Below are 55,999 nucleotides of genomic sequence, written 5' to 3'. Positions count from 1 at the left end.
TGTTGATTGGTTTGTGCGCTATAATGATGGTCATATCGGTCGCTCTGTATATTATCCAGAATACCAGGACTCTTAAGGAAGAGACTGTATAAGCAATTTTATATTGCAATGACTAGAAAAATATTTAGGAGAAGATAGATATAAACAGTAAGTCAAACACACAAACTATGGAGTCTTTAGTCGGTTTAATAAAATTTTAGATAGAAAATAAATCATTATAAAAAGGGGCTGTCGGGAAATAGATAGTTCCAGAGCAGAGAGGGTATGACTCACAACGAGTCATACCTTCTCTGAATTTATCTGAAAAAAGAAAAAAGATGGCTAACGACAACCATCTTTCTCTCCGTTACATGTTATAATGTAACTATGCTAACAACTAATTATTATAACGATTTTTTTGAGTTTGGGCAACAGAAAATTAACTTTAGTTTCTTCGAATTGAGTTTACCTGACGGCGCTCCAGTCTATACCCTGAAAAAAGTGATGGAGGAATTAGATTTTTCTGGCTTGTTAGCCAATTGTTCAGATAAGGGAAGAACCGGGTACAACCCAATTATGATGTATGCTGTAGTTACCTATGCAAATATGCGGGGAATACGTTCTGTTGACCGTATTGTTGATCTGTGTGAAAGAGACCTTGCTTTTATCTGGCTGACGCGCGGACAAAAACCGAAACGTGATGCTTTTTATGACTTTAAAAACAGGAAGTTGACATCTGATGTCCTGGATGACCTGAATTACCAGTTTATGCGGCGGCTGCAGAAAGAAGGGCTGGTCACATTAAAAGAACTTTTTATTGACGGTACAAAAATAGAGGCAAATGCGAACCGTTATACTTTTGTATGGCGCGGAAGCATCAATTACCATCTGGCAGGACTTCTGGACTCTATCGACCAGCTTTTTGAAAAATATAATTCTTTTTTGCAGGAGAATGATTATGGGACAAAGTACGAGCTGGGAAATGCACAGATGTTTGTGATCGAAGGGATGGATAAAGTCCGGGAAGTGATCGAAAAGAACAGAAAACGAAAGCTTGTAAAACATAAAAAGCTTTCAAATAACCGTATTATAGAGATCGATAACTGTTCACCGCTTGAAATACGGAAACTCCAGAACAATCTCACGATGATCGCAGACAACGAGGGAATCGAATTCGTTTACGGAAAAGGAAAAAGAAAACCTGCACTTCAACAGCTGCATGAGGAACTGGAACAATGCGGAAGACGACTGATGGAATATAAAGAATGCTTTGAGATCATGGGAAAAGACAGAAACAGTTATTCCAAAACAGATCTGGAAGCGACTTTTATGCGTATGAAAGAAGATCACATGCTGAACGGACAGTTAAAGCCAGCATATAATGTTCAGATCGCGGTAGAGAATTATTTTATCGTACATGGATATGTAAGCAGCGACCGCACCGATTATAATACCCTAATCCCGGTCCTTGAAAAACATAAGAATGCTTTCGGGAGTATTCTGGAAGAAGTAACTGCGGACAGCGGGTACTGTAGTGAAAAAAATCTGCTTTATTTAAAACGGAATGAAATATCCAGTTATATAAAACTGCAGGATCATGAAAAGCGAAAAACACGCGGTTATTCAGAAGATATCAGTAAATATTACAACATGAGGACAGGGATCTTTGAAGATGAACAGTTCTATATCTGCCATGACGGACGTGAACTGCGGCATCTCAGGACAGAGAGCAAAGAGCAGGATGGATATACGCAGACCTTTGAGGTATATGGTTGTGCAGACTGCAGCGGATGTGAACATAAAGCGCGCTGTCTGTATAAGTATGATGCGGAGAAAGATGCCGAAAAGAACAAAGTTATGAAGATCAATGAACAATGGGAGGAACTGAAAGAAAGATCGCATGCCAATATCCAGAGTGAACGCGGGATCCTGAAACGCCAGACACGTTCCATTCAGACGGAAGGACATTTTGGAGATATCAAGGAAAATGAGAACTTCCGGCGTTTTAATTACCGTTCGGCAGATAAGGTATATAAAGAATTCATGCTGTATGCTATTGGAAGAAATATAAATAAATATTATCGTTTTTTATACGAAAAACACAATAAAAATCTGATTATCCGCTAAAACACAGTATCTATCAGCATTTTCAAGAAAACAAATACATCAATTTACTACTTATTTACTACTAACGAATGAGCCTTGATACGCAAGTTTTCCTAGATATGCAAAGATATGGTACAGCACATCAGTATTAAAATAAGAAAAAATTGAATAACTCATAGACTATGGAACGCCTAACATGACGTTCCTTTTCTATTTCCAGCCGTTCTTATTGGACGGCTATTTTATTACCCAAAATGAAAGGAGCATTAGATTTATGAAAAAGATGTTAAAACGATTGTGTACGGGCTTCTTAGCTCTTGCAACTGTCGTTACTGCTTTACCGACTACACCCGTCCATGCAGAAAGTAAGCAATACTGGACGGAAAGTGCAGAGCGTGTCGGTATCATTGAAAAAGTAATGAATGACGGTTCTATCGGTTCGACATTCAATGAGGGCTATATGAAAGTCGAGGGCGAAACTGCCTATTGTATCGACATTAACACAAACTTTAAGAACGGTTACAAGACCAGAGCTGACGCAAGCTCACGCATGAGTGCTGACCAGATTTCAGATGTGGCGTTATCCTTAGAGTATGTCAAACAGTATGGCGAAGCTCACAAGGAACTGAACTACAAACAAGTCTATCTGTTGGAACAATGTGTAGTCTGGCAGAGATTGAGCGTACATTTTGGCTGGCAATGTGATAACGTGCGAGCTTCTTATGATGAAATTCCAAAGGCAACACAGGACGAAGTTTTCTCTGGTGCAAAAGCCTTTATCAAAGAAAATAAAGGACGCTATGAATGTGGCGGTTATATCTACTCTGGCGAGGGGCAGGAATTAGGACAATTCTGGGCGAAGCTGAATGTCGGAAATGCGAAACTGCAAAAGACTTCCAGTAATACCAGCATTACCGACGGTAACGGGAATTACTCTATTGCAGGTGCAACCTATGGTGTCTTTTCTGATAAGGACTGTACGAAACAGCTTGCCACCCTTACGACTGATGAAAACGGAAATACAGATGTTGTAGAGGTAAAGGCTGGCACAGTTTATATCAAGGAGTTATCCGCACCAGCAGGATATAAAGTAGATAAAACCATATATTCCTTAAAGGTTGAAGTTGGAAAGACAGCAATTTTGAAAGTATCAGATACGCCAAAAGTAACGGACACTTTGATTGAGCTTTTCAAGATTGATATGGAAACACAGAAAGACAATCCGCAAGGGAACGCTTCTTTAGCAGGTGCGGAATTTACATGGAAGTATTATGCAGGCTTCTATAATAAAGACAATCTCCCTGCCGAAGCTACTCGTACATGGGTTACAAAGACAATCGCTGAAACAGACAGCGACGGGACAACTCACTACATCGCAAAATTAGCGGACGCATACAAGGTATCTGGCGATAGCTTCTATATGCAGGACGGCAAGGCGGTTCTTCCACTTGGAACGCTAACCGTTACGCTCTGATAGTAACAAAGGTTTTGAACTTATCCCACCTTTTGAAATCGTGGTATCAAGAAATAACCTTGTGATTGATTTAGGAACGCTGACTGATGAATACGAAAAAGAAATCTCTATCCATACCACAGCGACCAGCAAAGACGGCGAAAAGACTATCCTTGCAGGAAAAGAGATTACGATTGTTGATACTGTCAAATTAGACGGACTTACAAAAGGCACAAAGTATCAGTTAAAAGGCTGGCAGATGTTAAAAGAAGAAAATGTAGAACTTCTTATCAATGGAAAACGTGTGGAAAATGATTATACCTTTGTCGCTGATGATGAAGAAATGAAAGTGGAAATTTCCTATACATTTAATGCGTCTGCTTTAGGTGGCAAAAACCTTGTTACCTTTGAAGAATTGTATGATTTAAGCAATCCAGACGAACCCGTAAAAGTTGCGGAACATAAAGACATTGAGGACGACGGACAGACGGTACTTATCACAGAGCGTATCGTCAAAATTCATACGACTGCTACGGATAAGGACGGCAACAAAGAGCTTGAAGCTGGAAAAGACGTTACAATCATTGATACCGTAATCTTAGAGGGCTTAGAAGTCGGTACACAGTACAAACTTGTGGGCTGGCAGATGTTGAAAGAAGAAAATGCAGAGCTTCTTATCAATGGAAAACGTGTGAAAAGTGATTACACTTTTACTGCTGACAGCGAAACTATGAAAGTGGAAGTTGCCTTTACCTTTGACGCTACTTCTCTTGACGGCAAACAGCTTGTAACTTTTGAAGAATTGTACGATTTAAGCAATCCAGACGAGCCGAAGAAAGTTACCGAGCATAAGGATATTGAGGATAAGGGACAGACGATTACCTTTAAGGAAAAAACCAAAGTCCCAGAAGAACCAAAGAAACCCGAAACACCACAGACACCAGATACACCGCATAAAACAGACAGTCCAAAAACTGGCGATAGCACAAACCTTTACGGACTGCTTGCACTTCTTTTGACTTCTGGTGCTGGACTGGCAGGTATCTTCTTCTGCAAACGCCGTAAAATGAAGAAATCATAAGGCGGTAACGGTATGAGAAAAGAAAAATCACGTTCTCCGCCGATACCGTGTCGGCAGACTTCCGCTTATTCTGGATTGTCTGCTACTTACCTGCAAGAACACGGATAGTCAAGGGTGCGTAAGCATTGATTTTACCCTTTACTATCTGGGGGATTGCTGGTACTTCCCAAACCGCCAGAATAAGAAATCACAATCAAAAAACTTATCAAAAATAGAAAGAAATGAGGTAAAACACTATGGAAATGAAATATGTCGTGCCAGATATGGCACAGTCTTTTGGAACTCTTGAATTTGCAGGCGAAAGTGAGCCAGTCTTTGAAAGAGATAAAAATAACCGCAGGGTCTTAGCCAGACGAAGCTATAACCTTTATTCTGACGTACAAAAAGGCGAAAATGTTGTGGTAGAAATTCCCGTGCAGGCTGGCGAAAAGCATTTCAAGTATGAACAGAAAGTAAAACTTGTCAATCCGAAGTTATATGGCAGAGGTTACGCAATCGGGGATATGGGACATACCGATTATGTGTTGCTTGCTGATGATATTGTAGCAGTTGAAGAAAAGTAAAGGAGTGAAGAATTTATGAGATTATCAAACGGGTTTGTTATTGACAAAGAGAAAACATTTGGAGAATTAAAATTTACAGCGGTGCGAGATGTGTTCTTGCAGAATGAGGACGGGACACCGAGTACCCAGCTTAAAAAGCGTATCTATGATTTGAAGTGCAGTCTGCATGGTGGAATTATCCCCGTGTCCGTACCGCCAGAAGTACCGTTAAGGGAATTTCCGTACAATGCGGTTGTGGAGCTTGTCAATCCAGTAGCCGATACGGTATCAAGAAAAACCTATACGGGTGCAGATGTGGACTGGTATGTAAAGGCAGAGGATATTGTATTGAAGAATAAAAGCAACCAGAACGCAGGCAATACACAGAACCATACACCGCAGGGACAACCGAAAAAATAGACTTGCTGAATAGATTTTCGTTGTAGAGGATATACGGAACTGTTATAATATGGGTATGAAGAAAGCGACAAATTAAAATTTTTAGGGAGTGAGAATAGTATATGGACAGTTGGTTTACCGTCGAACAAATAGACCAAGATACATTCGTCATCAGCGAATACAAACACTGGGAAGAAACACATTGTTATCTATTGTGTGGGACAAAAAGAGCCATTCTGATTGATACAGGTTTAGGTGTTTCCAACATCAGAGAGGTTATTGATGGATTGACGAAACTGCCCGTTACAGTAATCACTACTCATGTTCATTGGGATCATATCGGTGGACATAAATATTTTCGGTCTATTGCAGTTCATGAAGCAGAAAAAGAATGGCTATCGGTCAAATTCCCTATACCTTTGCAAGTGGTAAAAAACAATATTATGTGCAATCCATGTGATTTCCCCTCGGATTTTAAGGTAGAGAAATATCAGATTTTTCAAGGGGTTCCGCAAATGATTTTACATGATGAAGATTGTATTGACTTAGGGAACAGAAAGTTGGTAGTTATTCACACGCCCGGTCATTCTCCCGGACATTGTTGTTTCTATGAAGCGGATAGAAAATATCTGTATTCCGGCGATTTGATATATAGCGGTTGCCTTGATGCTTTTTATCCATCAACAAACCCACAAGAATTTTGGAAGTCTGTTAGAAAAATTCAATCTTTAAAGATAAGTCGAATTTTGCCAGGACATCATCATTTATCTATTCCAGTTACTATAATTGACAAGATAGAGACAGCTTTTCACAACTTGTCAAATGAAGGGAAATTAAAACAAGGGAATGGTATATTCAGCTATGAGGGGTTTCAAATCCATATCTGAAATGCAATCTTAGTTTTACAATTTTATATCCCTACACACAAAGCAGTTAGTCTTAGGATTGACTGCTTTTTTCATACCCAGAAAGGAGTGATTGATTTATGCGTATGATTTGGAACAAAGGACACCGTATCAGAGCCAGCGACAAGCACCTTGTTTATCATTTTTCCATAGAGACGCTTCTGTTTGTGTTCGTGGCAGTTCTCCTGCTACTGAATAGCAAACAGCTCATGCGTACCGACTGGGAACATTTCAGCTTATTAGACAATGGCTTTACGCTTTCCCTTTACAACTTCATAACCATACTGATAGCGACTGGTGTTTGTGCATTGGTCGCTTTTCTGTATTACCGCTTCTGTTACGACAGTTTCAAGAAGCTACTGCACCGTCAAAAGCTGGCAAGAATGATACTGGAAAATAAGTGGTATGAAGCCGATACCGTACAAGACAGCGGTTTTTTTACTGACCTGCAAAGCAGATCAAGGGAAAAAATCGTCTGGTTTCCAAAGATTTATTATCAAATGGAAAAAGGACTTCTTCATATCCGCTGTGAAATTACGCTGGGAAAATATCAAGACCAGCTTTTACGGTTGGAGGATAAGTTGGAAAGTGGCTTGTATTGTGAGCTGACCGACAAGACCCTGCATGACGGCTATATCGAATATACCCTGCTTTATGATATGATAGCGAACCGCATTACCATTGATGAAGTACGGGCAGAAAACGGTTGTCTTAGATTGATGAAAAATCTTGTCTGGGAATATGACGCACTCCCTCACGCTCTGATTGCTGGTGGGACTGGTGGCGGTAAAACATATTTTCTGCTGACACTCATTGAAGCCTTACTGCATACAAACGCTGTCCTTTATATCTTAGACCCGAAGAACGCTGACCTTGCAGACTTAGGGACAGTTATGGAAAATGTGTATCACACCAAAGAAGAAATGATTGATTGCGTCAATGCCTTTTATGAGGGCATGGTACAGCGAAGTGAGGAAATGAAGCGACACCCGAACTATAAGACGGGCGAAAACTATGCCTATCTGGGACTGCCACCCTGCTTTCTTATCTTTGATGAATATGTAGCATTTTTTGAAATGCTGGGGACGAAAGAAAGTGTGAGCTTACTTAGCCAGTTAAAGAAAATCGTTATGTTAGGACGACAAGCAGGTTATTTCCTTATCGTTGCCTGCCAGCGTCCAGACGCAAAGTATTTCTCGGACGGTATCAGAGATAACTTCAATTTCCGTGTAGGACTTGGGCGTATCAGCGAATTAGGTTACGGTATGCTGTTCGGTTCTGATGTGAAGAAACAGTTTTTTCTTCTACGGGCTTCTATGTTGGTTTCCTGCTTCTCATTATCTTAGTGGTGGGAATGTACGTTGCTTATACGGGACTGATAAAACGGGAAACCAGCAAAGCACTTCACGCTGTTATCAACTTTGTGGTGGTGTTCGTGCTGTCCGCTTCATTTATTGCTTATGCTCCCGACTATATCAAGAAGATAAATGAATTTTCATCAGACATCAGTACCGCTTCTTTGGATTTGGGAACAAAAATCATGCTCCCTAACTCCGACAGCGAGGGTAAGGACAGCGTGGACTTGATACGGGACAGCCTATTTTCTATTCAAGTGGAACAGCCGTGGCTCTTGCTTCAATTCGGGAACAGCAACGCAGAAGAAATCGGGACAGACCGTGTAGAAGCTCTCGTATCGGCAAGTCCAGAGGACGAGGACGGGAAAACCAGAGAGGAAGTCGTGAAAACAGAAATCGAGGACAACGACAATAACAATCTGACAATACCGCAGGTCGTGAACCGTTTGGGTATGGTGTTCTTCCTCTTGTTCTTTAACTTGGGTATCACGATATTTGTATTCTTGCTTACGGGCATGATGTTGTTCAGCCAGATACTTTTTATTATCTTTGCAATGTTTTTACCTATCAGTTTTTTACTTTCCATGATACCGAGCTATGAAAGCATGGCAAAGCAGGCAATCGTGAGAGTATTTAATACCATAATGACACGGGCAGGAATAACGCTCATTGTAACGGTGGCATTTAGTATTTCCAGTATGTTTTACAACATTTCCACAGACTACCCATTCTTTATGGTGGCGTTCTTGCAGATAGTATGTTTCGCTGGTATCTACATGAAGCTGGGCGACTTAATGAGTATGTTCTCACTTAATGCTGGCGACAGTCAAAGCATGGGACGACGCATATTCCGCAGACCGTATCTGTTTATGCGACATCGGGCTAGGCGTATGGAACACCGTATTGCAAGGGCGGTAAGTGCTGGCGGTATTTCGGGCGGTGTAGCTGGTGCGGTGGCTGGAAGTGCCGTTGCTGGCAAGAGAGCCGAAAGAAAAAATACGGCTTCTAAAGAAAATCGGGGCAATACCACTTCCAGCATGGGACAGCGTGCAGGTTCAAAAGTCGGTGCTGTTTTAGATACGAAAAATAAAGTGAAAGACAAGGCAAAAGCAGGCGATTTGGTGTTTTTCCATTCCACCTATAACGCTGGTTCGTATGTAACACACGTCGGTATTCTTGTTTCGCCGACACAGATGTACCACGCAGGCGACCCGATAGGATATGCAGACCTAAGTAGTAGTTACTGGCAACAGCACTTAATCGGTGCAGGACGAGTAAAACAATAGAAAGGACTTGAAAAATATGTTTAAGAAGAATAAGAAACAGACAGAAACTATCAAAGAACCAAAAGAAAAAAAGGTGCGTACTGTCAAGGTAGGCACACATAAGAAAACCGTGATTGCGTTGTGGGTGGTGCTTGTCGCAAGCGTGAGCTTTGGGGTGTATAAGAATTTTACGGCTATCGACCAGCACACCACCCATGAAAAAGAAATCATTGAACTTTGCTTGCAGGACACCAACGGGATAGAAAATTTCGTGAAAAACTTTGCGAAGTCCTATTACACATGGGATAACAGCAAAGAAGCTATCGAAGCAAGGACGCAGGCAATCAGCGGTTATCTGACAAAGGAATTGCAGGACTTAAATGTAGACACCATTAGAACCGATATACCGACCAGCTCCACGGTTACAGATGTGATTGTATGGCATATCGAGCAATCGGGAGCGGACACTTTTTCTGCTACCTACGAAGTAGATCAGCAGATAAAAGAGGGAGAACAGACAAGCAATGTGAAAGCAACCTATACTGTAAAAGTCTATGTGGACGCAGACGGGGATATGGTAATCGTTCAAAACCCTACCCTTGCACCAGCAGTTGAAAAATCAGACTATGAGCCTAAGACACCAGAAGCAGACGCAAGCGTGGACGCTGATACGGTAAATGACGCTACCGCTTTTCTGGAAACATTCTTTAAGCTGTACCCAACAGCGACGGAAAAAGAGCTTGCTTACTATGTATTGGGAAATGTGATTGAACCTATCGGCAGGGACTACCTTTATTCTGAACTGGTAAACCCTATCTTTATAAAGGACGGCGACAATGTGAAAGTCAAGGTTGCGGTAAAATTCATTGATAATCAGACAAAAGCGACGCAGGTATCGCAGTATGAGCTTGTGCTACATAAGGATAGTAACTGGAAGATTGTAGGATAAATGATATAGCGTGCATTTCCTATCAGATTTGCACGCTTTTACAAAACGACAAGAAAACTGTGCAAAAATATTGACTTGTAATGACCGAATGCTATAATATAAATGACAAGTGTACTTGGTATTATTTGAAGGGAGCGTTATATAATGGATAAAGAAAAAATACTATCACAAAACAAAAAAGAGAATCTATATCTTGATGAATACGAAAAACATATTAAACTTCAAGGGAAATCTTTTGGCTTAATGTTTGTTTTATTTATCTGCATTTTAATTCTTTTCATTAAAGCAGTTTGTAAAGAACCTTACTATGACATAATGACAATTATTGGGTCTGTGGCATTTGGCTCTATGGGTTATGAAGCACATATTTCAAAAAATAAATCCAAATTTGTTATTGCTTTATTCTTTTTTCTATTTATGGGGTATTACTTTTATAAATTTTTAATGGTAGGTTTATAGAATGGACGAACATTTAATTTTGCGAAACAGATTAAAAACTGTACGAAAAGAAAAAAAATTATCACAAACAGAATTAGCTGAACTAGTCGGGGTTTCTCGGAATACAGTTAGTTCTATTGAAACTGGACAATTTAATCCAACAGCAAAATTGGCATTAGTGCTTTGTATAGCTTTAGATAAAAAATTTGAAGAATTATTTTATTTTGATTAAAGGAGAGAACGATTATGGAATTAGAGGAATTGATTGTTGAAATAGTTATAGGATTGTTTTTACTTTTTACATCTTATCAAATAGGTATAAAAGAGAATATTACTTTATTACATGGTTATCATTATACACAACTTGACCCTAAAGATAAAAAGGTGTTTACAAAAAAAATAGGAATAGGCACTTTACTGGTTAGTATTGGTATTCTTGTTATGCCGATTATCAATTTAATCTCTCATTCTGAATTAGGCTATTACATAGGTCTTATTTTGATTGTTGTAGGAGTGTTTTATATCATATTCATCATTGTAAAATACAATGGAAAACTTATTAGCTTTAAAAAGTAGAATTGAGGTATGAATATGATAGGACTGAACAAAAGAGATATAAAAAAGGCATTGAAAGCTGGTGCAAAAGCTGGCGGTGTATCATTGGCTGATGTTCGGGCGGATATTGAAGCTACGATTGATGAAGCTATGAATAGCACCGACCCAGAGGTGCAGGCAAATTTCAAAAAGTATTTTGGGAATAAACGCCCTACACCAGAAGAATATATTTATATCATTACGAAAAAGACAAAGGCAAAATTATAATAAAAGGGTCGTGGAAATGCTTCACAAAATTGTGATCTGCATTATCACGGCTCTTTTACTCTCTGTTTACTTTCAAAACTGTAAGTGTAATTGAATACTGCCCTTGCTATAATTTAATTGTATTCCAAAACAAATAAATGTGGCAGGAAGAAAGGAGCGATTTTTAATGGAACACATTTTAAATTTAGAGCAAGTAAAAAAATACTACGGGGGTAACTCTGGAAATATCACAAAGGCAGTAGACGGTATTTCTATGTATGTAGATAAGGGCGAATTTGTCGCAATCATGGGAGCTAGTGGTTCTGGAAAGACTACCCTATTAAACTGTATGCGTCATTTGTGCCGCATAAAGCAGGAAATTGGCTGGAAGCAGAAAGGAACAATCATCTGCTTAGATTACCAGGCGAATGTGCTCAGAGCATATTTTGGAGAGGGGGTGAGGGTTCGTGAGCTGAATACAGATAAAATCATGGAATATCTGACTAAGGGCAGGGACGAATAAGCCCACAGTCTAAGTCAGGAGGTGTCTATGAGTAATCTATTTGACACTGGAAGTGAAACAGTAAACAGGATGTGCCGCCTGCAGTTTACGGGAAATGTCATTCCGTCCACCTGGTATCACACAATTAAAAAAGAAACCGGAAAACCAAACTTAAATGCGATTATTATTCTGGCGGACATTGTGTACTGGTATCGGCCTGTGGAAATCCGGGATGAGGCAACCGGGCAGTTGTGCGGATTCAAAAAGAAATTCCAGGCTGACATTCTACAGAGAAACTATCAGCAGTTGGCGGATCAGTTTGGTATCACGAAACGAGATGCGGTGAACGCTATCGTTGAACTGGAAAAGCTAGGAGTGGTAACAAGGGTATTTCGGACAGTCAACATCAAAGGGCAACTTTACTCCAATGTCATGTTCCTAAATCTGGATGTAGATGTATTAATTCAATTAACCTATCCGGAAACGTTGGAAAATGCATTCATAGGGATACCAGATACCCCCTATCACTCATTTGGGGGACAGCCCCCACCGAAAAAAGTGACAGGGGTCACTAATATAAGTGAGAGGGTATCCCCGAAAAAAGTGACAGCTGTCCCCGATTTGGGGGAGACATATACAAAGAATACATACAAAGACTTTAACAAAGATTTCTCCCTCTCTTCATATCGGGAAGTGGAAGATCAGATAAAACGGCAGATTGAGTATGAAAACCTGATATTGGATCATCCACATGATGACAGGGTAGGGGAAATATTGGGATTGATTGTGGATGTGATGACTTCATCCGCAGAGATAATCCGGGTGAACCGGGAAGAGAAGCCAGCAAATGTGGTAAAAGCCCAATTTGCCAAATTAACAAAAGAGCATGTGGATTTTGTTTTATTCAGAATGGATTCCAATACCACAAAGGCCAGGAATATCCGGGCGGTCCTTCTTACAGCACTATATAATGCTGTCAACACAATGAGCAGCTATTACGATAACCTATATCAATATCACATAGTAGAAGAAATGAGAGGTGATGAAAGGAAAAAGGATGTTTAAAAAATTTGATAAATGGAAGTTGATTCTTGTAATCATTGGGGCAGTATTGTTAGCAGGATACATGGGAGGATTTTTATACATTCTTCTTGGAGATGCAAATGTTGACCTTAACCCTATTCACTGTATGGCGGCAGGATGGACCAGCACCGGGGGCAGGATGTGGATCCTGTTCTCGGTTCTGGTACTTTTCTTTCTTACGGCACTCGTGATTTATCGTGGCAGTGAAAACCCATTACAGGATGAGCGTGGTTTTGAGTTGTCCGATCAGGGTACTTACGGAACTGCTGGCTTTATGAAAGAAGGGGAACAGGCAGAGATATTAAGGGCTGATAAAACAATAGACGGAGTAAATGGAATCATATTTGGCAGGGAGCTTGGAACAGGAAAGGTTCTAAGCCTTCCTGTAGATTCCAGGCTAAACCGGAACATTGCTGTCTGCGGCTCCCAGGGTTCTATGAAATCCAGGGCATTTGCAAGAGTCATGGCATTACAGTGCGTGCGCCGTGGGGAGAGCATGTACATTACGGATCCCAAATCCGAACTTTATGAGGACTTATGTACGTATCTGAAAGATTCAGGATATGTGGTAAAACAATTGAACTTGATTCAGCTGACGCATTCGGATGCCTGGAACTGTTTGGCAGAAATTGATGAGGGAGAGCTGATCGATGTATTTTGTGATGTGGTAATTCGTAACACCACAGACAAATTTGATCATTTTTACGATAATGTGGAGATGGATTTATTAAAAGCTCTTTGCCTGTATGTGTATGAGGAATATCCGCCAGAGCAGCGTACCTTTGCGGAGGCCTATAAACTCTTGCTCAATAAAAGTGTCGATATGCTGGATTCGATTTTTGAAAGACTGCCAACGAACCATCCAGCAAAAGGGCCATATCAGCTCTTTGCAAAAGCGGAAAAGGTAAAAGGAAATGCGGTGCTTGGTCTTGGAACCAGGTTACAGATTTTGCAAAATAAACTGGTACAACAAATCACCAGTCATACGGATATCGATCTTTCACTTCCAGGAAAAGAAAAGTGTGCATATTTTTGTATCACATCCGATCAGGATTCTACGTTTGATATGTTGGCAACTCTTTTCACCTCATTTCTAATCATCAAATTGGTTCGTCTGGCTGATCGGACTGAAGAGCGCGTGCTGCCGGTTCCAGTAAGTTTCATCCTTGATGAGTTCCCCAACATCGGCGTGGTTCCTGACTTCAAAAAGAAGCTTGCAACAGCCAGATCCAGGCGAATTGGCATGAGTATCTTGTTCCAGAACATTCCACAGCTTCAGAACCGTTACCCGGACAATCAGTGGGAGGAAATTCTTGGAGGCTGTGATTTCTCCATTTTTCTTGGCTGTAATGACATGACAACCGCAACCTATTATAGTGACCGGACTGGAGAGATTACGGTGTCAGTAGCTTCTATCAGGAAAAACTATTATACCATACGTGCCACTGACTATGTACCGGAATATTCAGAGTCAAGATCCCTTGGAAAAAGGCAGCTCCTTCTTCCAGATGAGGTGCTTCGCTATCCACTAAACCAGGGAATCTTGATTATTCGTGGCCACAATGTGTTGAAGTTCCAGAAATTAGACTATACCGAACATGAAGATGCAAAGAAGCTCCGTCTGGAAAAAGTTGTGGAACACGTCCCAGAGTGGTACAAAGAATGGGAAAAGGAAAAAACACAGGAACAGCCTTTTTCATATATGGGGCAGGAAGATGATGTATCTACTCAACCTCAGTCAGAAGGTAGTATAAGTGAGACCTGGGAAGAACCTGTTGCACTTGATACAAAGCCCAAAAGAAAACCAGGCAAAAAAACGAATCCTGTTCAAAGCGTAACACGAGTGGAAGATTTATTTACTGGGAGGGAGGTGAAGCCGGATGACAATTGATCTGGCACAGATCAAAGACAATTCCATGGTACGGTATGGTTTTAAGATCCTTCTCATGCGGGAATTTGATATCCACATAAACGAGACGGATGTTAGCAGACTCATAAAAGCGGCAGGATGTATTGAAATATATGATTCTTTAGAAGAATTTCTGGAAAAGAGCAGTTGGAAAAAAGATAATCCAGAGCTGTGCGAAAAGAAGTATTTATTGGATAATCATATTTGCAGGTATATCCAGGGGAAAGTCTGGTATTTTTCCAGGCTTCGGTACGAGAATCAAATGTAGGAAATACAAAGTTGGAATATCTTATAAAGCTATTGATTTTTATAATAAATCATGCTAATATAAAGAAACATAATTTAGTTTTCACTTTTTAATACTTAGGTCTACGGACCGAAAATTCAGGGCTATTTTGCAGAAGAGATTATTCGGATTTTGCAAATAGCTCTGAATTTTTTTATAAAAAAGGCAGCAAAAAAGGAGACTCCATAGAGGATAGAAGAGTCTCCTTTTTTGAGGTTCCTATTTTGGGACCAAAGGCCATACTTAAAGCAACAAATTGCAGCTGCAATTAGGGGCGCTGCTAAAAAACATTGTTCTTAAGTAGGAGAAAATGATGAAACAAATAATGAAAAAAAACTTTAAAAGAATATCATCTTTATAATAATTGAAAAATGAAAACAAGTCAATAGATTTTATGAAAATTATAAAAAAATCGAAAACCGGAACCAAAAATCAGAAAATTAAAACAAAATGCTTTAGGAAATATCGTGAGATCCTTTGAGCCAAAAATCTTGACACGGTTTCTCACACTCTCTATAATGAGGATATATTTCGGTTTAGAGTTATAGAAGTAAAGCGGGGGAAGTTTTTTGACAAAAGAGGCAATTTATCAGTATGTAAAAGAGCAATATGGAACAACACCGGAGCATCTTTGGAAGCGGGATCCTAAGTCAGCGGTGCTTCGGCATAAAAACGGAAAATGGTATGCAGTTTTTATGAATGTAGATAAGAATAAATTAGGAATTCCGGAAGAGGGAAGCGTAGACATTATGAATGTGAAATGCAATCCGGAGTTAAATGGGTTTATTGCACGAACCTATGGGATTAGGCCAGGGTACCACATGAATAAGGAGCATTGGATATCTGTAGTATTGGATGGCTCTGTTGGAGATGGTAAAACACTGGATTTTTTGGATATGAGTTATGATTTAATTGATACGGGAAGAAAATAATTTTTTTAAATACCCTTTAGGAATAGAAATAAACCTAAAGGGTATTTTCCTCTTAAGCGATGTACAAGGGAGGATGTATTATTCTTTATCTTAAGAGGGAAGCTTCCTGGTTGCAGTAAATACATCTATATTTTCCACTGGAGGACAGTTTGAAGATGTGCTCACAGTTTGCTTCCGTACTGGTAATGCAGCGGGGATTTTTGCATTTGATTACATTCTTTAACGTTTTTGGCGGAACAGGGTGGTATTTTTTTACCACTTTTCCATCACGGATCACGATCAGCGTGACACCCTCATTTAAGTAACCAAGGACTTCCAGACGCTCAGGCTCTGTAAGCCCCTCTATTTTAATCAGGTCTTTACAGCCGTATTTTTCACTTCTTACAGACTGCAAAAGGGCAACGGACTGTTTCTGGGAGTCCAGTTCCAGAAGCTTGTAAATATCCATTCCTTTTCCAGCCGGGATATGATCGATCACAATTCCGTTTTGGATAGATTCAATCTTTAACATTACAGCACCGTCCTTCCTGTCAGCTGATCCGGGATTTCAAGCAGAGCCATGATCAATGCCATACGGATATATTTTCCGTTCTGCACCTGGTCAAAATAAGCGGCTCTTGGATCCTGGTCCACGTCTGTGGCAATTTCGTCCACCCTTGGGAGAGGATGGAGAACCGGCATATCCGGCTGTGCCAGATTTAATTTTTCCCGGTTTAAAATATAGGTATCCTTTAACCGGACATAATCTTCCTCGTTAAAGAAACGTTCTTTCTGAACTCTTGTCATATAGAGCACGTCCAGCTTGGGAAGGGTTTCCTCCAGGCTGGTGACTTCTTTGTAAAAAGAATGGTTTGGCTTTAAGGTCTCTTCCATCACGTAATCCGGGATCTTAAGTTCCTCCGGGGAGATGAAGTAAAACTCGTTTCCAGGATGACGTACCAGGCTGTTTACCAGGGAATGTACGGTGCGTCCAAATTTCAGATCCCCGCAAAAGCCAACTGTCAGATGATCCAGATGACCTTTCCTCTGACGGATAGTCATAAGGTCAATCAGTGTCTGGGTTGGATGGTTATGACCGCCATCCCCGGCATTAATTACTGGCACTGTGGCATACATGGAGGCACGAAGGGGAGCGCCTTCCTTGGGATGCCGCATTGCAATGATATCTGCATAGCAGCTTACCACCCGGGCGGTATCAGCTACCGTTTCTCCTTTTGTGGCACTGGACTGCTCAGCACCAGCAAAGCCAAGGGCCTTTCCTCCAAGGCTTAGCATGGCAGATTCAAAGGAAAGACGTGTTCTGGTACTTGGCTCGTAAAAAAGAGTAGCAATCTTTTTCCCATTCGCCACATGGCTGTACACTTCCGGATTTTCTGCAATGCGGTCTGCCAGATCCAGAACTTTTGTAGTTTCTTCAAGGGTAAAATCAAGTGGATCGATCAAATGTCTCATAACCAGGCTCCTTTTGTTAAAAACTGATCCCGTCTGGCTCCGACGGAAATAAACTGGATCTCATGGTTCAAAAGCTGCTCCAGGATACGGATGTAGGCTTTGGCATTCTCCGGAAGCTCTTCATACGTCCGGCAGCCGGAAATATCGCATTCCCAGCCCGGGAGCATTTCTACTACAGGGACAAAGCTGTCCAGTTCATCCATAGGGTCAAAATCCATGGTCACAACACCGTCACGTTTGTAGCCTGTGATCACGGGAATCTCTTTCATGGAACTTAAGACATCCATTTTGGTAAGTGCGATCTGATCTGCATTCTGGCATTTTAATCCATAACGGCTGGCTACGGCATCAAACGGTCCCACCCTGCGGGGACGGCCTGTGGCAGCACCATATTCACCGCCCGCTTTTCGAAGCTCTTCTTCCCAGGCATCGGACATTGCCTTTTCTGCTACAAAAGGACCGGCACCAACACAGGTAGAATATGCTTTTAAAACGCCCACCACATGATCCAGGGATTTTCCCGGAATTCCGGCACCGATCGGGCCATAGGCAGAAATGGTAGAGGAACTTGAGGTATAGGGGAAAATACCATAATCAATATCCCTCATGGCGCCAAGCTGGGCTTCCAGCACTACCTTTTTGCCCTCTGACAGTGCCTGTTCCAGAAACTCACCCGTGTCTGCAATATAGGAGCCAAAGAGTTCTGCCTGTTCCTCACACCAGGTGAGAAGAGCAGGGTAAGACATTGGCTCCTGATGATAGCAGCCTGCAAGCTCCAGGTTTTTTGCCTCCAGCATGGTTTTTAATCTGGCTTTTACGGAATCCTCTTTTAAATGAAGCAGATCCCCAAGACGAAGGGTTTTCTTACGGTACTTGTCACTGTAGGCGTAGGCGATTCCACGGCGGGTAGAGCCAAAGGCGCTTCCGGTTTTTGCCAGCCGGTTTTCTTCTAACTCATCCTGTACCTTGTGCCATGGCATGGAGATCGTGGCACGCTTTGAAAGCTTCAGATGATCCGGTGTAACCCGGATTCCTTTTTTCTCTATTTCATGGATTTCCCGGGAAAGATGTTCCAGATCGACTACCATTCCGTCCCCGAGGACACATACCACACCTGGATGTAAGATACCAGATGGGAGAAGATTTAAGACAAATTTACCCTGGTCGGTGACCACTGTGTGACCTGCGTTGTTGCCGCCCTGGTAGCGGACTACCACATCTGCCTGCTCCGCTAAAAGATCGATCACACGGCCTTTTCCTTCATCGCCCCAGTTTATACCGGTTACTGCTGTAAGCATTTGTTCCTCCTTTGAAAACACGTTCCTGTTTCCCTTTTTTATTCGGGTACATAATACGCTTGACGTAGGAATAAGTAAAAACTATAATTGATATAATTGGAATAAATATATGATATGCCAAAAGAAAAGGAAAAATATTATGGACGTAAATTTCGAGTATTACAAGATCTTTTATTATGTGGCAAAATACCACAACTTTACCAAGGCCGCCCAGGCGTTAAACAACAGCCAGCCTAACATCACCCGGGCCATGAACTGTCTGGAACAGCAGCTGAATACCACTTTATTTATCCGTACTAACCGCGGTGTACAGCTTACCCCGGAAGGAGAGCGGCTTTATACCCATGTGCTTGGTGCAATGGAGCAGTTTCAGGCTGCAGAAGAGGAGCTGGCGGACAGCTCCGGGCTTTCCCACGGAAGTATAGCAATTGGCGCCAGCGAAACTGCCTTGAATATTTTCCTGCTTGATAAATTAAAAAATTTCCATATGACTTATCCGGGAATCCGGCTGAAGCTTTATAACCATTCCACCCCGGAAGCCATTGAATCCGTAAAAAGCGGAAAGATCGATTTTGCAGTAGTTTCCACTCCGGCAGAGGTGGATTCCCCATTGAAACAGATCATGCTCATGCCCTTCCAGGAGATTCTGGTTGGTGGTACCACTTTTACAGCGCTTGGAAGCCAGGAGCTTTCCCTTCGGGAGGTAAAGAACTATCCGCTGATTTCTCTTGGACGGGAAACTATGACCTATAAATTTTACAACAGTGTATTTTTATCCCATGGCCTGGATCTTTCCCCGGATACGGAAGCTGCCACTGCGGACCAGATCCTGCCGCTTGTAAAATGCGAGCTTGGCCTTGCCTTTTTGCCCCAGCCAATGGCAGCGCCCTCCCTTCTGAAAAAAGAAATCGTACAGATCCCACTAAAAGACGAAATCCCGGAGCGTCAGATCTGTCTGGTGTATGACAGCCAGCATCCTATGGGCGCTGCGGCAAGGGAATTAAAAAACACAATTGTAGCTGGGCGGGTTTAAAACCAGCGTATGGAGAAAATTTTAGTGAGTTGTAAAAAACTTGGAGGAGGTTTTCTATGGATTACATCAAAGAAGCAAAAAAACTTGGGTTTTCAAATGCGGCAATCATGGATACACAAAAACTTGTGTTCAAACCGGAATACCGAAAGTTTTGTGAAGAAAATCAGTGTGGATGTTACAACGTGAATCCCGCCTGTCCACCTGAATGCGGAACAGTAGAATCTATGAAACAAAGGGTATTCGCCTATGAAAAAGCGCTTATTCTCCAGACGATACAAAACAAGGATATGGACTACAAAATGGCGAAGCTTGCGCACAATAAACTCACCGAACAGCTGGCCTCTAAAATAATGGAATCTGGAAATACCGACCTGCTGATCATGTCCGCTGGTCCTTACAGGCACCATTCCTGCATGTCCGCCTACTGTGTTGATGCCCAGGAAATGGCAGATGCGGTGGGAATGATCTGCTGGGGGACCGATGATAAGATACGGTATTTTTCACAAATTTTATTTCATGGAAACTTGTAATGGAAAACACATACAACGGTCAATGATATGGCAGACATAAAAATATGATATGAAAGAGAAACCTTTCATCCTATTGCGGTATGACTATAACAATGCTATAATCCCTCCCGAAAAGAGACAAGTACAGCTCTCATCATGATCCAAACAGAAAAAGAGGCGTTTTAGTATGAAAACAGTTTTACCAAGAGAACAGGCTGTAGAAGATATTTTTTCCAAAATCCTGGCTTCCCCGGAGGCATCAAGAAGACTTCGTGAAGTGTTTTACCAGTATCTGGATGATGAACATATGCTGGTGGATGAGGATCCGGACCACTTTTTGCAGGTACTCTTTCACGCTTACCAGAACGGGGATGTAAGTGCCCTTCTTCTGGAATTGTGCGGAAAAAGTATGTTTGATCTGCTCCGCGAAGCCTATCTGATCCCAAGAAAATTCCATGGAAAGGCAGGAGAGAATCCGGTCCTTCTTACCAATGTGGAAGGGAAGCTTCTTAAAGATGTTGGAAAGATGGTTTCCGCCCATGACTATGGAAAATTTAAGGAAACCTTTGACCGGCATGAATGCGTACCAAGATCCAGACTTTATCTGGCAGATGGATATGACATTGTACGCTCTTACATGGATGGATTGGAAATTAAAGAGGAAAAAGAAGAGTGCCAGCGTGGGATTTTAATCCTCTATGCACTTCCGGATACCTGTAAGCTGGGGCTTACAGAAGCGCAGGCTTATGCGGTTGTATGGAAGACTTTCCAGGAGATCCAGCAGGCAGCACCCCGTGCAGTGGTCTTTTACGGACAGGAGACCGGTGTAAAAAAGGAAAATCCTGAGAAACCCTTTGATGAACTTGGCGTTCTGCTTCCCATCCATGAGTTTGAAAAGAAAATGCTCCAGCATATGGAGGAAATTGACGGGATCGTCCTTGCCTGCAGGGAGCGGATGATGGAACTAGCTGGAAATGACAGCCTGAAATTATAAAGGGACTTTTCGGAAGGAAGTGGGCTTATGCAGCCAGAAATGATCAGAAAAAATCACATGGACGTGGAGTGGCATGAATACACCGATGAAAATGGCCAAAATACTCCCGTTATAAATGCAAGCATCACCGAAAAGGCTTCCATTATCGGACGTGTGGGGATCATGTTTTTATCCTGTGGGACTGGAGCCTGGAGGGTCCGAAGCTCCATGAATGCCCTGGCCGAAGCAATGGGAATTACCTGTACCGCAGATATCGGACTGATGTCCATTGAGTACACCTGTTTTGATGGGGAAAATGGCTTTACCCAGTCTTTATGCCTTACCAATACAGGGGTGAATACGTCAAAGCTGAACCGGCTGGAGCATTTTATCCGCAATTTTGAAACAGAGGGAAAAAACATGTCCGGGGAAGAGCTTCACAGCTATCTGGATGAAATTGAAAGGATCCATGGCCTTTATTCCCCGGCTGCCCTGGGACTGGCTGCCGCCATTGCATGCTGTGGATTTACCTTTCTTTTAGGCGGAGGACCAGTAGAGATGTTTTGTGCTTTTATTGGAGCAGGACTTGGAAATTTCCTTCGCTGCAAGCTGACCAAGCATCATTTTACCCTGTTCCTTGGCATTGTTTCCTCTGTCTCCCTGGCATGCTTTGTATATGCAGGATTATTAAAATTAGGGGAAATCCTGTTTGGGATTTCCATTCAGCATGAAGCAGGATATATCTGTGCCATGCTTTTTATCATCCCTGGTTTTCCCTTTATTACCAGCGGAATCGACCTGGCAAAACTGGATATGCGTTCTGGTATGGAACGGCTTACTTATGCACTGATTATTGTTCTGGTAGCCACTATGTCTGCCTGGATCATGGCTATGCTTCTTCACTTACAGCCGGTGGATTTCATAAAGATCCATATGCCTGTTGCAATGTGGATCCTCACACGGCTTATTGCAAGCTTTTTCGGCGTGTTCGGTTTCTCCATCATGTTTAACAGTCCGGTAAGGCTTGCCTGTTCTGCAGCAGTGCTTGGGGCGGTTGCAAATACCCTGCGGCTGGAGCTTGTGGATCTTGCCGCCTTACCTCCGGCAGTGACCGCATTTATCGGAGCTCTGACAGCCGGGCTTCTGGCCTCCCTTCTGAAAAATAAGGTGGGCTACCCAAGGATTTCCGTTACCGTTCCTTCTATTGTGATCATGGTACCGGGGCTTTATTTATACCGTGGATTTTATAATCTTGGAATCATGTCCTTATCTGTGTCTGCCTCCTGGTTTGCAGCTGCACTTCTGATCATTGCAGCGCTTCCGCTTGGACTAATCTTTGCAAGGATTTTAACAGATAAGGCGTTTCGGTATTGTACCTGACAGGTGCAAAAAGCGAGTCACGGAGGGCCAACACCCCTGTTTATGCACCAATCTTAAAAAAAATTACTTTTCCAATCTACAGGGAGGATGCTATAATGGAGGAGACAAAAATAATTCTTTTCTTTTAATAGAGAAGAGTGGAATTTAGAGAAAACAAGAAGTTCTTTATATTGTAAAATGCAGGAGGGTGAAATATGGATTGGGATCTTAAAATAACAGATCTGGAAGGATCTACACCAGAGCACTCTGCTGTAATTGTAAATTTTGTTGCAGCGGTCAGGCACCAGTTAAAAAATAGTACTTGCTATGTATATTCGGATAATGTGCAATACCGTTTCAAAGATAACCAGGGCAATAACAAGATTGTGATTCCGGATGCTTCCATAAACTGCCGTACGAAATCAAGGCGTGGAAACACTTTTACAGATGCGCCACGTTTTGTTATGGAGGTTTTGTCACCATCAACAGAAAATTATGACCGGACAGAGAAAATGCAGCTGTATTGTGAGCAGGAGATTGAAGAGTATTGGATCGTTGACTGGCGTAAAAAAACAGTTGAAATCTATGAACTGGATTATGAGGGGGAGATTCCCAAATACTATCTTTTAAAAACAGTCACAGAAGAAAATAAGGATGAGTTACAACTGCTTCATTTTCCAAAGATAAAGATTACCTTTGACGAATTATTTGAAGAAATTGATTAGTGCTTGTAACCAAGACCGCAATAAATGTGATAGGTGAAATTGCGAAAAAAGGATATTTGATTATAAATAAGAATTGTAAAAGTGATTTGCAAAATAGTGAATCACTTTTTTATTTGAAAATATTTTTTTCAAAAATCCTATTGACACAGAAAAAATCAAATTGCTACATTGGAACTGCAACAGGAAATGGTTTCGAAAATGGAGGGTTTGCGATGAGAAAAGCAAAAAAATGTAACACAGGAAAGAAGAAATTCGTAGTTGTTTGGCTGGCATTGGTAGTTTTGTTCCTTGGAAGCTTTATAAGGCCAGTGGATGTCCAGGCTGCAAAAGTGAAACTGAACAAATCGGCGGTTACCATCTATCGGGGAGCTTCCACGTCGCTGAAAGTATCGGGAAGCAAAAAGAAAGTAAAATGGAGTTCTTCTAAAAAATCCGTTGCATCTGTTTCGGCTTCTGGAAAAGTAACTGGAAAAAAGGGTGGATCAGCATACATCTGTGCAAAAGTGGGAAAACGTACCCTGAAATGTAAAGTGACCGTAAAAGAGCCGAATAAATCCAAACGCCTTAATCTGGCCAAGAAAGAAGCAAAGAAAATCGTAAAAAAATATGTGGCTGCGGATCTGAATGCAAAGGAGCGGGCTTTTGTATTGTTCCGGTATCTGACCGAGCATTGTTCCTGGCAGTTAAACCAGTCTTCAGAAGCCTACCAGAAGAATTATGGAAATGAAGCTTATGCAGCTTTGGTAATGAAAAAAGCAGCCTGCTCAGGATATGCAAAAGCGTACACACTGCTTTGTGAGGCTGCGAATGTTCCGGTACGGCATGTGAATGCCGGCAGCTGGACACACCAGTGGAATGAAGTAAAGGTAAACGGTAAATGGATCAAGGTAGATGCTTATGGTGGAACTTTTGCAGATACCACCGGAATTCGAAAATCCTTAAGAACTTCATCGGAGGATCAGGAACAGTTAGTATTTCATTTTACGATTGAGAGATAATTTCAGAATGAAAATAGAGAAGCTGGGGCAGAAATGGAATATGCCTGTAATAGAAATGGAATATGCCTGTAATAGATGTTGACAAATATAGCATAATAAAATTATAATATGTATATAATATTACTATGAAAGCGAGAGGTGATCTTATGAACATTCGTCCATCAGCTGCTATTAGACAAAATTATAATGAGATTGCAGATCTTTGCCGTAAATCTTCAGAGCCTGTTTTTCTGACAAAAAATGGAGAAGGTGATCTTGTGGTGATGGATATTGAATCCTTTAACCGACGGGAGAAAATGTTGAAATTAAGAGAAGAACTGCTTGCTGTTGAAGAGGATCGTCTGGCAGGAAGAACAGGATGCAGTCTTGATGAATTGGAAAGTTATCTTGATAATATAATAGAAGAGGGCTGAAAATGTCAGAAAGAAGAAAATACAAAGTTATCGTATCGGACCGGGCGAAGCAAATGCTTGGAGTACATATTCGCTTTCTGGCACAGGTAGATAAGGATGCCGCAAGAAATAAGAAAAAAGAATTAATGGAAGCAATGCGTTCATTAGCGTATAGTCCAAATCGTTTTCCTTTTTTGAATGAACCTTATATTCCATGTAATAAATATCACAAAATGTTTGTGAAAAACTGGTATTTGATTTTATATCAAATTGAGGATGATACAGTTTATGTGGATTACATTTTAGACTGTAGAAAAGAGTATAATTGGCTCATCCGTTGAACCAGCAGTTGTACTTATTTGCAACTAAAATGTGACATGATTGCAACATATCTAAAAATGCAGAGATGTATCGCTGGAGGTGAGCATCCCTGCATTTTTTATGGGTACATTGTGATTCAATTGAAATAGTATGAAAGAACTATAAGGGGTATCGGTGGTTCACGGTAATTGCTTGTGTATTAACAAAAGCTTTATACAGATGAATGTAATCACTTAAAAAGGTGCAGGTTAATCAAAAAGATTGTGTTTATTCGCTCTTTTCTGAGCAATTTCATATACTTCTTCGTCTGCTCGGACGCCGATTACAATAATCATCATAGACGATTCGGTACGGCGAAGCTGATATACAACACGCAAACCAGCAGAGCGGAGTTTAATCTTCAGAAGTCCGGCAAGATTAGTACTGCTGTGATTACCAAGCGGTTTTCCATAACCTTGTTCTTCAACAGGCAGTGGATTTTGCTGAACTTTTTTGATGGCCTTCAGAACAAGAATACGCTGACTTCCATCTAGGTCTTTTAAGTCTTTTTCTGCTTCAGGAAGGTATTCTAGTTTCCAATTCATTCAATGTCTACCTCGTCAAAACCGGTAAGATCGTCTTCTGTAATACCAAGACGGCGGTTCATTTCTTCCTCAGAAATTAAAGTGGCAGGATTAAAGTGTGCCATACGTTCAGAAGCAACGGCAAGAAGACGAGCATCATTTACCTCATCCATTAGACGGACGTATTCTTCAGGGGAAATGAGAACACATTCTGCAACGTTGTTTTTCATTACGACTTTAGCACCACTCTGCTTCACATCTTCAAAAATTTTTCCAGCAAGGCCACGGTTAAATTGGCTGATCGGAACCGTATTTTTAATTGCACTCATAACAGATGCCATAATCGTCAACTCCTTTCTTTACTTGTATTATAGCAGATACCTGCAAAATATCAACTAATTAATCAATATATTTACTGACAAATATACGCGAAATGGAATCCTTTAGGTATTGCCTTTCGGGTGATGGTGAGTTTATCTCCTAATGATTGAAATATCTTCTAAAAAATAGTGAAATTTAGGAGATAAATAATTACCTGGGAGATTGGTTATAAGAATTTACTGGAATAAAAAATTTATTAGGCTTGAACTTTTGAAGATTTTTGCAGCCAATATTAGCAAGTGTATTTATTTGCAACTAAAATGCGACACGATTGCAACATCCATAATATTGACTTCAGATTCTCTTTATAATAGAATGGTACTCGTAAAAAGAAGGCACGAAAAAGCAGTTTGTTTATGCAGGCTGCTTTTTTTGTGCCTTCTTGTCGTATAAATAATAGGAGGGCAACACATGGCGAACACAAAAAAAGCAATTGAAGAAGTAACGGAAAAAGAAATTCCACGCGCAGCCTATGAAGGTGTCTTAACAATCGACGTTGACGCACAGGTGGAGAGCGCACAGGAGCAGGAGGATACCAGATGGCACCAGCTACTTAATGCACACCGTACCAGAAAGGTACTCACAGGCCAGCTTGGTGGTATTGAGAAGCTGGAAAGCGGCTGGATGGTTGCAGTAACTTATTACAACGGTTTTCGTATTATCATCCCGATGAATGAAATGATGATTAACTTAAGCGGAGACGGCCGGGAGAACGCAGACACCTTAAACCGCCAGGTTCGTATTGCCAACAACATGCTTGGCTGTGACATTGATTTCATTATCAAGGATCTGGATACCAAAAGCCGGAGTGTGGTAGCCTCACGAAAGGATGCCATGCTGAAAAAGCGTCAGACTTTCTACATTGGAGAAGAAGGGGAGAAGCCGCTCCTGTATCCCGGAAGAATCGCAGAAGCCAGGGTGATCGCAGTAGCACCAAAAGCAGTACGCCTGGAGGTGTTTGGTGTGGAAGTATCCGTCCGGGCGCGTGATATGGCCTGGGAGTGGATGCTGGATGCCAGTGAAAAATTCCAGGTTGGTGACCTTGTCCAGGTTATGGTTAATAAAGTAGATGGTCAGGAACCAGAACAGATTAGCGTGGAAGTGGATGCCAAAACCCCGACGGCCAATCTCAATAAAGATAATCTTCGGAAATGCCACCGTCAGGGCAAGTACACAGGTGTGATCACAGAAGTTTATAAAGGCACGTATTTTATGAGGCTTGATATCGGGGTGAATGCCGTGGCACATTCGTGCAACATGCCAACCCTTCCGGGAAAGGGAGATAAAATCGGAATTGTAGTGACCAGAATTAACGATAATTACGAAGTCGCAGAAGGGATTATCACAAGGCTGATTAAAAGATATAAATAAAAATTAAAACTAACGAAAATCCTATTGACACAGAAAATGCGATTTTTTTAAAATCGGGACAAACAGGAAAGGAGACGAATGAAATGGCAAAAATGAAGAAAAAACAGCAGAATGAAAAACTGTATTGTCCCTACTGTGGCGGGCTGGCGGTGCTGCGTCCAGCAGAGTATGTTTATGGTGAGCGTAATTTAAATCCTGATAACTATTTGTATGTTTGCAGTGGTTACCCATCCTGTGATTCTTATATTGGAGTCCATAAAAAGAGTATGCGGCCTATGGGAACTCTGGCAAATGGGGATCTTCGCCATAAACGGATTGAAGCACACCGGGCGTTAAATAAGGTGGTACAGGCTGGCATCATGACCAAACATGGTGCTTATATCTGGCTGCAGAACCGCCTGTGCCTGCGGGAAAAGGACATGCACATTGGAATGTTCTCCGAGTACCGGTGTGAGGAAACTATCCGGGAGTGTAATATACTTATGGAACAATATGCAAAGACGAACCGAATTTCTTCCTGTGAGAAGAAAACGCTGGCAGCATGAGAAATGGAAAAAATATCCTGCGTTTGCAGGCGGATGAGGAAGATGTCTACCACCTGATGGATCTAAGGGAACGGTATTTTGTACTGATCGGAGCAGGCTCCCTTATAGAGGGAATCGCGGCTTATTTTCTGTTTTTCCAGATCCGATGCTGGGATCTCATATATCTGTGTGCGGCACTTTTCCTTGGGATTTTTCTTCTTCTAAGGCAGTCAAACAAAATCAGTAAAAGAATCATGGAAGCGGAAGTCTGTTACATGGAGCTGGATGAATTCAGTCTGGCAGTCTGCCAGCCGGAAAAAAACGGGCATTATGAATGCTGCCGGATCTTTTATGAAGAGATTGATAAAATCGTAGAGGGCAGTCGCAGAGGAATCCCGGAATTTTACATTGTGTTGGGCGAAAATGAAAACCGGGAGAGCTTTTTCCTTCTGGACGAAGAAGAGCAGGACCGGACGATCTTCCTTGTCCGCTCGTTTGGATTTAATCATCAGAGGTTTACGGAGTTTTATAGGAAGCTCCGCTGGAATGTTCCCGGAAAAACCCGGATCATTGGAACGAAGAACCAGGAGGTATGGAACCTTCGAAAACCAAATATCGAAGTCTGCATTGTAGCAGGAATGATTGCCTGTTATGTGATTCCGAAACTCCTGGAAGTTATGAAGCTACACTAGGAGGAACTGGATTATGAAATGGTACACAGCCATTGGATGCAAAATGGAAGATGATGAGGGCAGGCTTCTGGTAAAGATTGACGGTCAGGAGAAGGTGCTCACAGAGATGGAAGGCATGCTGTGGGCGGCTCTTACCTGGAGCCTCTGTGCAGAAAATAGAATCTATTCCCAAATGTACCGGGTATTATGCCTTACATTTGGAGAAGAGTATGCAACCGAATGGGCGGACGAAGAGGATTTTTTGTTTTGCTTAAGGCGCCTGAAAAAACGTGGTCTGGTAGCGGAGTGTGATGGCGAGAGTAAGGAGGAAGCTTTGTGGCTCCTTCTTAGTAAATCTGTGGTATCGCCTGTCACGGATTCGTTTTCAGAGCGGTTAGGCGCATTTGCAGACGATCTGGCACTTGGAAAAGGACTGAAAATCGCATTGCGGGCTTTTAAAAGGCCCGTGTTTACCTATGAAGAGCGAATGGTTCTACAGCAGCTTGCAGGTGGTGGCTATATTCCTTATCATCTGGCAGAGTTAACCAGACAGGCGGGTGCCGTTCCCCTGTCTGTGGAAGAACGAAAGATCGTTCAGAAACAGGTCTTGCAGGAATTCATGCAGATCCTGGTTTCCCTATTTAAGAAGAAACAGTTTGTAATCAGCTGCATCCAAGAAGGAGGTCTCCTTGAAGAAAAAGAAGAAATGGAAAACATGGCTGTCTGAGCAGTACCTAAAATACAGAGAACATTATACCGGGATACCGGGCTTTTTTAAAAAGAGAATTGTGAATACCTTACTGTTATCGTTTCTCTTATTGTATGGAGGCTGTGCCCTTGGTCTGGCGCAAAAATCAGCTGGATTTGTGGGATGGACAGTTTTTTTGGCAGTCTGTGGAATTGGGTATGCGGGGTATATTTATTACCTGGCAGTTACAAAATCCTATGAGGTGGTGGAAGGAACTGTGACAGAGATCCATGCGGAACTTCTTTTTGATGGTTTTAAGAGGGTTCTGGTGCAAGGGGATGATGGGATTACCACAGAGCTTTTGTTAAATAAAGAGACAGTTGTCATGTATGGAAAAGCCTACCGCTTTTATTTTAACCAGAATGCACATGCATTCTCAGGAATTCGAAGGTTGGATGCAGCTTTTGATTTTGGAAATTTTTTTGGAGTGGAGGAAGTAAAAGAGTAATCCGGGTCAGGGAGTACCAGGCATGGTTCGAGTCCATGCCGCCCTGTTTCCATGTAAACGCATGGAAAATATGTATAAAGGAGAGCTATGCAATATGGCGGAAACAAAATGTGGAACCGTGAAATGGTTCAGCGCAAAAAAAGGTTACGGATTTGTAACCGGGGAGGATGGCGAGGATTACTTCGCACATTTCTCCCAGATCAAGATGGAAGGCTTTAAAATGCTTTCCGGTAAGCAGCCTGTACAGTTTGAAGTTGGAACGGACGAAAATGGCAGGGCGCTTGCAATGAATATCCTTCCCCTTATAGCAGAGGAAGATGCATAAAAGAAAATAAATTTTGAAACACAAAATATATAAAAAATGTGTTTGACAGCCACAAGATGTTGTGGTAACCTTTAAATGAAATCATATTTTATCAGTCATCTATGGCTGATCTTACATTTTAGATCCGGACATTCCGGATGAATCTCTTTTGGGCGGTTCGCCCTAAACTCAGCAAATAAGTTAGAACATTGGAAGATACGAAAAGATAGGAATTCTTTTGGTGTCTTTTTTTGTTGCAAAATGAAGAAAAGGAGGAAGCAGAATGAGAAAAATTAAAGAGACCGTACTGGTCAAAATGGAAAAAAGGAATGCCAGATAACAGAAAAAGAAAGAAGAGGAGAACATTTTATGCAGGAAGTAAATTGGGATGCTGTAAATTTGTTAGAACTGGGAATGCTGCTTGATATGGCAAAAGATGGATATGAATTCCAGATTGCGGATGGAAGAATTAAGTCCATTGAAGTAAAGCTCCTGTCCTGAATGCAAAAGGAGGGGCTATGTACTATAAGGATGATTTTAATGTAACGTTTGAAGAGGAATCCGCTTTTTACAAGTATCTGGATGATGTGGAAAAACGGGCCGAATGGTTCCGGGCACAAAGCAAGGATCTGACAGTGGAAGCGGTTACGAAGGACAGTACCTGCACCCCGATTGGGAATATCAATCTGGAATATTTAAAAGAGGATACCATAAATAATTCCGGGCTGCTGATTAAAACCCCAGACCGCAGCTGTTTTCTTGGCATATCTGCCATCAAAAGCTTAAAAGGCAGGGCCAGGATAGACGGAAAGGCGCTTGCAGAATTAGACAAAGAAACACTTGCCTATATCCTGAACAAATGTCTGAAGGTCTCCAGGGGAAAATCCCTGCTCCGCTTTTGTGAAGGCAAGGTGCGGGCAGTCCTGTCTGGCGACGAAAAAGACTATTCTATCTTGTCCATGCCAGAGGTCTATGAAATTGCAGGGGCTTATATCTACAGCGATTTTGAATACGCGTCTTTTAAATCCGGATGTGCGGACCATAATCTGGTAAATGCGACCTGGGAGCTAAGAGACCGGCGACTGACCGAAGCCTACAAGGAACTGCTGGAACGCTATGGGAAGACTTTTAACGGAGAGCTGTATGCTTCGGTCCGGATCACCACCTCCGATGTGGGAAGTTCAGGAGCCAATATCTTCTATACGGTGTCCGTTCAGAACCAATATATTGTATTGGGAGAAAACTTGAAAGTGCGTCACAAAAACTGCAAGGGTACCGAAGACTTCAACCAGAACATGGCTTCTATTTTTGAATACTATAAGGAAGCTCTGCAGGAGGTCCTGCGGCTTAGTGAAATCTGGGTGAACCATCCTGCCAATGCCATGATCGGCGTTATGAAGCAGGCTGGTTTTTCCAAAAAGCTGATTGCAGAAACGGTAGAGCGTTTTCGGGCGGCAGCAGGGGATGTCCCCTGTAGTGCCTACGAAATCTATTGCGGGATCTGTGATGTGATTTCCATTGCAAGGCAGCAGGAAACGAATGCGAGAGGACTACTTCTTTTGGAGGAAAAAGTGGCAGCCTGTGTAAGCAAACGCTGGCATGAGCTTGATATGCCAGGTGAAATTAAATATTAAATAATGACAAAGGCAGGAACCCCTGTCTTTTTGTATGAAGGAGGAACATATGCAGTATCCGGACTGGGTTATGGAAGCAAAAAAATCCAGGGAATTACTTTCGTGGATACAGGATCCGGTACACAGTATTAAAAAGTTTCATAGCCAGCTATTCATAAAGTGCCAGGAAGAAAACTGCATGTTATTTTATGCAGCTTCTCCTTGGAGGGATTGTTTACAGCTTCGGAAACCAAAGCTTTGCAGCATACTTTATCTGCCGGATTATTCTTTGTATGAGGCAGATTCTGTATTCTATCAGGCGGTCGGGATACCTGCCGATTTTCTTTTTCCGACGAAAGAAAGTCTGAAGAAAGAGGTGGAAATGAAGGTTACCCATTTGGTGAAAAACATGATGGATACAAACTGGGATCAGCTTTTGCTTAAGTACCAGCACCAGAGGAGTAGCCTTGTTCCAAATATAAACCGGATACAGGTAGAGGAAACTTCCAAGAGATTCCTGGAGGCTGGAATAAAGCCTGAGGAGCTGTTTTACAGTCCAAGCTTTACCTTTGAAAAAGCGCAGATGGAATATACGGATGTGATGTTTCTTTACACCTTGAACCATGCGAAGAAGGCTGTAAAAATGATCGCAGATAAGTGGCTTTCGGAATCTTTTTGGGAGATTTCGCAAAAAAGAATCTACATTGGCTGTGTGCGGGAAGAAATGAAAGAGCTGCAAAAAGGTGCAGCATAAAATAAGGAGGAACTGAATTTATGGGTAAATATGCGTATCTGAACCTGACTCAGAAAATGATCAAAATAAGAAAGATGGTGCCAAAGCTGTTAAGAAAACGTTACAGCGAAGAGGTGCCCTATGATTTTGTGAGATTGGATGATGTCTATGAATACCTCACCCCTGCCTTAAATAAATACGGCGTGGATTTTGAGGTCCTTGGTGAAGTATCTACGCAGTTGGATGCTTCTGGAAATCCAGCCTATCTGACACCGTTTGGCAATATGTGGCGGTATGAAGCGGATTTAAAGCTTTGCTGGACAAATGCAGATCATCCAGAAGAAAAAAATTACAGTGATATTCATGTAGTCGGAACCAATGAGGTTCCAGACAAGGCCAAAGGTGCAGCCTGGAGCTACGGACTGAAGTATTATTTATTAAATAAATTCAACATCGTCCAGGCGACCACCGAGGATCCGGATATGCGAGGCCCTGCTCCGGATGGCGATAAAACAAAAAAAGAAAAAAGTGAGGAACCAAAGAAACCTGCAAAAAAACAGAACCAAAATGCGGTGCAGACAGAGCCAAAGAAGAAGGAAGCCAAAGAAGAGTCTGAAAATCCCCCGAAATCTGACTCTGCTTTCACTTCTACAAAAGAAACCGGGCAGTCTTTGAAGCAAAAAGAAACTACCTTGAAGACCGTTCGTAATGGAAACAGCAGAAGCAGTAAAAAGGCTGTTCCGGTTTCGGATGATTCTTTTGATCTTGAAATCAGTCCTGACGAGATCCGGGATGCACGCAAAGAGGAGGATGAAAATTTGCCTGGCCAGATGCAGTTTGGCATGGAAGAAAAAGATCTGGAAGAGAGTTTTCTGGAGGAAAACGAGTCTGAAGAAGAAACGCTTGGTACAAGTGAGGAACCCTTAGAGGAAACAGCAGATGAGATGCCAGACGAAGTGCCCGAGGATACAGAGCGTTTTGAAGCAGAAGCGGAAGAAATTTCTGGTGAAACCGAGGAAGAAGAGTTTCATTTTGTTCGTGCAGAAGACGAAAACCCCTTTGCAGATGACAGCGAAGAGGAAACAGACGAAGGCTTCGGTATGGAATCTGAGGAAGAAGAGCTGGAACGTGCCAGAAAGGTAATGTGCAATTTTGGTCTTTTTAGTGGAAAGACGCTCGGTGAGATGATGGAAAACCCAAAAGGGGCAGACACAGTCAGATGGATGGCAACCGGTTATTACGGCAGCAACATGGAAATGGTAAATGCTGCAAAGATTATTGTGGCACATGAAAAACAGAACAGACTTGCAGCATAAACGTATTGTGGCTCCGGGAGAACGGAGCCACATTTTTTAGGAGGGATTATGTACGAACATCCATTTACCATAAAAGAAGTGGCGTGGTTACTGTCCATACGGTGCCTTGAAGGAGGATCAGATCAGGAGTTTCCGGTGGAATGCCCCTATTGTGGCGATACCAGAGGAAAATGCAGCTTTTGCATTAGCAAAAATGGGGAAATCAAAAACGTTTTCCATTGTTTCCACTGCGGGCAGGGCGGAAATATGCTTACCCTGTATGCAGACATTATGGGGCTTTATGGAGAAGACCGGTGCAAAACAGCTTATCAGGAAATCATAAACCGCTTGGAAAATGGCGGTCAGGTGACAGGAAGTACCTATAAAAAGATAACTTGCCGTTACAAGGCCAAAACGGACGAGGTTAAAAGATCCCCAGAATACGTGGACCTTGTGTACCGTCAGATGCTTTCCCTTTTGCAGCTTCACACCCTGCATAAACAGGACTTGAAAAGACGTGGTGTGACAGATCCGGAAATAAAGGAACTGGAACGAAAGGGCTATAAAAGCATTGAACCCAAAAAGGCAGGGACTATTGCGAAAAAACTATTGGAAAAAGGATTTAGGCTGGACGGAATCCCAGGTTTTTTTCGGAATCGGGACGGCATGTGGGAAGCTTCGTTTTATGAGGGAAACAGAGGCTACCTGTGCCCTGTGTATTCCCTGAATCATAAAATAAAGGGCTTTCAGATCCGGGTTGACCATCCGGTGAACAAAAGAAAATATATCTGGTTTACAAGCAGTGGGTTTGATGGAGGGACTTCAAGTGGCAGCCCGGCCGGGGTGTCCGGCTATATAAGCCCGGTACAAAGGAGCATCCATGTAACAGAAGGAATTTTAAAGGCAGAGCTTGCCAGCCTAAGAAGCGGATATCCTTATATTGGAATCCCAGGGGTTGGAAACTATAAAAGTCTGTTGCCTGTGCTTGCAGATTTAAAAAGCAGGGGGTTACAGACCGTGTACGAATGTATGGATATGGACAAAATGATGGATCTTACCTGCCGTTGTGACTGTATGGAAAAGTGCATCGTATGTGGGACACCAGAACGGTTGTTGAGAAAGCAGGAGTGCCCACAAAAAAGGAGAAAGCGTGATACCATCCGGAAAGGATGCCTTAAACTGTACGACATGTGCGAAAAGCTTGGGTTAAACTGCCAGAGAATCAGCTGGGACACGGATACAGACGGTTTGTGGCTCGGCAATTACAAGGGCGTGGATGACTGGATTTACAGCAAGCCACCAGAAGAAAAAGAGAGTTTTTATTGATTTAGTCAAATAAAAGGGGATCTGAAATCTGTATTCAGGTCTCTTTTTATCTGGCTAAACAGGCCAGTAGAAAGGAGAAAAAGATGGAAATCAGGGACAGACCATGCCTGGTAAAAACCAGGGACAGACCATTATCTAGGAGAGGAGAAAAACATTGGGTAAATTTAAGGGAAAAAGGTGGCTTGCAGGTGCAATGGCGGTTATGCTGTGCTGCAGCAGCTTCCTTCAGACAGGTGTTTTTACAGTATCCGCTGAAGCGGAGGCAGAAGTGGCACAGGAAGCTATGCAGGAACCTGCGGTCGTAGAAAAAACAGAAGAGGAACTGATTACAGAAACCGTTACGGATCCGGCTTTTGCCATCACAATTGAACAGGGAACCGACTTTGAAGTAGAGAAGGATTTTACAGGGTTAGGCTTAAAAGATGGTGACAGGGCAGAACTGAAAAAGGCTGCCATGGAGGACGGAACCACATTTGATTCTGGAAGACCGGGGATCTATAAATGTGTTTACCGGATCACACCCAAAGAAGGTGATTCTTATCTGGTTGCAAGAACCATTACCGTAACTGAAAAAGAACCAGAAACCCAGGCTGCTGGAAATTCCGGTTCTGAGGAGTCTGGGGACAGCGAAGATCCTGACCCTTTGCCGGAACAGCCAGCAGTTGCTGTGGAAGTTCCGGCAGAAGAGGAAAAAAAGGATGCAGATCTGGCAGAGATACCAGTAGAAGGTGAAGAAGCAGATGTGTCTATAGAAACGGAAGTGGATACAGAAGTGGATACAGAAGAGAAACCGGAGAACACAACAGAGACAGTTATTCAAGAGGATGATGGTTTTGGTTCCGAGATTCTGCCAGAGGAAGAGTTTGACTCTGAACTGGAACGCGCTGAGGAAGAGAACACTGTGGATCCGGAGACCGGCTTGACGCTTGGCGAAGTGTTGGAGCAGGCAGAGGAACAGGAAATTGATTTTTTAAGCCTGGAAGAGGGCGAAACGGTTTCTTTTATTGCTACCTATGCCAGCACCAGAACCGATGTGGATGTGACAAGGGGAACCTGCTATTACTACAGTGATTATGGGCTTGGCAGTTATCTGACCTATAAATATACGGTCAAATTTGACAATGTCAGTGCAACCGCTTATTGTATTCAGCCCTCGAAAAACAGCCCTGGGGATGGTGTGTATAAGATCACCAAACTTGGGGATGGCAAAAAGCTTGCAAAAGTGTGCTACTACGGAACCAAAGCTTCTGGTGTAAATGGCTTTTTCAAACAGGAACATCCGGATTTTTCTGCAGGGAAACAGTTTGTTATCACTCATTTGGCCGTGTCTTATGCAAGCGGAGGTGACGATGCTTTTTCCGGGGCAAACTCTACCGGACAGGCTCTTGCCATGGAACTTTATGAATACTGCATGGCACAGCCGGATATCCCGGATGTTGCCATGGAGTTTTCCAATGACAACGTAACTGCTTATATAGATGGAAATGAGCAGCGTACCGAAGAAATCAAGTTTAAAGCGGATTCCTTACAGAACATTACCATGAAGCTTCCATCTGGCGTGGTTTTCCATAACGTGGATACAGGAGAAGCAAGTGCTGCCGGAGTCAGTATAAAATTATATGGTGGAACTACTTTTTACTTATCCGCACCGCTTGACCAGGCGGCAAAGGTAGCGGGAGCCTGGAAGTCTACGATGAAAGGTTACATTACGAAAGACTTTTCGGCGTATAAAGTAACGACCGGTACCGATACCCAGAACCTTGCCCTGGTATTTGGTGAGGGCGTCGACGATGAAAAATTCATAGATTTTTCCGTCACCTGGCTTCAGCAGGCTACTATCGAGATTATCAAAAAAGATAGGGGCTCCAATGCCCTGTTAGCAGGTGCGGTCTATGGTGTCTATAGCGACGAGGCATGCCAGAACCTGATTACAGAAATGCCGCCAACGGATGCAAATGGCGTTTCTTCTGTGACAATTGACAAAACCCAGGATGTGGTTTACTTAAAAGAGATCACAGGTCCCTCTGGCTACCTTGTGGATGCTACCGCCCACGGCGTGTCACTTGTGATGGGAAGCAAAGTTACACAGGAGCTGTTTGACGATGAGAAAAAGGCTTCCCTTACCGTTTACAAAGAGGGTGAGGTATTAACAGGGGCAGATGTAACGGATGAAAAGGTAACCTTCCGTTATGAAACAAGAAGGCAAAAAGGTGCGGTATATAATGTCTATGCAGGAGAGGACATTGTGGCTGCAGATGGATCTACTATTTATCAGAATGGTGCCCTTGTAAAAGAAGGTCTGACAACCGGTGAAGACGGAAGTGCAACCCTTGATAACTTAAACATAGGAACCTACGTGGTAACCGAGACACAGGCACCGGATAAGCTGGTCTGCACAGGCGAATCCCAAACCGTAACCTTATCAGCTGCCGGTGAAAATGAAGAAGTTTCTTTTAGCACGGTTACCTTTACCAACGACAGACAAAAAGCCTCCGTATCTTTGGTAAAACAGGATGGGGAAACCAGACAGCCGCTTACAGGTGCTGTTTTTGGAATGTATGCAGGGAATGATATTGTATCTGCAGACGGGAATGTGATCGTCAGAAAAGACACCCTGATTGAAAAGGTAGCTACTGGTACGGATGGAAAAGCAGGTTATACCGCAGACCTTCCGGTTAACAATTCCTACTATATCAAAGAACTTCAGGCACCCCAGATGTACGTGTTAAATACTTCTGATGTTTATTCCTTTGCATTTAATTATGCAGGGGATAAAGAGAAAAAAGTAGAATTTACACATACTTTTACAGATGAGCGCGTCCGTGTGAATATCCATCTTACAAAGGAAGACAGTGAGACGGGAAAGAACGCACAGGGAGATGCAACTTTAGAAGGTGCTGTTTATGGCCTATATGCAAGGGAAGCAATTGGTTACCCGGATGGCAGCAGCGGTGTCCTTTATCCAAAAGACGCCCAGGTTGCTACACTTACCACCGACAAAGCTGGAAATGCAAGTGTATCCGGTCTCTATCCTGGAAAATACTATGTAAAAGAGATTACTCCGCCTGCAGGTTATGTCCTGGATGAAGAAGAGCATGATGTGGAAGGCGGTTATGAAGGTGACCAGTTGAAAGAAATCGATTGTACCATTACAGTTGCCGAGAATGTGAAAAAACAGCCGTTCCAGCTGATTAAGGCTGCAAATAACGGAAAAACAGATGCCGATCTGTTAAAAGGCGCCGGATTTTCCGCTTATCTCGTAAGCAGCTTAAGTACAAAAGAGGATGGTTCCTATGATTTTGCAAATGCCGTTCCTGTAGTACTGACAGAAGATGGAAAGACCGAGATCTTTACAGACGAAAAAGGCTATGCCTGCACAATCCCCCTTCCATATGGAACTTATGTGGTAAGGGAAACCACAACACCGCATAATTTTAAACCGGTTGCTGATTTTACGGTTATAATCAGCGAAAATAAGTCAGAGCCACAGGTTTGGCGGGTCCTTTTAGACGGAGAATTTTCTGCAAAACTAAAAATCATTAAACAGGATGATGAAACCAAGAAGCCGGTCCTGGTTGCAAACACCGAGTTTAAGATTTACAACCTGGATGAAGGAAAATACGTGGAGCAGACCACAACTTATCCAAGTACCGTTACCCATAAATCTTATTTTACGGATGAAAATGGTTATCTGATTCTGCCAAGTGCCTTAAAATGTGGCAACTACCGCATTGAAGAAGTGACTGCCCCGGACGGCTATACCCAGAATACCAATTTCGTTGAGATTAAAGTAGACAGCAACACTGCTTACCAGATGGATTCCACAACTGGGGATGCGATCATCACGGTTGTCTATGAGAACCATCCGGCAAAAGGAAAGCTCATCATCCATAAATCTGGGGAAACCTTAAAATCTTTCAAAAAAGATTTTATCTACGAGGAAACTTCCCTTTCTGGTGCTGAGTTTGCGGTTTATGCCGCAGAGGATATTTATACCCCGGATCACCAGGTGGATGAAGCGGGCAACCGCACTGTCATTTACCCAAAAGATACGCTGATCCAGAAGGTTACCACAGATGAAAAAGGAGAGGCCATTCTAAATGATCTGCCCCTTGGTACCTACCGTGTTGTGGAAACCAAAGCACCAACCGGGTTTGTCATTAACTCGGACAGCCAGGAGCTTACCTTCCTGTATAAAGATCAGAACACTCCAGTTGTGGAAGAAACCGTGGAATTTTCCAATAAGCGCCAGAAGGTAGAACTTAAAGTGGTGAAAGAGGATGCCGAAACTGGTAAAAAGCTGGAAGGTGCCGAGTTTGGAATTTATAACAATAATGACATTTATTCCGGCGATAAGGTAATTGTAAAGGCAGATACCCTGCTTCAGAAGGTAAAGAGTGACAAAAATGGACTGGCACAGATTACCCTGGACCTGCCGCTTGGCAAGTATTATGTGAAAGAGCTTCAGGCACCGGATGGCTATGTTTCCTCGGATGAAATCCTGGAATTTGATGCCAGCTACCAGGGACAGGATGTAAAAGTAATCAAATTAAAAGCCACCAAGAAAAACCAGCCAACCACCGTGGAAATCACAAAGGCAGATGTAACGACCGGCGTGGAACTGGACGGAGCTTCCTTAATTATCCTAAATAAAAAAGGCGAAGTGGTAGATTTCTGGACATCTGTAAAAGACAAGCCGCATGTAATCAAAGGCTTAAAGGTTGGAGAAATCTATACTCTCAGGGAACAGATCGCACCATACGGCTATTTACGCACCACTGATATCAGCTTTCAGATTTCCGATACCGCTGAGGTACAGAAGGTAAAGATGGAAGATGATGTGCCGATTGCCCGCCTTCTGGTAAATAAAAAAGGTGAGTTTTTAGATGATGTAACTTTGCTTGACAATGCAAAAGGTGTGGTGGAACATTTCTTTAGTTATGTAACTGGAAGTCTGATGGATGTTTCCTTTAACGTGTACGCGGCTGAGGATATTAAAGCAGCGGATGGTGTCAGTGAAAATTACTATACAAAAGATCAGCTGGTGGGTACCATCACAACGGATGGAACAGGTATCGCAGAGCTTGACAATCTGCCTCTTGGTAAATATTACATTATCGAAAAAGAAACCTCCTATGGATATGTATTGGATGATGAGCCAAGATATGTAGACCTTACCTACCGTGACCAGGACACCCCGGTGGTAACCTATAGTGCAGACTGGCAGAACCGACGCCAGAAGGTGCAGGTAAATGTTCTGAAAAAAGAAAAGGACAGTGACAAGGTTCTTTCCGGAGCCATTTTTGGACTGTTTGCAGCGGAAGATATTGTATCGGCAAGCGGCAAAGTCCTGATTGAGAAGGATACCATCATTGAACTGAAGACCACAGATGAAAGCGGCTGGATCCACTTTATGGCAGACCTTCCAATCAGTGCAAAGTATTACCTCAAGGAAATCTATGCACCAAACGGGTATGTGCGTGGAACCGAAACACAGGAGTTTACCTTTGAGTACCAGGGAGATAAAACCACCCAGGCAGTCTATGAATTTACTTTTGAGGATGTGCAGACTTCTGTGGAGCTTTCCAAGGCGGATTTAACAGATGGAAAAGAACTTCCAGGCGCGTCCTTGCAGGTTTTAGATTCCAATGGAACTGTAGTAGAAGAATGGATTTCTACCGATGAGCCACATCTGATCCGTGGCCTGCTGGTAGGCGAAACCTACACCATGGTAGAAACCAAACCGGCAGATGGCTACACCACCGCAGAAAGTATTGAATTTAAGGTGGAAGATACGGCCGAGGTTCAAAAACACCAGATGCTGGATGATGTGACAAAAGTAGAAATTAGTAAAACGGACGTGACAGATTCCAAGGAAGTACCTGGCGCAAAATTAACCATCCTGGACAAAGATGGAAAAGTGGTGGAAAGCTGGGTATCAAAAAAAGATCCGCATATGGTGGAGAAGCTTCCAGTTGGAACCTATACCCTTCGGGAAGAACAGGCACCAGATGGTTACCTGGTTGCAGAAGAGGTATCTTTTGAGGTCAAAGATACTGGAGAAATCCAGAAGGTGGAAATGAAAGATGCCCGCCCAGTTGGAAAACTGGTTCTTAAGAAAACCGATGCAGAAGATGGCTCCCCTCTTGCTGGAGCAGAGTTTGAACTTCGGATCAAGAAATCTGGAAAAGTTGTGGCAACCCTTGTCACAGATGAAGAGGGCGTTGCTACAAGCGGAGATATTCCAATCGCTTCTTATAAAGATGGAAAGATGAAAAAAGAAATCGAGTATATCCTGGTTGAAACCAAAGCGCCGGATGGCTATGTGAGAAGCGAAAAAGAGGAATCCATTGTATTTACCTACCAGGATGATAAGACAAAAGAGATCGAGATCACAAAAGAGCTTACCAATGAGCGGATCCCGACTGGTGACTATGTAAAATCCCCGAAAACTGGGGATGATACCAATATCTGGCTGCCAATCCTTCTTCTTGTTTTATCCGTTGGAGGAATAGCCGGAATCTTCTGGTACACCAAAAAGAAAAATCACGAGGAATAAGAAAACTGGACTGTCACGTTTGTGGCGGTCCTTTTTTCTTGCAAAAACATTGGAAATGGAGGAAGTTATGAAGCAGGTAAAAGAAATGGGGATTGTAGCGGTGTGCCTTTTGCTGCTTGGCTTTGGTATCTGTATGGGAATCGGAACTTATCTTATGTACCGGGATGGAGAAGAGGAATATGACAACCTGCGGGAATACGTTGCCGTGGAAGAACCAAAAGAAAGGAAAGATGGAGAAACACCAGAGGAAAACCAGGAAGAAACGGTTACCGTGGATTTTGAAGCTCTAAAGAAAATAAATCCAGAGATCATTGCCTGGATACGGATCACGGACACCAGGATTGATTATCCGGTTGTGCAGGGAACTGACAATGAATATTATCTGAAGCATACCTTTAAAAAGACGGAACATGTGGCAGGAAGTATTTTTCTGGATAAAGATAATAGTCCGGATTTTACCAACCGTAAAACTATTCTATACGGGCATAATATGAAAGATGGCAGCATGTTTCAGGGGCTGCATAAATATGAAAGTGAATCGTATTTACAGGAGCATAATAAGGTATATCTGTATTTACCAGATGGGGAAGCCTTAACCTATACCGTCATAAAATGTGGCTATGTAAAAGCGGATAGTGATACCTTCTGGCTGGGAGAACAGGTGGAGACCAGGACACTTTTGTTATCCACCTGCGGCTCTGATTCTTCAAAACGGCTAGTGCTTTTTTGTGAACTGCCAGAGAAAGGTGAAGAGTCAGAGACAAATGGTGAGGATATAAGTATAGAAGTCTTTTAATTGCAGGAAGTTAAAATGCCATCTTTGATAGCAAAATTATCAAAGATGGCATTGTTTAGAAAGTGAAACTTAATTCGAGTTATTATGGCGTTTCCATATTTGCAGAAAAGGAAGTTATGGTCTCTGATTGCTTTGTGTGAAATTTTAACTGATTTTCAATATCACGTCCAGCGTACATTACTCTAAGAATTGTTACGACTTTCTTATTGGAATCAGGAATATAAAATATCACATAATTATCTACAGGTAATACACGAAGTCCACGACTTTTCCATGGTTCATTTTCATATTTTCGATACCGTTCTGGCATAATATCCAGACTTAAAATCTGTTCTTCAAGACGATCAAGCTGTCCGCTTGCATTTTCAGGGGATTGCAATTCAAATGCAATATATTCAAAAATCCCTCTTAAATCGTTGTCAGCCTGTTCAGATAATTCAACCTCATAGATCATATGCCATAATCATTGCGGATATCTGCAAAGGCTTTTTTCGCATTTTTAGCCCGTCCAGCTTGCATATCCGAATATCCTTTCTCCAATTCTTCATTGAATTCTGTTTCAGATAATGTATGAATGTCAACTGGTCTTGAAGATGGTAATTTCACTTCAAATGGAAGTCCCCTCTGTAAAATAATCTGTTTATAAAACATATTAATAGCACTGGAAGCTGGAATTCCAAGCGTAGACAAAATGTTTTCTGCTTTTTCTTTTACATCTGGTTCGATTCGTGCATATAAATTTGCTGATTTTGCAGCCATATAGATCCGCTCCTTTCAAGAGAAATAAGATATCTATAGTTATTATACACAAATGTCAGTACAATAGCAATACAATCTTGGGATTGAATCAGGTATAAATGGTGAATAGCTACTGTTCTGGAGACGATAAGATATATAGCAGAATATCTTCTTGACTATGATATATATCGCGATATGTACTAAACATAGAAAAGGAGCTTTGCTATGATGACAGCAAAATTGTTTGAAGATGCAGTGCAGAGTGCAACGGTGGAATCTGTTCATGCAGATTATATCATTACAAGAAATTTGAAAGATTTTACCAAAAGTAAAGTTATGGCATTTACACCAACCGAACTTTGGGCAAGAATTTGACTCTTGTGGTAAAAATGAAAAACATATTGTTTATAACACAAAATACAGAAAATGAATTATAACACAAAATACAGAAAATGAATTGTTGACGCATACTATATCTTGTGTTATTATGATTTTGAGATTTGTATTTGTGCCTGTAAAACAGGTAAAAAAATTTGGTTTCGGAGAAGCCCGAAAGAAAAATATGAGGAACATGGTTCCTGCCTTTTGTGAGAAATTAGGTCATTTAGAATGAAACGTTCTAAGTGGCCTTTTTTTATTGCAAAAAAACAAATACGAATCAACATCTTGAAAGGAGGAAAAATAAAAAATCCAAAAGAAAGGAGATCGGAAGAACTGGTAAAAGAAGGAAAATGATAACGGACATTTGGGATTCATTCTGAATGTTTTTTGTTATCGAATCAAAAACAACAAGGAGTGTGCACATGAATAAGTCTATATTTATCGGACGGATGGCAACGGATCCAAAGGTGATGTCTTCAGCGGGAAAAAAGACAGTCGCGTATTTTCGGATTGCGGTTGAGCGAAATTTCAAGCAGGAAGGAGCTCCGAATGCTGATTACTTTAGCTGTGTCACATTTGGGGAAAGAGCTGAGTTTGTAGCAAAGTATTTTTATAAGGGCAAAAAAATCGCTTTAGAGGGCGAGATGCATAATGATAACTATACAGGTAATAGTGGCGAAAAAGTATATGGTATGAGACTGCTTGTAAACGACATTGAGTTTGTAGACAGTAAGGACGAAAGTGAAAATGTGAGCCAGAACGGACGTACCAATCGGAATTCCTCACAGCCCTCACGAAATAGTGGATCAAATTCCAATGGACGATCCAGCCAGAATCCAGGAAATTCCTATCAAAATTCGCCATACTACAAAAACACGAACCAGGGGAAAACAAACCGTACAGGAAGTAAACCACAAAGAGCCCAGTCTTCACGCCAGAATTCACAAAACCGCTACAACGTAGATGAGAAATTTATGAATATGGGAAATGAAGAGATGGGAGATTTTTGCTGATAACAAAGGAGAAAAAAATGGAACGAGTAAAAAAATGGTGCCAGGCACACCAAAAAGCCTGCCTGATAACTGGAATTATAGGAATGCTTTTGTCACCCTTTTTATGGCCGCTGTTTTTAGCAGTGATTGTACAGAGTCTGACACTGGGCCTTCCAATTGCAGCAGGTATCTATTGTTACAAATATCTGAATGAAAAAAAGGAGAATCCGAATGAGAATGATGAACAAAAACGCAGCCACCCTGAAACCAAGAAACCAGCTCCCGGTAAAGTACGCGGTCATGCTGAAGCGCCCGGTGGCGTTCAAAAGAGTCCGGATGAAACGCGGTCAGAATCGGTAAAACAGAGGAGAAAGCAAGGAAGAAAACAGGGAAGAAAAAGAGGTGTTTCCGGAGGTGATGGACCAAAATGAAATGTAAAGCAGTCCGGTGTATCTATTACAATGCAGGAAATGGATACACCGTTGCCTCCTATGTGACGGAAGAAACCCTTCCCAAGGAAGTAAGCAGCCAGAAAAATGGCAGATATGGCATGTTTATGGCAATTGGAAATGAGCTTCCGACTGAGGATGGCCTTGAAGTAGAACTGAACGGAACCTGGAAAGACGGAAAATTTGGAATGCAGTATAAGGTTTCTTCTTTTCAGATTGTATTACCCACGAGCACAGAAGGAATCAAGGCATACCTGGCCTCTGACATTATTAAGGGAATCGGGCCAGTGCTTGCCGAGCGGATTGTAGACCGTTACCAGGAAAATACGTTTGAAGTTCTTGAAAAAAATCCTGAGAAGTTACTGGAAATCAAAGGCATTACCCGAAAAAAGCTCTCAGAGATTCTGGAAGGATACCGTGGCAGCGAGACTTTGCGGCAGTTAATGGTGACCTTATCTCCCTTTGGGGTGACACCAAGGAAGGTGGCGCAGATCCAGGAACACTTTGGAAATGCAGCCCCACTCATCATTCAGAACACGCCATTTCGTTTGTGCGAGATTCCTGGGTTTGGATTTCTAACGGTGGATCCGATTGCGGTAAAAGCAAAGAATTTTAAGCCAGATGAGCCTATGCGGATCAAAGCAGCGATTCTTCATATTATGTCGGAAGCAGAAGGCGAAGGCCATCTATACCTGACTTGTGAGGAAATCTTAAAGCGGACAGCCCTGCTTTTAAATCATAAAAAGGAAACCGGACTGGTGCCAGAAAGAGCCATCCGGGATGCCGGAAATGAAATGATCCGTAAGGATGGGACCCTGGTGTGTAGTGATGGCGGATTTTATTTAAAGAATAGTTTTCGTGCAGAACTTGGAGCCGCTGCATCTCTGGTTAAACTGATCCTGCGAGGTGGGACACAAAGTTATCAGGTGGACTCCATTATAAGCAGCATTCAGAAAAAAGAGAAGATTCTACTAAATGTCAGGCAAAAAGAAGGAATTTTAAGAGCATTTCAATATCCGGTTACCATCATTACCGGAGGACCTGGACGTGGAAAGACGACAGATATCAGCTTTATCATTGAGGTAGAGAAAATTCTTCATAAGAACGCGGAGATACTGTTATGTGCTCCAACTGGTCGTGCCAGACGAAGGATGAGTGATTGTACTGCTTATCCCGCTCTGACGATTCATAAAGCAATTGGGTTAAAAGGAGAAGCGGGTGAGGAAGAATGGGACGAAGAGAGTATGCTGGAGGCATCTCTTATCATTGTGGATGAGTGCAGTATGATCGACATGCCACTTATGGATAAGTTTTTGTCTCGGGTGCCTATTGGAACCCGCCTGGTATTCTTAGGCGATAAAGACCAGCTGGAATCAGTGGGACCGGGAAATGTATTTAAAGAGATGATCGAGTCCGGTGTGATCCCAGTTACAATACTAACAGAGAGCTTCCGTCAGGAAGGAAAATCCACGATTATTCAGAATGCGGATAAGATAAACGAAAGGAAAACCAATCTGTTTTTTGATGATACGTTCCAGTTTTATCCGGCAAAAGATGATGAAGAAGCAGCTGAAATTATCCAGAAGCTCTACCGGGAAGAACTTCAAAAAAACGAAAACCGGGTAGAAGGGGTTCAGGTGCTCTCCCCGCTTCGAAAGGATACGAAGGTAGGTGCAGATGCATTAAATCCTGTCCTTCGGGATATCGTGAATCCGAAGCGGTACGGTTATCCGGAAATTAAGAATGGATCGACTACATATCGGGAGAGAGATCTCGTTATGCAGCTGAAAAATGAGGAAGATGTGGCAAACGGTGACGTGGGAGAAGTCCTAAATATCTATAAAGCAGACGGGAAAAGCAGGATGCGTGTAGATTTTGGGGATGGAAAAATCATGGAATATACCGAAGGGGATATATGGCCGTTAAATCTGGCTTACTGTATCACCGTCCATAAGGCACAGGGCTCGGAATATCCAGTAGTGATCCTGCCGATGCTCACCTGTTTTTATCGGATGCTGCGGAAAAATCTTTTCTATACCGCAGTCACAAGAGCAAGGCGTGGGGTGAAAATAGTAGGAAGTAAAAAGGCAATGGTAATCGCAATCAATAACGATACGGTGAGCAAACGAAATACCATGTTTGGTTACCGGATCAAAAAGATTTACAAAGCCTACCTGGAACAGGAAAAGAAATCAGCATAACAAACAAAGATCAGCAGGATATGAGACGCAAAATGCTCATACCCTGCTTTTCCATATGGAGGAATCAAAATGCCAGAAATCTGTTTTTATGAACCGTGGACCTATCAATTGTCATTGCCGGAAAAAATTGAGGCATATTTAAAGTTTGCAAAGAAAAAAAGAATCAGCTATGAAGCGGAAGACTGCTCCAGATATAATACGCGGACAAATGGAAAATCTGCCAAGCTTCATCCGCCTACTTTGGCTGCTATTTTTAAGCTTTTTGGAATGAAAGAAAAAGAAGAAGGTGCTGCCGGAATTCAGCTGGCAGAAAAGTCTGTTCGTTATTTTTGCCTGGAATACCCGGTGGAGCAGGAACTTTGTGTCATGACGTATAATTATCAAAACGGAAGATTCTGTGGAATTAGAAAGAAAAATGATCCCGCAGGAGAAACAACAAAGATGCCTGGTGTTTTAAAGGGAAAATCTACCGGGGAGGAGTATCTTGCAATGCTTGTCTATGCAAGTATAGTTCCCGAAAGCCAGTATTACGACGATGAGTTTCATACCTGCTTTGATGAACTGAAACGTGCTGTAAAAGCAGGACTGGCGGGGCAGGCACTCAAAATGTCCTTTCGCTGTTGTGATAACCTGTATCTGCGGATGACTGCCACAACGGAGGATGCCATTTCTTTTGACCGGAACCAGTTTGCGGAAGGAAAACTGAAGGATAGTTTTCACCCCTTTGACCTGAACTCCGGAATTTATGCGCCAAATGCCTGTATAATTGGTACTTTTAAGGTGCTGGGAGTAAAAGGAAGGAAGAAAGGTGCTGCTATTTCGGAGTTAAAAAAGGAATATGCAGGACATTTTAACTGCCGGCATAGTGAAAAAGAGAGGATCCCCACGCTTCCAGAGGATTACATTGTGAGCCAGGAGGTGGAAGAAATCCTGGAAATGGTCGTTCATACCCCGGCAAGACTTTTTATGATGACGGGGGAAGCTGGAACTGGAAAAACCACAGATGCCAGGATGATCGCACAGATATTAGGTCTTCCCTATTATGTATTTACCTGTGGACCTGGTACAGATGAGCTGGAGCTTCTTGCAAGTACGGTTCCAAACATGGGAACGAAAAACAAAACGCTTCCAGTGCTTCCAGTCTTTTACGACCTTCAGATGGATCCAGCTTCCGCACTTTGTGTACTTAGCGGAAACTATGAAGAGGGCATTTCAGAAGAAGCTGCATTTGAAAAACTTTTGCGCCTTGCGTATGAAAAAGGATATGAAAGTGCAAGGGCAGAGAAGGATTTTTTGTTGCGGGAATCGGAAATCATAAAAGCGTGCCGTCTTCCTTCCGTTTTGGAAATTCAGGAGCCGTCCATGATTGAAAAACCAGGGACGCTTACAAGACTGAACTCTCTTTTTGATGATGGAGCGGTGACAGATCTGATTAATGGGGAAAAAATAAAGAGAAATAAAGATACCATTGTGATTATGACTACAAACCTGGATTATGTGGGCTGCGGAAATTTTAACCAGTCGGTCTTATCCCGTATGAGCCTGATCCAGCCCAAGCAAAATCTCACAGAAGAGGAAATGAAGCGGCGGGTTATTGCACGTACCGGATATGGGGATGAGAAAGGCTTAAACTTTATGGTTTCGGCCATTCAAAAAATTCATGCTTATTTGAAGGAAGAAGATCTTCAGGATGGTGTGTGCGGCTATCGGGAACTGGAAAACTGGGTGCGTACCTTTCAGGCAATTAAAGATGTCAGGCGCGCGGCACAGGTTGCGGTTATCAGTAAAGCCACAATGGATCCGGAGGAACAGGAACATCTGATGAAGACCTATGTGGAACCGTATTGTTAGAAACGGGAGAATCGAAATGAAGGATACTTATAGAGAGCGGATCAAGGAAGAACAAAAAAAGTTAAGCCCCAGTCAGGTCTTTTTTTCAGAAGGTTACCGGAAACTTTTTCGGGACCTTGCAAATGAAGTGGCAGGGGAAAAACTGGAGCAGCTGCTTTTGTACCAGAGTACAGAAGACGGACTGGCAGGCTGGAATGATGGGAAACGAATCGGCATCAACATTGGCAATCTCATCACAGGCAGCTTTTTAGAACTGGAACAAAAAAGTGACAGCCTGATCGGGATATTAGGACATGAATGCGGCCATGCCAGATTTACGGATTCTGCACTTCGGAAAGTCTATGTGCAGAACATGCTGGCAGGCGTCTGGTATCCGGATGCACCAGAGCCGGAAAACGAGGACGAAGAAAAAGCCCTGAATGAGATGGATACCTGTCTGGCCGGGAAAAATCCAGTGGTGGTTCCCCTTCTGACAGAATGTGCGTCTTATATCAGCAACCTTTTAAATGATGTGTACATAGAGGAAAAGATGTGCAGCCTGTTTCCTGGAAGTATCAAAAAAGGAATTCTGATCAACCGGAGACGAAACGTGGAATGGATTCCCCCGTTAAAAGAACTGCTAGAGGGAAATTCAGATCCGGTTTCTGTTTTTTTAAAGGTACTTGTACAGTATGCCCTCCGGGGATATGCCAATTCCTGGAATATGGAAAGCTGTGAGATGCTGGATACCTTAAATGAAGTGAAGCATTTTGTGGATCTGTCAGTAACAGCGGACAGTGACCTGATCCGTTACCAGGCCACCAACCAGATTCTGCTTAAGATGTGGAAGTATTTTCGGAATCTTTTGGAAGAACTGAAGCAGGAATGCAAGGAACCAGAAGAAAACGAGGAAGAGCCACCGCAGGAGGAAGAACCGTCGGAAGCAGAAATGTCTCAGGAAGAACCGTCGGAAAAAGAACCGGCAGAAGTGGACGAGCCACCGGAGGAACCGTCGCAGAAAGAACCACCGCAGGAAGAACCGGCAGAAGAAAAATCAGCAGGGGAAGAAAATTCTACAGAGGAAGATAGAAAAGAGGCATCCCAGGGAAATGGAAAATCCATGGGAGAAGAGGAAGAAGAATCCTCCACAGAAGAAACGGAATCCAAAGGGGAAGAAGAACCTGTAAAAAAAAGTGATACTTCTGGAGATAACAACCGGGAAGCTTCTAAGCAGACCGGGGAGGAGTCTCCAAATTCTTCAGAGAAGGAAAATAAATCAGAAACGGTATCTGAGAAAGCTTCTTCAGAAGAGAAATCTAAGGAAGCTGTAGGCGGTAAAGAAGGTCCAAAAGATTTTTCTTCGGATTCCTCCGATGAGGATCTTCCGACAGATGTATCCGGAAATGGAAAGGACGAGGCGAAAACCGGGAAACAAACAGAAGAACTGACGGAAGAACAACTAAAAAAGCTGGAGGCAGCTATGGGGGAGTATCTAAAAGAACTGACCGAAGATCTTCCCAAATTTATTCAGGAATCGGAAGTGGATGAGACTGCCTTACCGGAACTTGAAAATGCCACGGTGGTCCAGGTTTCGAAAGAGGATAAGGAAGAACGGGAAGGCGCAGATGAAAAATCTGACCTTATACTGCAAAAAATCCTTTTAGATTTAGTATCAGAAACCGTGGACCAGGACATGGGAGTAGAAGCCCAAATCCGTCTGCAGGAGGAACTGGATGGAATGGAATTTGAAGCAGCCCATAACATGGTAAAAAAAGAGGTTCTGTATAAGAACACCTTCACAGAAACAGAAAAAAGCTGGCTGTCTGCATATGAAGCTTCGGCAAGAAAGGTAGAAAAAAGGCTTCGGACCAGGCTTCTTCCAATCCTGGAAAACCAGAAGGAACGGACGGAACGTCGGATGTATCTTGGAAAAAAGCTGGATATGCGTGCCATTGCGGATCCAGGCGGTGCCGTATATAAGCGGACATTTCCCGGAAAGAAAACAGATGCGGTGGTCTGCGTGTTGGTGGACAATTCTGGTTCCATGATAGGCCATCGTATAGAAGCAGCCAAGGTAGCAGCCCTCACCTTATACGATTTTTGCAGACAAGCCGGAATCCCCATTCTGGTTTACGGGCACCATACGGATGGTTACGATCATCGTGATCCAAGTGGGGAAACTGTTTATTTTCATAGTTATGCAGAGTTCGAGGAAGACAGAAATGACCGTTTGCGGATCATCACTATGGAAAACGATGGCAGTAACCGGGACGGGGCAGCCCTTCTATTTATGGCAAATAAGCTTTTAAAACGTCCGGAAAAACAAAAACTGTTGTTCCTTATCAGTGACGGACTGCCAAATGCAACCTGTTATTTTGGAAGCTATGCTATAGCAGACTTAAAAAAAATCAAGGAAAAGCTCGGAAAGAAAGGAATTTTGTTTCAGGCAGCAGCGATTGGCTGGGATAAAGAAGCTATCCGGAAGATTTATGGAAATGCCTATCTTGATATATCAAGCTTAGAGCAGCTTCCCATCCGACTGACAAAGCAGCTGGCAAAATTACTTCGAAGAGTAAACTAAAAGGAGGAGCATGATGCAGCATAAAAAAAGAAAAAAGATTTATTCCGAACAGTTGTTACAGATCCATGAGGATTCAAAAAAGATACATCCGGGAAAGGAAATCTACGCAACCGGGTATGTGATCGAGCTGAAAAAAGATTGTTATTTTGCAGGCTTTCAGGATGGAAAAATTCTGTGCCGCTCATTTGAGTATGCCCGTTATTTTTCTAACACCCACAGTGCGGAACAGTTTGTAAAAGAATATCTTGGATATGCAGGATTAAGATGCAATCTTTGCAAGGTGGCCTGGGGGCTTGCCGTTCACGGATTAGAGCCCGGATGGAAGGAAAACCTGAAGCCCTATAAAAACCAGGGGCAGATCCTTCAGTTCTCGTCTTATCACGATGGCGTAAACTATCAAAAAGAAAACCATCTGGAACAGACAACCTATGTTCTGCCTCTTGTGGACAGGGAAAAAGAACTTTATATTGCAGCGTAACTTTTTGGGGGACAAGTCGTCCCCCTTAATTAATAGGAAGAAATAATTTTAAATGGAGGCAATAACATGACCGTAAGGAAAGCTGGAAAAGGAATCGTAAGAAGCGGAGGCGGAACTTACCAGATTGGATATACCGATCTGTATGGAAGGGAACGGGAAACGGAACTTAGTGCATTCGGGATGAAGGATCTGGAAGAATTGTGGAGTTCCTTGTGTCCGGAATTTGAATGCCGAAAAAACAGTATCCGCTATATAGAAAGAGCATGAAAAGAAAAACGCAGGGCTTGGTGCCTGCCGAAATGGAGTGAAAAATATGGGAATGTATCATAAAAACCACCTGGTAGGACCTGGATTTAAAAGAATGGCAAAACGCCAGACTTCAAAAGGCATGAGAAGGGCAGCGAAAAAAAGCTGTCAGGAACATTTTGAGGACAGTATTACACTGACCAGAAAAAGCCATAACCTGCATGGGATTGATGCATTTAAGTTTAGTTGAAAAAAGGAGAAGTAAAGAATGGAATGGAACATCTATAAAGACTGGCTGGATCCCGTCTTGTACCGGCAGATGGTGTCCATGATCTATCAGCTGTCCTCAAATGCGGACAAAGAAGCATTTTTAAAACAGGAGAGAGAAAACAGCCTGTTTTATGGAATCTGTGAGCACAGCATGGAGGAAGAATATAATCTTCACTATCCCGGAGAAGTATTAGAGCGTATGAAAGAGCGGAGAACCATGACAAAACCGGTTTACCGGGCTCTTGGGCTTGCGCTTGCAGGGACATCCTGCATTCAGGAGACCTGTATGTTTAATGGTACCCAAAAAAGCGGCTTCTGGAAACAGTTTGGCAAGGTACTTGGAGAAAAGGATTTGTGTTACCTTGCAGTCCGGTGTCTGCTTGCAACAAAAGATCGCAGGCTCTGGGTGGATGCCCTGCACCAGTATCCATACGAAAAAGTGGAGGAAATGATCTTTATCCTTTCCGTTTTTCCAGAGTCGGATACGTTATGGCAGAAATTAAAGGGAAAGATCGCGGCCTGCTTTGGAAGGGAACGCAGGCTGTCTGTTTACGAAGACTGGCATTTTTATGCCTGGATTGCCATGAAATATGAGAAACGGCTGAAAAATGACCGGACCAAAGAAACTGCGGTGTTAAAACAGGTGGTAAAACTTTCCCAGACAAATGCGGCGAATGCAAACGGGGCGTTGGAGGAACAGCTTATAAAAAATGGATATCAAAAAGAAGAGGTCATTTTTTTAAATGGCATATTGACAGGGGCACGAAGATACCTGGATCCGAACTCATTGACCGCGGAGAAGATTGCAGTAAGGGTATTGAAAACCTTTCTGCCAGGAGAAAAGATGTATCCGGATGTGGTGTATGAGTTATGTGAAACTTTTTTAAGAAAATACGACTGTTTTCCAGTGCGTCTTGGTGGACAGGAAAAAATCCAAAATTATTTGTATGGAATGAAGGTGGAAAATGTCCGGACTTTCTTAACGCTGTTTCCTTTTCGAAAAAATGGGATGAAAGAGTGGCATTATATTAATTTAAACCAGGAAAAATGGCACTGTCTGTCGGCACAGTTTAAGGAGGAAGAGTTTGAAAAGTGTGTGAATGACACCCTGCGAAATGGGGCATTTGAAAAACCAGAGCTGGAATCTTATCTTGCAGCCTATCAAAAGCTGACCGGACGGGAGTATGTGGAAATCTTCTGGAAGAAAATAGATTACGATCTTCGTCATGTCTTTCATCTGTTAAGCGAAAAAGAGATCCTGGATGCCGTCGGTCTTATGAAACAATTTTTAAAGGAATACCGGGAAATGAGAAACAAAGAACCGGATCCGGATGCTTTTGAACCGGTCCCTTTTATCGGAGAGGCTGATACCGGGGAGGATCAGACCGGGGAGGCAGAAAAAGTGTTTGGGGAGAAATGGGATAGCATGCTGTATTACCTGAAAGCAGATATGGAAGATATAAATACCATGACCAGTTTTTCCATGTTAAAGCTCGTCATTACCCAAATTGGAATAGAGGGAATCCCGGGAATTCTGGAACCATGGAGCATGCTCCAGAGAACCTTTTCGTTGTATCCGTATGGAATTAGTCGTGGAGAATGCGAGATCTGCCGCCCGCTGTTGGAAAGAGGTGTACATCAGGAATTATTTATGTGGATCGAGGAACATCTGTTTTTAACAGATGTTGGAAACTACATCAGCTTTTTGAGGAGCATCCTGTTAAAAGACAGTACAGGACTTTGGATGGAACCAAAGGAAGCTATGCAGATGGCAAAAGAAATCCTTCCCTATCTGGAGGACAGTAGTGGGAAAGAAACGCTGCGAAATAAATACATGACAGAGGAAGAGCGAAAAAGCCTTGAAAGGGAAAAAGAGTGGAGACAGGTACAGGAAAAGAGAATGAGAAAGCTGAGAGAAGAAAGGAAGATCAAAAAAGAATTCAATTTTTTGATTCAGAGAAGCAAAAGGGAAAATCTGCTTTTTGGACATCTCTATGGCTTTTATTATTATGACAGGTATTCGAAAAACTCCCTGCAGGCAGGAATCGTCCTTTCCTTTTTGCGGGATTATCTGGCAAGAAGAGAGAAGATTAGAACAAGTAAAAAAGAAATCGAACGGCTGTTTGAATTGTTGGTACGCCTCTATAAAGATGGCTTGATAGAGGTAGAGAGTGTCAGACAGATGGTAGATAAGATGGAGGTGGAATAATGGTAGAGGCTGTAAAAAAACATTTGGCGGAGTTTAAGCTGCTGAACGCGGCAGGTCTGTCCGTTTGTTACCTGGAAAAAAAGGGAGAAGAAAAATGTGTACGGGCAGCAGAAACCATCATTCAAAATGAGGTTATGGATGTGATTCCGTCCTTGGGGGAACAGGTATGTTTGTACATGATGGAAGATCCGGAAACGATTACCTATCTTGGAAACCTGAAAAAAGAGGGATGTGAGCTGAATGCATACCGGTTCCAGCGGATCCTATTGGATGCGGGGACAGATAAAGTTTCGGATTTTTCCTATGAACAGGTAAAAGCCGTGTATTTTGATCCGCTGGTAACCGATGGAACCGCTTATTCTTATATGAAATATTATGGAGAGCAGAATGTAAGCAAAGAAGAAAAAGAACAGCTGGTAAAAAGTATTGCCATGTGTATGGAGGTGCTGGACTTTGAGAAGGCAGGGGAAAAAGACCATATGCTGCTTGTGAATCCGGTATTCTCATCAGAGCTGCTGCTTGATCTATTGGAAAATGTAAACAACCTTAAAATTCTTCAAGATCAAGGTCTGATGGAGCTTGTTAACACGCTTGCAGGGTATGAAGCCGAGATCCGGTCTCTAAATCAGAAACAGTTCGATCAGATGAAGGAAAGACCTGTTGAGATACTGGAAAAGTTAAAGATTGTGACCAGGTACATTGAAAAAGAGAATCTGACGGATGGATTAAACTTATGGCTGTGGAATGAAGCTCTGTATGAGGATTTGTGTAAGCTGGAACGGGCATTTACAGATGGCGCGGAACCAGCCGAGGTATTTTCCGGCAAAGTGTCCTATGTGAATACCCTGTACCAGAATCCCGTATCAAAAATTTCCCTGTCCAGTCTAAGTGAAGAAAAGTCCGAGATTCTATTATATGCCATCACACAGAAAAAGAAGGCATTCTTAAATCTGATCAATGAGGAAGCGGAACTTTTTTATGATCTTCCAAATGCTTCCATGCTGTTAAAGAAAGAGGTGTACCAGGAGTATATAAACTTAAATACCCTTAACCGGAAGAATTTAAAAGATAGTGCGGATCTGATTTTATTGCGTGACAGATTTGAACTTTTGGCAAAACGGGAGCATACATTTGAAGAGTTAAAGCTTCTTTGTACTGCAAAAGAGGCGGTGATCCGTTTGTATGAACAGCTGACCTGCAAATGTGATGAAAGACTCCTGGTTCTTCGGGAACTGATAAAACGGGAG

The 55,999-nt window shown here is 42.5% G+C and carries 53 protein-coding genes and 5 pseudogenes (1 of these 58 running past the window's edge); 51 read left to right on the top strand and 7 right to left on the bottom strand.

The window, feature by feature from the left end; translation table 11 throughout:
- The 18 genes and pseudogenes from I4V84_RS19600 to I4V84_RS07750 form a co-directional block, all read left to right on the top strand.
- Nucleotides 1–92, top strand: a pseudogene (locus tag I4V84_RS19600) (CDP-alcohol phosphatidyltransferase family protein); the annotation flags it as partial.
- Nucleotides 93–366: 274 nt separating this feature from the next.
- A complete protein-coding gene (locus I4V84_RS07830) occupies nucleotides 367–2,106 on the top strand; it encodes an IS1182 family transposase (protein WP_195991527.1) in 1,740 nt (579 codons plus the stop codon).
- A gap of 253 nt (nucleotides 2,107–2,359) precedes the next feature.
- Nucleotides 2,360–4,619: pseudogene (locus I4V84_RS07825) on the top strand (VaFE repeat-containing surface-anchored protein).
- A 236-nt stretch (nucleotides 4,620–4,855) separates the two neighbouring features.
- The gene (locus I4V84_RS07820) at nucleotides 4,856–5,182 is read left to right on the top strand and encodes a YdcP family protein (RefSeq protein ID WP_008792581.1); all 327 of its coding nucleotides are present in this window, start codon (nucleotides 4,856–4,858) and stop codon (nucleotides 5,180–5,182) included.
- 15 nt (nucleotides 5,183–5,197) lie between these two features.
- Nucleotides 5,198–5,581: a YdcP family protein gene (locus I4V84_RS07815; protein WP_008687119.1), complete on the top strand. Its 384-nt coding sequence runs from the start codon at nucleotides 5,198–5,200 to the stop codon at nucleotides 5,579–5,581.
- Nucleotides 5,582–5,682: 101 nt separating this feature from the next.
- A complete protein-coding gene (locus I4V84_RS07810; RefSeq protein WP_008687118.1) occupies nucleotides 5,683–6,447 on the top strand; it encodes an MBL fold metallo-hydrolase in 765 nt (254 codons plus the stop codon).
- Between the two features lie 98 nt (nucleotides 6,448–6,545).
- Nucleotides 6,546–7,766: pseudogene (locus tag I4V84_RS07805) on the top strand (FtsK/SpoIIIE domain-containing protein); the annotation flags it as partial.
- A pseudogene (locus I4V84_RS19890) lies at nucleotides 7,763–9,106 on the top strand (NlpC/P60 family protein); the annotation flags it as partial. The pseudogenes I4V84_RS07805 and I4V84_RS19890, both read left to right, overlap by 4 nt.
- Nucleotides 9,107–9,122: 16 nt before the next feature.
- Nucleotides 9,123–10,034 carry a conjugal transfer protein gene (locus tag I4V84_RS07795; protein ID WP_003062215.1) on the top strand — a complete coding sequence of 304 codons (912 nt, stop codon included), beginning with the start codon at nucleotides 9,123–9,125 and terminating at the stop codon, nucleotides 10,032–10,034.
- A 144-nt stretch (nucleotides 10,035–10,178) separates the two neighbouring features.
- Entirely contained in the window at nucleotides 10,179–10,493 is a 315-nt protein-coding gene (locus I4V84_RS07790) for a DUF6442 family protein (protein WP_003061887.1), read from the top strand.
- A gap of 1 nt (nucleotide 10,494) precedes the next feature.
- Nucleotides 10,495–10,704 (top strand): helix-turn-helix transcriptional regulator, encoded by a 210-nt coding sequence (locus tag I4V84_RS07785; RefSeq protein ID WP_007286202.1) that lies wholly within the window; start codon nucleotides 10,495–10,497, stop codon nucleotides 10,702–10,704.
- A 14-nt stretch (nucleotides 10,705–10,718) separates the two neighbouring features.
- Nucleotides 10,719–11,048 carry a DUF3784 domain-containing protein gene (locus I4V84_RS07780; protein WP_003061243.1) on the top strand — a complete coding sequence of 110 codons (330 nt, stop codon included), beginning with the start codon at nucleotides 10,719–10,721 and terminating at the stop codon, nucleotides 11,046–11,048.
- A 15-nt stretch (nucleotides 11,049–11,063) separates the two neighbouring features.
- On the top strand, nucleotides 11,064–11,294 hold the full coding sequence (locus I4V84_RS07775; protein ID WP_003060191.1) for a hypothetical protein: 231 nt from the start codon (nucleotides 11,064–11,066) through the stop codon (nucleotides 11,292–11,294).
- Between the two features lie 166 nt (nucleotides 11,295–11,460).
- Nucleotides 11,461–11,643, top strand: a pseudogene (locus I4V84_RS07770) (ATP-binding cassette domain-containing protein); the annotation flags it as partial.
- Nucleotides 11,644–11,823: 180 nt separating this feature from the next.
- Nucleotides 11,824–12,840 (top strand): DUF6017 domain-containing protein, encoded by a 1,017-nt coding sequence (locus I4V84_RS07765; RefSeq protein ID WP_118580534.1) that lies wholly within the window; start codon nucleotides 11,824–11,826, stop codon nucleotides 12,838–12,840.
- Nucleotides 12,833–14,749 (top strand): VirD4-like conjugal transfer protein, CD1115 family, encoded by a 1,917-nt coding sequence (locus I4V84_RS07760; RefSeq protein WP_243284052.1) that lies wholly within the window; start codon nucleotides 12,833–12,835, stop codon nucleotides 14,747–14,749. Before I4V84_RS07765 ends, I4V84_RS07760 begins: the two co-directional genes overlap by 8 nt.
- The gene (locus I4V84_RS07755; RefSeq protein WP_118580537.1) at nucleotides 14,739–15,035 is read left to right on the top strand and encodes a hypothetical protein; all 297 of its coding nucleotides are present in this window, start codon (nucleotides 14,739–14,741) and stop codon (nucleotides 15,033–15,035) included. The genes I4V84_RS07760 and I4V84_RS07755 overlap by 11 nt, the downstream gene beginning before the upstream one ends.
- A gap of 587 nt (nucleotides 15,036–15,622) precedes the next feature.
- Nucleotides 15,623–15,985, top strand: coding sequence for an MmcQ/YjbR family DNA-binding protein (locus I4V84_RS07750; RefSeq protein WP_118580540.1), 363 nt, complete (start codon nucleotides 15,623–15,625; stop codon nucleotides 15,983–15,985).
- A gap of 85 nt (nucleotides 15,986–16,070) precedes the next feature.
- On the opposite strand, the gene I4V84_RS07745 is transcribed toward I4V84_RS07750, so the two are convergent.
- Genes I4V84_RS07745 through I4V84_RS07735 form a run of 3 tightly spaced genes read right to left on the bottom strand, consistent with a single transcriptional unit; the run spans nucleotide 16,071 to nucleotide 18,735 of the window.
- Nucleotides 16,071–16,496: an aspartate carbamoyltransferase regulatory subunit gene (locus I4V84_RS07745; protein WP_118580543.1), complete on the bottom strand. Its 426-nt coding sequence runs from the start codon at nucleotides 16,494–16,496 to the stop codon at nucleotides 16,071–16,073.
- Nucleotides 16,496–17,437 (bottom strand): aspartate carbamoyltransferase, encoded by a 942-nt coding sequence (gene pyrB / locus I4V84_RS07740; protein ID WP_195991526.1) that lies wholly within the window; start codon nucleotides 17,435–17,437, stop codon nucleotides 16,496–16,498. The genes I4V84_RS07745 and pyrB overlap by 1 nt, the downstream gene beginning before the upstream one ends.
- Nucleotides 17,434–18,735, bottom strand: a complete 1,302-nt coding sequence (locus I4V84_RS07735) for an adenylosuccinate synthase (protein ID WP_173718696.1) — start codon at nucleotides 18,733–18,735, stop codon at nucleotides 17,434–17,436. Before I4V84_RS07735 ends, pyrB begins: the two co-directional genes overlap by 4 nt.
- Nucleotides 18,736–18,874: 139 nt before the next feature.
- On the opposite strand from I4V84_RS07735, the gene I4V84_RS07730 reads away from it, so the two are divergent.
- The 8 genes from I4V84_RS07730 (at nucleotide 18,875) to I4V84_RS07695 (ending at nucleotide 25,065) form a co-directional block, all read left to right on the top strand.
- Complete coding sequence (locus tag I4V84_RS07730; protein WP_118580549.1) at nucleotides 18,875–19,768, top strand: LysR family transcriptional regulator; 894 nt, start codon at nucleotides 18,875–18,877, stop codon at nucleotides 19,766–19,768.
- A 56-nt stretch (nucleotides 19,769–19,824) separates the two neighbouring features.
- Entirely contained in the window at nucleotides 19,825–20,298 is a 474-nt protein-coding gene (locus I4V84_RS07725) for a DUF2284 domain-containing protein (RefSeq protein ID WP_117849756.1), read from the top strand.
- A 166-nt stretch (nucleotides 20,299–20,464) separates the two neighbouring features.
- Complete coding sequence (locus I4V84_RS07720) at nucleotides 20,465–21,271, top strand: DUF4866 domain-containing protein (protein ID WP_118580552.1); 807 nt, start codon at nucleotides 20,465–20,467, stop codon at nucleotides 21,269–21,271.
- A 39-nt stretch (nucleotides 21,272–21,310) separates the two neighbouring features.
- On the top strand, nucleotides 21,311–22,630 hold the full coding sequence (locus I4V84_RS07715; RefSeq protein ID WP_334286033.1) for a threonine/serine exporter family protein: 1,320 nt from the start codon (nucleotides 21,311–21,313) through the stop codon (nucleotides 22,628–22,630).
- 194 nt (nucleotides 22,631–22,824) lie between these two features.
- Nucleotides 22,825–23,334 carry a Uma2 family endonuclease gene (locus I4V84_RS07710; RefSeq protein WP_118580558.1) on the top strand — a complete coding sequence of 170 codons (510 nt, stop codon included), beginning with the start codon at nucleotides 22,825–22,827 and terminating at the stop codon, nucleotides 23,332–23,334.
- A 212-nt stretch (nucleotides 23,335–23,546) separates the two neighbouring features.
- The gene (locus tag I4V84_RS07705; protein WP_147422314.1) at nucleotides 23,547–24,332 is read left to right on the top strand and encodes a transglutaminase-like domain-containing protein; all 786 of its coding nucleotides are present in this window, start codon (nucleotides 23,547–23,549) and stop codon (nucleotides 24,330–24,332) included.
- A gap of 146 nt (nucleotides 24,333–24,478) precedes the next feature.
- Nucleotides 24,479–24,745, top strand: coding sequence for a type II toxin-antitoxin system prevent-host-death family antitoxin (locus tag I4V84_RS07700; protein ID WP_117853822.1), 267 nt, complete (start codon nucleotides 24,479–24,481; stop codon nucleotides 24,743–24,745).
- Between the two features lie 2 nt (nucleotides 24,746–24,747).
- Nucleotides 24,748–25,065: a type II toxin-antitoxin system RelE/ParE family toxin gene (locus I4V84_RS07695; protein WP_118580564.1), complete on the top strand. Its 318-nt coding sequence runs from the start codon at nucleotides 24,748–24,750 to the stop codon at nucleotides 25,063–25,065.
- Between the two features lie 228 nt (nucleotides 25,066–25,293).
- Here I4V84_RS07695 and I4V84_RS07690 read toward each other — a convergent pair whose 3' ends face one another.
- Both I4V84_RS07690 and I4V84_RS07685 read right to left on the bottom strand, forming a co-directional pair.
- Nucleotides 25,294–25,629 (bottom strand): type II toxin-antitoxin system RelE/ParE family toxin, encoded by a 336-nt coding sequence (locus tag I4V84_RS07690; RefSeq protein WP_118580567.1) that lies wholly within the window; start codon nucleotides 25,627–25,629, stop codon nucleotides 25,294–25,296.
- The gene (locus I4V84_RS07685; protein ID WP_243284051.1) at nucleotides 25,626–25,937 is read right to left on the bottom strand and encodes a type II toxin-antitoxin system Phd/YefM family antitoxin; all 312 of its coding nucleotides are present in this window, start codon (nucleotides 25,935–25,937) and stop codon (nucleotides 25,626–25,628) included. Before I4V84_RS07685 ends, I4V84_RS07690 begins: the two co-directional genes overlap by 4 nt.
- Before the next feature lie 463 nt (nucleotides 25,938–26,400).
- On the opposite strand from I4V84_RS07685, the gene I4V84_RS07680 reads away from it, so the two are divergent.
- The 14 genes from I4V84_RS07680 to srtB all read left to right on the top strand — a co-directional run bounded on the left by I4V84_RS07680 (nucleotide 26,401) and on the right by srtB (nucleotide 42,377).
- Nucleotides 26,401–27,360, top strand: coding sequence for a S1 RNA-binding domain-containing protein (locus I4V84_RS07680; protein ID WP_118580573.1), 960 nt, complete (start codon nucleotides 26,401–26,403; stop codon nucleotides 27,358–27,360).
- Nucleotides 27,361–27,443: 83 nt separating this feature from the next.
- On the top strand, nucleotides 27,444–27,905 hold the full coding sequence (locus I4V84_RS07675) for a zinc-finger-containing protein (protein ID WP_195991525.1): 462 nt from the start codon (nucleotides 27,444–27,446) through the stop codon (nucleotides 27,903–27,905).
- On the top strand, nucleotides 27,902–28,576 hold the full coding sequence (locus I4V84_RS07670; protein ID WP_243284050.1) for a hypothetical protein: 675 nt from the start codon (nucleotides 27,902–27,904) through the stop codon (nucleotides 28,574–28,576). The genes I4V84_RS07675 and I4V84_RS07670 overlap by 4 nt, the downstream gene beginning before the upstream one ends.
- 13 nt (nucleotides 28,577–28,589) lie before the next feature.
- The gene (locus I4V84_RS07665; protein ID WP_195991524.1) at nucleotides 28,590–29,282 is read left to right on the top strand and encodes a hypothetical protein; all 693 of its coding nucleotides are present in this window, start codon (nucleotides 28,590–28,592) and stop codon (nucleotides 29,280–29,282) included.
- Nucleotides 29,245–29,751: a hypothetical protein gene (locus I4V84_RS07660; RefSeq protein ID WP_173718705.1), complete on the top strand. Its 507-nt coding sequence runs from the start codon at nucleotides 29,245–29,247 to the stop codon at nucleotides 29,749–29,751. Before I4V84_RS07665 ends, I4V84_RS07660 begins: the two co-directional genes overlap by 38 nt.
- A gap of 94 nt (nucleotides 29,752–29,845) precedes the next feature.
- Entirely contained in the window at nucleotides 29,846–30,076 is a 231-nt protein-coding gene (locus tag I4V84_RS07655; protein WP_195991523.1) for a cold shock domain-containing protein, read from the top strand.
- Between the two features lie 348 nt (nucleotides 30,077–30,424).
- Entirely contained in the window at nucleotides 30,425–30,556 is a 132-nt protein-coding gene (locus I4V84_RS20125) for a hypothetical protein (RefSeq protein ID WP_255610563.1), read from the top strand.
- A gap of 17 nt (nucleotides 30,557–30,573) precedes the next feature.
- Entirely contained in the window at nucleotides 30,574–31,689 is a 1,116-nt protein-coding gene (locus tag I4V84_RS07650; protein WP_118580588.1) for a hypothetical protein, read from the top strand.
- A 3-nt stretch (nucleotides 31,690–31,692) separates the two neighbouring features.
- Nucleotides 31,693–31,821: a hypothetical protein gene (locus tag I4V84_RS20120; protein ID WP_272113140.1), complete on the top strand. Its 129-nt coding sequence runs from the start codon at nucleotides 31,693–31,695 to the stop codon at nucleotides 31,819–31,821.
- Between the two features lie 46 nt (nucleotides 31,822–31,867).
- Complete coding sequence (locus I4V84_RS07645) at nucleotides 31,868–32,422, top strand: hypothetical protein (RefSeq protein WP_118580591.1); 555 nt, start codon at nucleotides 31,868–31,870, stop codon at nucleotides 32,420–32,422.
- A 20-nt stretch (nucleotides 32,423–32,442) separates the two neighbouring features.
- Nucleotides 32,443–33,717, top strand: a complete 1,275-nt coding sequence (locus I4V84_RS07640) for an ERF family protein (RefSeq protein ID WP_195991522.1) — start codon at nucleotides 32,443–32,445, stop codon at nucleotides 33,715–33,717.
- 48 nt (nucleotides 33,718–33,765) lie between these two features.
- Nucleotides 33,766–35,022 (top strand): hypothetical protein, encoded by a 1,257-nt coding sequence (locus tag I4V84_RS07635; protein ID WP_118580594.1) that lies wholly within the window; start codon nucleotides 33,766–33,768, stop codon nucleotides 35,020–35,022.
- A gap of 154 nt (nucleotides 35,023–35,176) precedes the next feature.
- Nucleotides 35,177–41,581, top strand: coding sequence for a SpaA isopeptide-forming pilin-related protein (locus I4V84_RS07630; RefSeq protein WP_334286032.1), 6,405 nt, complete (start codon nucleotides 35,177–35,179; stop codon nucleotides 41,579–41,581).
- Between the two features lie 67 nt (nucleotides 41,582–41,648).
- Nucleotides 41,649–42,377, top strand: coding sequence for a class B sortase (srtB, locus tag I4V84_RS07625; protein WP_195991521.1), 729 nt, complete (start codon nucleotides 41,649–41,651; stop codon nucleotides 42,375–42,377).
- Between the two features lie 82 nt (nucleotides 42,378–42,459).
- Here the strand turns inward: srtB and I4V84_RS07620 are convergent, their stop codons facing one another.
- Both I4V84_RS07620 and I4V84_RS07615 read right to left on the bottom strand, forming a co-directional pair.
- Nucleotides 42,460–42,831, bottom strand: a complete 372-nt coding sequence (locus tag I4V84_RS07620) for a type II toxin-antitoxin system RelE/ParE family toxin (protein WP_118580600.1) — start codon at nucleotides 42,829–42,831, stop codon at nucleotides 42,460–42,462.
- A complete protein-coding gene (locus I4V84_RS07615; protein ID WP_118580603.1) occupies nucleotides 42,828–43,136 on the bottom strand; it encodes a type II toxin-antitoxin system RelB/DinJ family antitoxin in 309 nt (102 codons plus the stop codon). The genes I4V84_RS07620 and I4V84_RS07615 overlap by 4 nt, the downstream gene beginning before the upstream one ends.
- A 204-nt stretch (nucleotides 43,137–43,340) precedes the next feature.
- On the opposite strand from I4V84_RS07615, the gene I4V84_RS07610 reads away from it, so the two are divergent.
- The 11 genes from I4V84_RS07610 to I4V84_RS07560 all read left to right on the top strand — a co-directional run.
- Complete coding sequence (locus I4V84_RS07610) at nucleotides 43,341–43,490, top strand: hypothetical protein (RefSeq protein ID WP_226855071.1); 150 nt, start codon at nucleotides 43,341–43,343, stop codon at nucleotides 43,488–43,490.
- Nucleotides 43,491–43,918: 428 nt separating this feature from the next.
- Complete coding sequence (locus I4V84_RS07605; RefSeq protein WP_195991520.1) at nucleotides 43,919–44,509, top strand: single-stranded DNA-binding protein; 591 nt, start codon at nucleotides 43,919–43,921, stop codon at nucleotides 44,507–44,509.
- A gap of 17 nt (nucleotides 44,510–44,526) precedes the next feature.
- Nucleotides 44,527–44,919 (top strand): hypothetical protein, encoded by a 393-nt coding sequence (locus I4V84_RS07600; RefSeq protein ID WP_177968737.1) that lies wholly within the window; start codon nucleotides 44,527–44,529, stop codon nucleotides 44,917–44,919.
- A complete protein-coding gene (locus I4V84_RS07595) occupies nucleotides 44,916–47,138 on the top strand; it encodes an ATP-dependent RecD-like DNA helicase (protein WP_177968738.1) in 2,223 nt (740 codons plus the stop codon). The genes I4V84_RS07600 and I4V84_RS07595 overlap by 4 nt, the downstream gene beginning before the upstream one ends.
- A 69-nt stretch (nucleotides 47,139–47,207) precedes the next feature.
- Nucleotides 47,208–48,989: a hypothetical protein gene (locus I4V84_RS07590; RefSeq protein WP_195991519.1), complete on the top strand. Its 1,782-nt coding sequence runs from the start codon at nucleotides 47,208–47,210 to the stop codon at nucleotides 48,987–48,989.
- Nucleotides 48,990–49,005: 16 nt separating this feature from the next.
- A complete protein-coding gene (locus I4V84_RS07585; protein ID WP_195991518.1) occupies nucleotides 49,006–51,549 on the top strand; it encodes a hypothetical protein in 2,544 nt (847 codons plus the stop codon).
- Nucleotides 51,550–51,562: 13 nt separating this feature from the next.
- Nucleotides 51,563–52,027: a hypothetical protein gene (locus I4V84_RS07580; protein WP_195700028.1), complete on the top strand. Its 465-nt coding sequence runs from the start codon at nucleotides 51,563–51,565 to the stop codon at nucleotides 52,025–52,027.
- Between the two features lie 66 nt (nucleotides 52,028–52,093).
- Nucleotides 52,094–52,294, top strand: a complete 201-nt coding sequence (locus I4V84_RS07575) for a hypothetical protein (protein WP_177271826.1) — start codon at nucleotides 52,094–52,096, stop codon at nucleotides 52,292–52,294.
- Between the two features lie 46 nt (nucleotides 52,295–52,340).
- The gene (locus tag I4V84_RS07570) at nucleotides 52,341–52,523 is read left to right on the top strand and encodes a hypothetical protein (protein WP_173718716.1); all 183 of its coding nucleotides are present in this window, start codon (nucleotides 52,341–52,343) and stop codon (nucleotides 52,521–52,523) included.
- 18 nt (nucleotides 52,524–52,541) lie between these two features.
- Nucleotides 52,542–54,752, top strand: coding sequence for a hypothetical protein (locus I4V84_RS07565; RefSeq protein ID WP_195991517.1), 2,211 nt, complete (start codon nucleotides 52,542–52,544; stop codon nucleotides 54,750–54,752).
- Nucleotides 54,752–55,999: the 5' portion of a hypothetical protein gene (locus I4V84_RS07560; RefSeq protein WP_195991516.1), read on the top strand. The gene runs 1,170 nt beyond the window's last position; the window shows 1,248 of its 2,418 coding nt (coding positions 1–1,248); the start codon lies at nucleotides 54,752–54,754; its stop codon lies off the right edge, out of view. Before I4V84_RS07565 ends, I4V84_RS07560 begins: the two co-directional genes overlap by 1 nt.

Source organism: Ruminococcus sp. 1001713B170207_170306_F1 (genome assembly GCF_015668065.1).
In the GTDB taxonomy this organism is placed as follows: domain Bacteria; phylum Bacillota; class Clostridia; order Lachnospirales; family Lachnospiraceae; genus Blautia_A; species Blautia_A faecis.
This window is presented reverse-complemented; position numbering and strand designations above follow the sequence as displayed.

Excerpts from the sequence above, each read along its gene's own strand:
- I4V84_RS07830 (WP_195991527.1), top strand. The coding sequence starts at position 367 with ATGCTAACAACTAATTATTATAACGATTTTTTTGAGTTTGGGCAACAG.
- I4V84_RS07820 (WP_008792581.1), top strand. The coding sequence starts at position 4,856 with ATGGAAATGAAATATGTCGTGCCAGATATGGCACAGTCTTTTGGAACT.
- I4V84_RS07815 (WP_008687119.1), top strand. The coding sequence starts at position 5,198 with ATGAGATTATCAAACGGGTTTGTTATTGACAAAGAGAAAACATTTGGA.
- I4V84_RS07810 (WP_008687118.1), top strand. The coding sequence starts at position 5,683 with ATGGACAGTTGGTTTACCGTCGAACAAATAGACCAAGATACATTCGTC.
- I4V84_RS07795 (WP_003062215.1), top strand. The coding sequence starts at position 9,123 with ATGTTTAAGAAGAATAAGAAACAGACAGAAACTATCAAAGAACCAAAA.
- I4V84_RS07790 (WP_003061887.1), top strand. The coding sequence starts at position 10,179 with ATGGATAAAGAAAAAATACTATCACAAAACAAAAAAGAGAATCTATAT.
- I4V84_RS07785 (WP_007286202.1), top strand. The coding sequence starts at position 10,495 with ATGGACGAACATTTAATTTTGCGAAACAGATTAAAAACTGTACGAAAA.
- I4V84_RS07780 (WP_003061243.1), top strand. The coding sequence starts at position 10,719 with ATGGAATTAGAGGAATTGATTGTTGAAATAGTTATAGGATTGTTTTTA.
- I4V84_RS07775 (WP_003060191.1), top strand. The coding sequence starts at position 11,064 with ATGATAGGACTGAACAAAAGAGATATAAAAAAGGCATTGAAAGCTGGT.
- I4V84_RS07765 (WP_118580534.1), top strand. The coding sequence starts at position 11,824 with ATGAGTAATCTATTTGACACTGGAAGTGAAACAGTAAACAGGATGTGC.
- I4V84_RS07760 (WP_243284052.1), top strand. The coding sequence starts at position 12,833 with ATGTTTAAAAAATTTGATAAATGGAAGTTGATTCTTGTAATCATTGGG.
- I4V84_RS07755 (WP_118580537.1), top strand. The coding sequence starts at position 14,739 with ATGACAATTGATCTGGCACAGATCAAAGACAATTCCATGGTACGGTAT.
- I4V84_RS07745 (WP_118580543.1), bottom strand. The coding sequence starts at position 16,496 with ATGTTAAAGATTGAATCTATCCAAAACGGAATTGTGATCGATCATATC.
- pyrB (WP_195991526.1), bottom strand. The coding sequence starts at position 17,437 with ATGAGACATTTGATCGATCCACTTGATTTTACCCTTGAAGAAACTACA.
- I4V84_RS07735 (WP_173718696.1), bottom strand. The coding sequence starts at position 18,735 with ATGCTTACAGCAGTAACCGGTATAAACTGGGGCGATGAAGGAAAAGGC.
- I4V84_RS07730 (WP_118580549.1), top strand. The coding sequence starts at position 18,875 with ATGGACGTAAATTTCGAGTATTACAAGATCTTTTATTATGTGGCAAAA.
- I4V84_RS07725 (WP_117849756.1), top strand. The coding sequence starts at position 19,825 with ATGGATTACATCAAAGAAGCAAAAAAACTTGGGTTTTCAAATGCGGCA.
- I4V84_RS07720 (WP_118580552.1), top strand. The coding sequence starts at position 20,465 with ATGAAAACAGTTTTACCAAGAGAACAGGCTGTAGAAGATATTTTTTCC.
- I4V84_RS07715 (WP_334286033.1), top strand. The coding sequence starts at position 21,311 with ATGATCAGAAAAAATCACATGGACGTGGAGTGGCATGAATACACCGAT.
- I4V84_RS07710 (WP_118580558.1), top strand. The coding sequence starts at position 22,825 with ATGGATTGGGATCTTAAAATAACAGATCTGGAAGGATCTACACCAGAG.
- I4V84_RS07705 (WP_147422314.1), top strand. The coding sequence starts at position 23,547 with ATGAGAAAAGCAAAAAAATGTAACACAGGAAAGAAGAAATTCGTAGTT.
- I4V84_RS07700 (WP_117853822.1), top strand. The coding sequence starts at position 24,479 with ATGAACATTCGTCCATCAGCTGCTATTAGACAAAATTATAATGAGATT.
- I4V84_RS07695 (WP_118580564.1), top strand. The coding sequence starts at position 24,748 with ATGTCAGAAAGAAGAAAATACAAAGTTATCGTATCGGACCGGGCGAAG.
- I4V84_RS07690 (WP_118580567.1), bottom strand. The coding sequence starts at position 25,629 with ATGAATTGGAAACTAGAATACCTTCCTGAAGCAGAAAAAGACTTAAAA.
- I4V84_RS07685 (WP_243284051.1), bottom strand. The coding sequence starts at position 25,937 with ATGAGTGCAATTAAAAATACGGTTCCGATCAGCCAATTTAACCGTGGC.
- I4V84_RS07680 (WP_118580573.1), top strand. The coding sequence starts at position 26,401 with ATGGCGAACACAAAAAAAGCAATTGAAGAAGTAACGGAAAAAGAAATT.
- I4V84_RS07675 (WP_195991525.1), top strand. The coding sequence starts at position 27,444 with ATGGCAAAAATGAAGAAAAAACAGCAGAATGAAAAACTGTATTGTCCC.
- I4V84_RS07670 (WP_243284050.1), top strand. The coding sequence starts at position 27,902 with ATGAGAAATGGAAAAAATATCCTGCGTTTGCAGGCGGATGAGGAAGAT.
- I4V84_RS07665 (WP_195991524.1), top strand. The coding sequence starts at position 28,590 with ATGAAATGGTACACAGCCATTGGATGCAAAATGGAAGATGATGAGGGC.
- I4V84_RS07655 (WP_195991523.1), top strand. The coding sequence starts at position 29,846 with ATGGCGGAAACAAAATGTGGAACCGTGAAATGGTTCAGCGCAAAAAAA.
- I4V84_RS20125 (WP_255610563.1), top strand. The coding sequence starts at position 30,425 with ATGCAGGAAGTAAATTGGGATGCTGTAAATTTGTTAGAACTGGGAATG.
- I4V84_RS07650 (WP_118580588.1), top strand. The coding sequence starts at position 30,574 with ATGTACTATAAGGATGATTTTAATGTAACGTTTGAAGAGGAATCCGCT.
- I4V84_RS20120 (WP_272113140.1), top strand. The coding sequence starts at position 31,693 with ATGACAAAGGCAGGAACCCCTGTCTTTTTGTATGAAGGAGGAACATAT.
- I4V84_RS07645 (WP_118580591.1), top strand. The coding sequence starts at position 31,868 with ATGTTATTTTATGCAGCTTCTCCTTGGAGGGATTGTTTACAGCTTCGG.
- I4V84_RS07640 (WP_195991522.1), top strand. The coding sequence starts at position 32,443 with ATGGGTAAATATGCGTATCTGAACCTGACTCAGAAAATGATCAAAATA.
- I4V84_RS07635 (WP_118580594.1), top strand. The coding sequence starts at position 33,766 with ATGTACGAACATCCATTTACCATAAAAGAAGTGGCGTGGTTACTGTCC.
- srtB (WP_195991521.1), top strand. The coding sequence starts at position 41,649 with ATGAAGCAGGTAAAAGAAATGGGGATTGTAGCGGTGTGCCTTTTGCTG.
- I4V84_RS07620 (WP_118580600.1), bottom strand. The coding sequence starts at position 42,831 with ATGATCTATGAGGTTGAATTATCTGAACAGGCTGACAACGATTTAAGA.
- I4V84_RS07615 (WP_118580603.1), bottom strand. The coding sequence starts at position 43,136 with ATGGCTGCAAAATCAGCAAATTTATATGCACGAATCGAACCAGATGTA.
- I4V84_RS07610 (WP_226855071.1), top strand. The coding sequence starts at position 43,341 with ATGATGACAGCAAAATTGTTTGAAGATGCAGTGCAGAGTGCAACGGTG.
- I4V84_RS07605 (WP_195991520.1), top strand. The coding sequence starts at position 43,919 with ATGAATAAGTCTATATTTATCGGACGGATGGCAACGGATCCAAAGGTG.
- I4V84_RS07600 (WP_177968737.1), top strand. The coding sequence starts at position 44,527 with ATGGAACGAGTAAAAAAATGGTGCCAGGCACACCAAAAAGCCTGCCTG.
- I4V84_RS07595 (WP_177968738.1), top strand. The coding sequence starts at position 44,916 with ATGAAATGTAAAGCAGTCCGGTGTATCTATTACAATGCAGGAAATGGA.
- I4V84_RS07590 (WP_195991519.1), top strand. The coding sequence starts at position 47,208 with ATGCCAGAAATCTGTTTTTATGAACCGTGGACCTATCAATTGTCATTG.
- I4V84_RS07585 (WP_195991518.1), top strand. The coding sequence starts at position 49,006 with ATGAAGGATACTTATAGAGAGCGGATCAAGGAAGAACAAAAAAAGTTA.
- I4V84_RS07580 (WP_195700028.1), top strand. The coding sequence starts at position 51,563 with ATGCAGCATAAAAAAAGAAAAAAGATTTATTCCGAACAGTTGTTACAG.
- I4V84_RS07575 (WP_177271826.1), top strand. The coding sequence starts at position 52,094 with ATGACCGTAAGGAAAGCTGGAAAAGGAATCGTAAGAAGCGGAGGCGGA.
- I4V84_RS07570 (WP_173718716.1), top strand. The coding sequence starts at position 52,341 with ATGGGAATGTATCATAAAAACCACCTGGTAGGACCTGGATTTAAAAGA.
- I4V84_RS07565 (WP_195991517.1), top strand. The coding sequence starts at position 52,542 with ATGGAATGGAACATCTATAAAGACTGGCTGGATCCCGTCTTGTACCGG.